Origin of the sequence: Brevibacillus sp. JB24b (assembly GCF_051713385.1) — a bacterium.
Lineage (GTDB): Bacteria > Bacillota > Bacilli > Brevibacillales > Brevibacillaceae > Brevibacillus_B > Brevibacillus_B laterosporus.
In genome coordinates this window covers 1,858,187-1,915,857 of record NZ_JBNVQV010000001.1, presented here as the reverse complement: position 1 = coordinate 1,915,857, position 57,671 = coordinate 1,858,187, and the positions used below count along the sequence as shown (strand labels likewise).

The window sequence follows — 57,671 nt, the reverse complement described above, 5'->3', positions numbered from 1 at the left end:
TTTTTAGCTCTGGAAAATATTCAAATAAGTATCCTCGTAGATGAGCAGGGCTTCCTGGTAACAAGCAGTCCAATAACGTACGATCCTGAATAATAAATGTACCTGTTTCGTTTAAAATTCTCATTTGTTCTTCAAAGCAAGTAGTCCATTCAGTGAAGTGATGTATTGTTGCACGCGAAAAAATGAGATCATATGTATCCGTGGCTAGATGTGTATTTCGCATATCACCTAGATGATACACGATTTGTGGATACGAATGGCACTCTTCCTGGGCAGCAGATAGCATAACCTCCGAAAAATCCATTGCGGTTACTTGCTTGGCACCGAGATCGGCCCAGGCTCTTGTATAAATTCCCCCTCCACAGCCTGCATCCAATACCTGCCATCCCTCTGGTTGTACAAACTCCAGCATTTTGTCTCTCCAACTACCAGTGGCTTCCCTAGCCTTATATGCTTCTTTTAGGAGAGGATTATGAAAATGAGTAGACATTCCTATCTCCTTCCTTTCCAAAAATTCGAGGACAATTCCATTCTGTCATGAAACTCCTTTGCTTTCTATATACAGCCATAAAGGAGTCGTTTGCCTCTGCGTATATCTTACTTCTTTATTTATCAGGCTAGTTATATAATTGCGATAATAAGCTATCGATAAGTTCGATATCCTTACATACAGACTAATCTTTGAAATAGGAGGGTTTTATGGACTTACAAAGCTTGGAAATTTTTATTTCTATCGCCCGCATGGGTTCCATAAATAAAACGGCACATGCCCACTTTTTAGCGCAGTCCACTGTAACACATCGGCTGAAGCAATTGGAAAAAGAGCTAGAGATGACTCTCTTTACCCGTACAACCTCGGGGGTAACGCTAACGGAGGAAGGACGAGCTTTTTTACCTGTTGCCAGTTCCATGATGGAACAATATCAGCAATTTATTCAGCAAAATCATCAGATACGTCCACTGCGAATCGTTGCCGGGAAGGCATTTGTCTCCACACAGCTACCTCGTCTGTTAGGGGGATATCGTCAAGTGGACCCTTCGTTTACCTGTTATCTACGTTCTACCTTATTTGAAGAATCTGTTCACTCTTTATTAGCTGGTACCGCTGATCTAGCTTTTTTGGGTAATGAATTGTACCATCCGCACATTAAGACTACATATTTGCCCGAAGATCCTATTTTGCTAGTCTGCTCACCTCATCATCCATGGGCTTCAAATTATCCTGGCTGGGCGGAGTGGGATAAGCAATCTCTAATTGCTTTTGGCAATCCTACCGCTCCCTATCGTCAACGAGTTGAACGTTATTTAGCAGAAAATGGAGTTTTCCCAACTATCATAATGGAGCTAGATAGTTTTAGCGCTGTAAAGCAGATGGTTTTACAAAATTTAGGGATTGCTTTATTACCTTCACGTTTCGTTCAGCAAGAAAAGCTACAAAGAAAATTAGTCACTATCGATATTTCCCATGGCACGTTTACTCGCCCCACCCTTCTGGCCTACCCTGCTGAAAAAGAAAGCGATCTTCGCCTAGCCTCTTTTATAAACTGGGTGATAGAGCATTATGATCACTGATGGGATTGGTAAAAGTTTTTCATCCCTTTTTGACTGATTTACGCCATGTGTTTTGCGGAAATGGGGATGCTATGAAAGACATTTTCAACAGCCCCCAACAAGAAAGGAAGTGTCATCATGTCCAAGCATAACGGAGTCAAACCTCAACAAAGTGATAAAAATAACCCTTCACAAACGCGTTCTTCCAATACCATGAGTAAAGAATCGCAAGCAAAACCTGTTTCCCGATAGCGCTAAAGTGATCCAGTGGAAAGGAGGCTATCTCATGCACATGCTTACTTCACAGTACAATCAACAGATCAATATGCATAAGCAACAAGCTCAGGCCCATCTAACTCAAGCTCAGGCTCACGAGCAGCAAGCTCTGATGCATCGTCAACAGGCAGACTTGCATGATAAACAAGCCATGGTTATTATGCAATCTTCACAGCAAATGAATCAAACTTCAGTCGCAATGCCCGTTTATACTCAACAATTTATGGGCCAATCCAGTAACAAGCAACATCACCAGGAAAAACAGGTTGCTCATAACAATCAAGTTTCAAAAGCTTCTCTAGCTTTTAATGGTAAGGTTCCAAGCGATGAGGAATTAGCGAAAGCAAGTAAATCATAAACCAAACGACCTGGTACAAATTTGAAAACGTTCCTCCCTTTTACCTGCATGGGTTAAAGGGGGGAACGTTTTATGTTTAACTTAGTTCCATTTGGTTACATCTCTATAGCCTTCATTATTTTGATTTTTACATACATGAGAATAATTATAATTCGTCTTTCTCCTTTCTAGGCTTTTGAGAAGAGATGGTTAGGAGTCTGTTTTTTTCTTCGACCTCTTATCTGGGTAACTGAAATTAGGTATTTCTGTTTGTAAGATGCTTTTATCGCATGATATCCTCCCCACAGTTGCTTAAATCACGGACCTCCTCTTTGAATTTTACTTTTATTAAAAATTACGTGATGGAATAGAGCAGCCTTTCACTCCCCTTTTAAAAAATGAAACTTTCTGATCAACTGGATGGTCTAATAATGGAAACAGACGATTGTAACATTTGTTTGAAAGGAGAGAACTAAATGCGCGCGCATACTCCAGTTCAGTCCACTGAGGAGAGAGAGCATCTTTATAGACTTATAGAAGAAAACAAGGAAAATTTATACCGTCTTGCTTACAGTTTTGTCAAAAATCGTGACGAAGCGCTGGATATCGTCCAGGATACGATATATAAGGCTATCGTTTCAATCGATAGCCTGAGAAATCCTGAATTTCTCAAATCATGGTTGTATCGTATCGCGATTAATTGTGCTCATAATTCTTTACGAAAGACACGAAGGATTATATTTATGGATATGAGTATTTTGGAAAATGTTATGTACCATTCAGATAACAAGCGCGATGAGATCTTCGATGTGAGGCAAGCACTAGCGAAACTCGATCTAAAATATAAGACGGTAATTATCTTAAGGTTTTTTGAGGATATGACGCTGGAGTCCGTAGCAGAAATATTGGACGTGCCCGTAAGTACTGTTAAGTCGCGTCTCTATCGGGGACTTCAAAAATTAAAAATTGATTTGCAGGAGGTTGAACATCTTGAACAATCAATTAAATGAACTGAAACAGAGCTATGAAAGCATCGAAATACCGAAGGAGCTGGATGCTGTAATCCAATCAGCTAAAGCAAAGGGCAATGCGGAATTATCATCACGGAATAAGGGAGTAGGACGAATGAAAAATAAAACAAGCAGAATTTTGATGAAAGGACTTGGCGGAGTCGCGGCCATGTTTTTATTATTCGGAGTTGCCGTCAACACGTTGCCGGGTTTCGTTGCTGCTGCGGAAAATGTACCGTTTCTAGGAAGCCTTGTGAATGTATTGCAGTTTAATAGCGGGTATGCCAATGGCGGGGAAAGAACGGACGGAAGCAACATCAAGCCAATTACGTTCAAGAAGGAAAAAGATGCCGAGCAAATTGTGATCAACTTTACCCAAGGTAACAAGGAGTGGGGGGAAACACTACAAAAAACCGCTCCCGCTTTCCACGTATCCTATCAGGAAAACCCCTACACGATGACTTTTACGTTGGATGGCGTAAGATGGTTTGATAATCAAACATTTGAGGAACTGAAGAAGAGCGATTTGGTGGCAGATGCTTACCGGTTAATTACACTGGACGACTCTTCTGATCGTTTCGTATTTGTATTCAAATCACCAGTTAAGTATGAGGTAAAGGAATATTCGGATCCTGCTCAAATCGTATTGAACCTTTCAAAAGATCATCAGGTACAGGAAAAAACTGTATATTCAATAAGAACTGCTGCTTATCCGCTCGGGGAAAAATTGGCGCTTATTGAAGAAGGGCTAATCGAAGAGAAAGGAGTTCGTATTCTTAAAGACAGTGAGAATATGTTTTATATTGAAGTAGGGCTGTTCGAAAACATGGAAGAAGCAAACCGAAAAGTATCGGAAATAAGTGAAAAATACAGATCCACATTTAAAGAAGAGTACGGAATGGAATTAAACGTATTTGTGGAAAAAAGGGAAAAATAGACACAAATGATGGGACTCATAATACTGAATTGTGTGCTGGCTTTGAGGAACACTCTGTGTGCCCATGCTGAATAGACCAGATTTCATAAAATGCAGGATATTAGGAAAATACAGCCATATTTGATGTTTGCTTTTCCCCACGAATATTCCGTATGCTTTAGGTCAAGCAAGTTATCAATAAACAGATATTCACACTAAAAGGAGATAGTTACAACATGAAGAAGATGGGGAAAAAGAGTTTATTTTGCGGCGTATTAGCTACAGCACTGCTTGTATCGGGTATGGCTTATGCTGCCCCAGCCATCAAATTAATGGTAGATGGGAAAGAAGTGAAATCAGACGCGCAAGCCCAAATCATCAATGGCCGGGTGTTTGTACCGGCACGCGCTTTGGCAGAATCGCTCGGAGGAGAAGTGCAGTGGGATCAAAAAGATAAGATCGTGAAAGTAAAAAGCAACGCCTCCCAACAGAATGGAGCAATAACCAGCAAAGATGCTTATGTGATTGAAGATCAAAAAGCTCTTATCAGTCTTCCTTCTGAATGGAAGGATAAGATTAAGGTAGAAAAAAAGACGAATGAAGTTACTTTTCAATATGTGCCGAAAAATAAGGCCATCAAACCGGAATTTTTCTTCAGCGTCCTCATCATCAACAAAACCGTGTGGGATAAAGATGAATATGCAGATACGGGACTATTTACCGTGCTAGGAATGCAGGATGGTAAGGTGTATGCGTTGCAAACACCAAGTGAAGCACCATATTTGGAGAAGCCGGAAAGTCCAGAATTTAAAGAAAGCGTCGACATGCTGAATCACCTTAGACAATCCATTCAGTTTATGTTCATCAAATAAGATGGAAGAAAAGCAAAAGAATCCTTGAAGATAGGCTTCAAGGATTCTTTTGCAGTATATGAATAGGTAGCTCTAATATCTTTCCAAAATCAAAGCCGTTTTCAAAGAGTCTTTTGGTAAAAACCATCCCTTTGCTTCTAAAAATGCCATTAACTCCTTTTGTCCCTCTGTTGCTTCCCTGCTTTTGGTGGTTTTGAAGGAAGCTTCTACAATATATTCTACACTGTTTCCAGAGGCAGATTTAATCGGCCAAATTTCCACATCGATCTTTAGCCCATTCCATGTTCCTGTGTAGCGTTCTGCCAGAACAGGCCCATAAATTCTCGCTTGTCCTAATTTTTCTTTTCCCCATCCAGCGTAGAGCCATTTGTCCAGTTTTCCAGGAATATTGGCGGTCACTAGTTTGATGGAGTCGGCATGAGAGGGTAAATCTGTTCCTTGATAACCTGATTGTTTTACTTTTTTCTTTCTGGAGATGCTTAAGGTTTTTTGTTTGTAACCCCATTCCACCTGCGCTTCATAATTGGTATCTGTAGCATCAAATCCGTCCTTATTAGCCTGTGTCAAAGCAGCATCAATGTTATTGTTTTCGATGGGATATCTTTTCTTATAAGTTACTTCCAAATGTTCTTTACTGTCCAATTTGCGGATGCGACTGATCCAGCCTTCTTGATTCAAATCCTGATCATCTGTATCTAGAAACTGCACATTCATTTTAATGGCGGAGTCAGGCATGTTGAATGCTTTAAGAACTTCTGGTAGTAGCTTGTGATCAGAAGACAGCACTTGATTAGAGTCCAGTAATAGCTTCACTTCATAATCTGGCTCTAGATTGCCGGCCGCTTGTACCGCTTCGGGAATGGCAAAAAAGGAGGAACAAAGGCCTAGACAGACAGCAAATGCGATAGTTGCATGTTTGAGCGCAGGGATCGTTTTCACTTTAACAGCTCCTTTGTTTAAAAAGTACCAAATTTATTTATCGTTCTTGTACATCCATTCATACAAGCTACACATTTGAGTCGTCAACAAGCTTTCTTTATTGTGTTCCAGATCTATGATAGTATCTCAAGCTTGGGATAATTCACTCTTATATTTTGTATAATTATACCATAATTGTCAATATAGAGAATCAACATAATCATTCGTTGCAAAACTTATACCATCAGGATCCCAATAGCATTTCGTACCTCTTGAAGAACCTTTTGGGCAGATAACCGAGCTTTCTGTGCACCCTGTTGAAGGGTATCAAGTATTTGTTCTTCTGTGAGTTGCTGTTTCCGAGTACGGAAAGGTTCTACAATTTGTTCGATTTCTTCAGCTAGTCGCTTTTTGCAAGCTACACATCCAATTGATGCCGTTGAACATTGTTCTCTAAGTTGCTGTTGACCTTGCTCATCCGTAAAGTACGTATGCAGATGGTAGACATTACAACCTTGTACACTTGGGTGACCTGGTTGTTGAAGATAGAGACGAGTTGGATCAGAATATGCCTTCTTTACTTTCTGGTCAATCTGACTTTTGTCATCCTGTAAACTAATATACGTATCGATTCCGTCTGACTTACTCATTTTCCCCTGTCCATGTAACGCTGGAATACGAACTGCATTCTCTGCCAACGGTTGTGGGTATGCAAAAATCTCACCATACATATGATTGAAACGGCGAACGATTTGCCGTGCCATCTCCAAATGCACCAATTGATCTTCACCAACAGGTACTACTTCACCTTTATGCAACAGGATATCTGCTGTCATCAGTACAGGGTATCCAACCAAACCATAATTTACATTATCAGGATGTTTCTTTGCTTTCTCTTTAAATGTTGGACACCGCATCAACTCACCTAATGGCATTACCATACCTAGATACAAGGATAATTCTGCAACCTCGGCTGACAGGGCAGATTGTGTGTAAAACGTGCAGTGCTCTGGATTCAGGCCCGATGCCAGATAGCTGGCAGCAGCCTCTAAAGCATTTGTAGACATATGCTCTCGGCTAGGATGTGTGGTCAATGTATGCAAATCTGCAATAAAAAAATTAGCATCGTATGTGTTAACAACCTTATCAATGCCTTTCATCGCACCATAATAGTTACCCAAATGTAATTCACCTGTAGAACGAATACCTGATACTAGTTTTTGCTTGTTCATATATAATCAGCCTCTTTCGTTTTGAGAGCGGAGATCGTTGGATACACCAGGCATTGATCCCCCTCTTTTTATTTGTAGCATTCAGTTGATAAAGCCACCACCAACCATCTTCCATTCTCATCACGCTCCTTGTCCTGATTACATCCTATTTTGTTTACAGAAATACAAAAAGGGCTCCTCATCCTTATCTTTAAAAATAAGGACGAGAAACCCGTGGTGCCACCTTAATTCGCCGTTTTAACAGCGCGCTCTATTGTATCGGAACAAACGCGCACTTCTACATGCCATTGTTCGAATACCTGTCCCTTGTATCGGTGAGACACTCCGCCAGAGCCTACCTGTGTGTTTAACCCTACACACTATCGGTCTGGACGCTCAAAAGTCCATTCTGCAAGCTTCCTGCACTGATTTTCACCAACCATCAGCTCTCTTTAGCAATCTGCATGCATACTCCTCTTCGTCATTGCGCGTGTTTATAATTTATGGTTCATTTATAAAATGCCTGTAAACTTATCAATCAGTATACGTAATCCATCACTAGCTGTCAATCTCTACACGTGCCACCCCATTTAAATTATGTACCATCTCATAGATGTCAGTAATGTAGATATGATCATACACAACCAGTCGTAGATCCATCTGTACCCTTTGCTTATCAACATCCTTTAACCAGACATTCTTAATCTTCATATCTTCTTCTTTGAATTTCTGGATAATCGCTGTCATATGTGAGTGCTCATCTAAGAACAGACGAATTTTTAACTCTTTTCCTTGTAATTTTCGAACTCCAATCATATTTACTAAATATGGGAGCAACTGCACAGAAAACAAAATCATCGCAGCTCCTAATGCTGCTTCATAATAAAAGCCTGACCCGACCGCAATTCCAATACCTGCACTAGACCAAATAATTGCTGCTGTGGTAAGGCCAGAAATAACATCATTATTTCGGCGCAAAATAACCCCTGCACCCAAAAAACCGATTCCACTAACGATCTGCGCAGCCAAACGCATAGGGTCTGTCCGATTATTAATAGACGTTTCCGCATAAAATTGAGCAGATTCGATCGAAACAATCGTCAGTAAGCAGCTACTAACCGATATGATTACGCTGGTTTTTAATCCCAGTGGTTTTTGTTTTAATTCACGCTCAATTCCAATTACGATTCCAAGGAAAGCAGAAAGCATCAACTTTGCTAAAATAATTAATTCCATGTTATTTCACCTCTAACCTGGTTTGTCTGATGACTTTCATTACATGTAGCTTATTATAAATCTTTCTGGGCTATTCTGAAACCAAATGATAATTAGAGGACTATTACGTAAACAACACTTAGTTAACAAATGGGCTCTGCCAACGTTGGCATCGGGAAATATCCGTTTGCTATGGCATACTTCACCATCGCCTTAAAATATGCTTTCGTGGGTTGTGGGCATGAAATATGAAGCTTTTGTAACAAGGCCGTCGTATTAGGGCAAGCAAATCGAACATTCGAATTACGTGCTCCATCTCCCTCTAGCTGGGTAATAGCAAGCTCCATTCCTTCCCGATTTTTTTCTGTTCCATCAAATAACCACTGTTCATATTGTTGTTGAGAAACTAGGCTCAATTTATAGCCAAAGGACTGAAAATGTTCCAATATCTCTACATACGGAATTTGTTTTGGATTGACAACATGGAAAATGGCTCCGACTGCTTCCTCTTGCAATGCGAGCGTAGCAATCGCTTTTCCAGCAAAATCAATGGGAGTGAAATCTACTAGCCAATCGGCATGTGGTGCAATTCCCAGTAAGAACATCGCCCGACACATTCGATACATTGCATTTGTTTCCATGTTGCGTTGAAACGTACCAGCTAAAGAATGGCTACTTAGATTGCCAGCACGATAGATTGTCACTGGTATACCTTCTTGTTCAAACGCCTTCATCACATGCTTCTCAGACTCCCATTTGCTATTGACGTAATGATTTTCTAGCACAATAGAATAATCCATTTGCTCTGCATTACGTAATTCATGCCATTTCCCTGCATGGGACAGTTCTTCGGGAATACCAATCGTAGAAACATAGTGAAAATGAATACCCTGCTTTTCTCTGGCCAGATCAAGTAACGTCTCCGTGCTTCGTACATTTACCTGATAGAAATGCTGAGCATCGCCAAAGTGAGACACATCTGCTCCACAGTGCATAATGGCATCCACATTTTGAACAAGCTCATACCAATCCTCTTTTCCTAATCCCAACCTTACTTCTTGCAGATCGCCTATCATAACCTTTACACGTGACGTGAGCTGTTTCTGCTGCTCCTTACCGAAATAAAAGGAATAATTTTGATATAAACGATCCATAGCAGCCTGAACATCTTTCCCGCGTACCAAACAATAAATCGTGCCCGGGGTTTTCTGTAATAATTCATACAACAAGTGAGAACCAAGATAGCCTGTCGCCCCCGTTAGCAGGAATGTACGTTGCTTTCGTCGTACGATTTTTTTCGTAGTTTGTAAACGCTCTGGATATTCAGCAAGTACTTCCTCCGTTTGATCATTACCACCAATCCTTCCAGCACTCGCTTGTTCTGCCTCCTGTTTTTCTCGATACAGTTCTTCAATTCGATACGCTAATGATTGAACAGTTGGATGGGTGAAGAAATCATTAATCTTTACCATAGGATATTTTGGTTTTAATTCAACTAATAACTCTATAATTTTAAGAGAATGACCTCCTATTTCAAAAAAGTTATCACTCAAACCCACACGATCTACTCCTAGTCCCGTTTGCCACACTCGGGCAATCTCCTGTTCAATCTCCGTTCTAGGTGCGGTATATATTTGGTTTCTTGTTACCGGTTTTAATTCAATACTTGCTAGCTGTTTACGATCAATTTTACCCGTTGGTGTTATCGGCATTGCTGATATATAACCAAACTGTGCTGGAACCATGTAAGGCGGCAGCTTTTGTGAGATAAAATCCTGTAAAAGCGACGGATCAATCTCCTGTTGTGTTTTTGTTGTGTAAAAAGCTATTAATCTATTCTGATTGTCACGATCTTTTTTCACTATAACCGTTACGTTTTGTATCCCTGGATACGTGGCCAACCGCTCCTCAATCTCTCCCATTTCAATCCGATGTCCACGAATTTTGACTTGAAAATCTTTACGTTCTAAATACTCCACGTTTCCATCATCCAATATACGCCCCAAATCACCTGTTTTATAAAAGATTTTTCCTGAGCCTTGTAAGAACGGATCTGGAATAAAGACTTCCTTCGTTTTCTCAGGCATATGCAGATAGCCTTTTGAAATCCCTACCGTGCTAATCAGAATTTCTCCTGGAACACCGATGGGGCACAGCTGATATGATTCGTTGACAAGATATATCTCATAGTTTGCAAGAGGTTTGCCAATTGGGATGCTGATGGTAGCATCTGAAACCGGTTTTGTCACAGCATGGTACGTAGCTGTCACCGTGCATTCCGTAGGTCCATACAAATTATAAATGATGGTTTCACGTGAAAATGTAGCTTGGAAGGAACGTACTACCTCACCAGTTAGTAGTTCTCCACCTACCCCTATGCTTTTAACTTTGGCAAAGCTGTCTGCTTCCGTGCTTGGCAACGTTTTTACTAATTGATTAAAGAAAGCCGCGGGGATGCCAGGAATGCATGTAATTCCTACACGCTTTATTGCTTTTGCAAAAGCAATCGAATCCATTCTTTCTTCGTTCGTCAAAAAATGTAAGGTAACCCCGTTTAACAAACCACCAAACAACTCATGTATGGATGCATCAAAGCTAAATGTGATGAACTGCGTAAAGATGTCCTCTTCTGTCACATTCATCATTTTTCTAACAGCGAGTCCGTAATTCACCACTCCTTGATGATGTAGAATAACTCCCTTAGGTGTTCCTGTAGACCCAGAGGTAAAAATAACATAGGCTGGGTGCAGTGGGCTAATAGCTGGTTTTACAGCTTTCTCAGAATATAGTTCAATGTCTTCGATCCATAGCACCTGCGCTTTAGGAATAGCTTGTATCACTAAATCTCGATAGGCAAAACTAGATAAAACCACATGAGAATTCGTCTCAGTAATAATATGAGCATTACGCTCTCTCGGATGGTGTGGGTCTAATGGAACATAAGCTGCCCCTGCTTTCAATATCCCTAGTAGTGCTATGGTAGCTTCGATACTTCGCTCCATAAATAATGATACATATTGCCCTAGCTCAACTCCATGCTGTAGTAACATTGTAGCAACCCGATTAGACGCCGCTTCTAATTGGTTATATGTATACGTAGCTTCATCTGTCTGTAAGGCTACCCTCTCCCCATACGCTTCTACTACCTCGTGAAAGATATCCAAAATCGTTTTTTCTGCTGGGAATGCTTCCACTGTCTGATTAATCGATTGATAAAGCTGCTGTTCCATTCGAGACAGCATCGGATAAGTAGTAAAAGTAATATGTGGATACAGCACAGCCTGTTCTGCTAGACGTTCGAGTTGTTCCATAAACCGATCAATTGTCTGCTCACGGAATCGGTGGGAATCATAATACATATTCCAACTAGCTTTTGTTTCGTTCACGATGATTCCAGCATGTAAGGGAGCAGCCAATTGTGATTCGATATGAAATAGTGGTTCTTTTTGTACACGAAATGTACTTGGGAATTGCATGAATGAGTAGGAAGCATCAGCTTGTTCTGTCTTGCTTTTCCATGCTTGTTCAACCTGATCAAGTAAATCATTATAGCTCATCCCTTGTTGAACGGTTATCGCTACTGGTACCCATTTCTCTTGCACAAGAGTACCCAGTGTAATCTGCTCAGTCCCGCTGACTCGGTGCAACCACATGATGTACAAGGCCAATAAATGAATCTCCTGTCCCTTTTCCCATAACTTTGTCATATACGGAGTCAAATCATACGAGCTTCTTGCCGTCACAGTATTTGTGAGCTGACCGAAGCGATTATTGTCTAGTGGGAACGTTATTGGTTCGTATCTTGTTGTATTGTGCATGATAAACTCCTGCCTCCTAAATAATTTGTATGTATGTGAAAAGGTGAAAAAAGAAGAGAGACCAGCATCTGATCTCTCCTCTCTCTACTCACTATTAGCATTCTGCTGACTGCCCAACACCCTCGTAGAGATGAAAATCTACTTGTGTTCTTCTAATCTTAGTTGGGAAAGCGCCTTATCTAATTCCTGCGCTATTTTACTCAATCCGTCAACAGACACTAAAATTTCTTGGTAAGAAGCTAACTGATTATCTGACTTAGCCTGGATGTTTTCTGCTGATTTTGTGTTTTTTAGTGCATTTTCCGATACTTGTTTCACCACAGAGGTAACTTCCTCTGTTTCAGCTGCCATTTGTTGCGTCGAAGCAGAAACCTCTTGCATACGGTCGGATACCTCTGTACTTGCCTGAACCATATGACGGAATATCTCACCCGTTTCTTCTACGATCTTCACACCATCCTGAACGTGCTCCGAACCTTGGCGAATAGAGATTACTGCTGTATTTGTGCGTTCCTGAATATCCCCGATTAACTGGCTGATTTCTTCTGCCGAGCGCTTAGATTGTTCAGCTAGTTTTCGTACCTCATCCGCAACAACTGAGAAGCCTCGACCGTGATCACCTGCTCGTTGCGCTTCAATTGCTGCATTTAAGGCAAGTAGATTCGTCTGGTTCGCAATTTCGGAAATCATTTTGACAATCTCACCAATTTTACCTGACTGTGATTGTAGCACATTAATAATATTTTCAGATTCCTGCACAGAATGCTGAATTAAATGCATTTGATCCGCCACTTTGGTGACAGAGTATTGACCGGATTCAGCCTGATCTTTCATGTTGAGAGATGTGTGATGAACCTCTGTTGAGTTATTGGCGATGCTATCAACACTGATCACCATCTCGTCCAATGATTTTGCGCATTCTGTTGTAGCAATATTTTGCTGGTTGGTGTGTTGGAACATTTCTTGAATGTTATCCGTAATTGTTGTGGCATGCTGGTTATTTTCTTCCATAATCGTATGTAATTGCTGTGAATTCTTTACTAACTGGTTAGAAGATTCGCGAATTGTCATCATAATCGTACGCATATTTTCTGCCATTAGGTTAAACTTGTTGTTAACCTGACCCAGTTCGTCCTTTCCTTCACGCAAACGAACATCTAAATTTCCTTTACTCATTTCATGAATGCCTCGCATAAGCTCTTGAACTGGTTTAAATGTACGATTCACAATCCAATACTGAAAGATCAAATTGATGAGTAATAAAATAAATAACAATATGGAAGAGTATAGCAACAGCGCGTCCTGTCCGTGCGTTACCATGCTGGCATCGACATCCATACCGAAATAAGCAACAATCTCTCCACTGTTATCCATGATCGGATGAAGAGCCGAAATCCAAGTACCTAAATCATCATCATAAATAGAGGTCATCGTATCTTGTTTGGTAGTGATAAGATGCTGTATTCCTTTCACAATGACGTCTGGCTGAGGGAGCATATCTCCCAATTTAATTCCTTCTGATTTCATAAACTCGAGAATTTGAGATGGTTGGGAAATAATAGTAGTCTGATTTCCCTCTTTCAATTCAACCCCAAAAACATATGCTTGTTTAATCTGAGGATGCTCTTTACTAATCTGGTCAAGCTCCTCTGTAAGTTTCTTCTGTATGGAAGCGTTCAGATCAGGATGTCTAACTGCCTCATGTATGTCTTTTGCAGAAACATGTAGAGATTGTGACTGTAACAAGGCGTGGGTATCTTTTTCTAGCATATCTATGAGGACTCGTCCTTGAATCATGAAACTTGCTAAGATTAATACAGCTCCGATCAACATTGTATTAAGAACTGTAAACAATAAATTCCTGGTAGATATTTTCATGTTGGAAAACAACTCTTTCCCCTCTCTTTCTTCTTCCCTGCTTCTAGACCTATCATTTATGTAAATAGGGCACTATCCCTAATATCGGTATGGAATCACAAAAGTTTTAATTTCTAAGCGTTAAAAAAATCAAGTTTTTCTTTACTAAAATGTACCATTTTTGGACATTACGAAAAATTCACAGATGAGATTGTATAGGACTATCAACACATAACAGGGCAAGAATGCTTATTTAATAACGATTTATCCTGAATAAAAGCATGCCAAATAGCACAAAGACGAAGACATTGTGCTTGGCTAAAAAAACTTTTATCCAATTAGAAGCTGATAACATTTCATAAAAATGACAAAATTTCACATCGATTCCACAACTACATGCTACGGGAGTAATACCGATTTGACATATGTACCTAGCAATAAATCACTTTATTAATCATGGATAACTATTTACATTTCGTTAAAATATCATTTCTGCTTTTACGTTCTCTACTACGGTAGGATGGAATATTACCTGCTGGCTCTGCTGCCTTTATAGCTCTTACAACAGCTTCTGCCATTACCTCTGCTGCTATTGCACCTATCAAATTCACAGATGCCCTTACTTCTCCTGTTCCAATTGCGAATAGCGTATCACCGTCGTACATGGTATGAATCGGATAAATGGTGCGAGCTAGTCCATCATGTGCCATTTGAGCAACTTTATTCGCTTCTGCTTTGGTTAGGATTGCATTACAAGCTACTACTCCAATTGTTGTATTCGCACCATCTGGTATTACATCAAAGGTAGCTCTTTCCATACAATCATAGATATCCAATAACTCCTCATCTTCTCCACGTGCTCCTGCAAGTCTTTCTCCAGTTACAGGACAACGCACCTCACCAACGGCATTGACAGCAACAATTGCTGCAATAAGTAACCCGTTACTCAATTCACGAGACGCTGTGCCTAGACCGCCTTTCATTGCTCGTTCAAAACCCGCCATCTTTCCAACAGTAGCTCCACAACCGGCTCCAATATTTCCTTCTGCAAACTTCCTTTCACTCGCTTGCTTTGCCGCTTCATAGCCCATGTCTATCGTAGGGCGGATCGAAGCATCCCCTAAAGCAAGATCAAATAGTACTGCGGCTGGAATAATCGGTATTTTTGCTACTCCTACATCGAGGCCAATTCCCTGCTCCTCTAAATAGCGCATCACCCCGCTAGCTGCATCCAGGCCAAACGCGCTCCCCCCGACAAGCATATCGCATGGACTTGATCAACTTTATTTATCGGGGAAAGCAAATCAGTCTCACGGGTGCCTGGAGCTGAACCCCTAACGTCAACTCCGCATACTGCACCTCGCTCCATGAGAAGTACAGTACAGCCTGTAAGTGCTTCCTCATCTTGTTGATGTCCTACCTTTATGCCTTTAATATCGACAATTGAGCCTACTGTAGTAGCCATTATATCTTCTCCTTTATACGCAAATAGATCTCAACATACGAATGAATGTTGCGCATGCTTATTGTAGAGATTCACCTACTCGGTTTCTATAAAGTCCATTTTATTACTAGTAATCTTTCCGAACAAACCGAATAAAACCAGTCAATCCTTGTAAAAATAAGGTAGCAATCCCTAAAAGAGAAACGAGAATAACCAAGAAATATGTACTAGAGAGGATTGATTACGATTTCTCACTCACAAAACATTCCACAACCAAAAACCTTTGGTCCCCTTGGAAATTTGCCTTTAATCAATCCAGAGATACCGATTCAATCCATCATGAAGCTTGCCAATGAACTAGGGCCTATCTTCCGACTGGAGTACCCAGGAGGTCGTATTAGTACCTATATTTCCAATCACCAATTAGTAGCAGAGGCTTGTGATGAATCTCGTTTTGATAAGAATGTATGGCCTCCCTTGCAAAAAGTAAGAACATTTGCAGGCGATGGTCTTTTTACTAGCTCAACCGAAGAGACCAATTGGCAAAAAGCTCATAACATCCTGCTTCCTTCCTTTAGCCAAAGAGCAATGCAAGGATACCATTCAATGATGGTAGACATCGCTGTACAGCTTATCCAGAAATGGTCACGCCTCAACCCTGATGAGAGTATTGACGTACCAGAGGATATGACACGCCTTACTCTTGATACGATTGGGTTGTGCGGCTTTAATTATCGGTTTAATAGCTTTTATCGAGAACAACCGCATCCCTTTATCACCAGCATGGTTCGAGCTCTAGATGAAGCAATGAGCCAGTTACAGCGCTTAGAGATTAAAGATAAATTGATGGTCATCACAAAACGTCAATTTAAACATGACATACAAGCCATGTTTACCCTCGTAGATAAAATAATAGCTGAACGTAAAGAGCACGATCAACATGATACAAACGATTTGCTTTCCCATATGCTAAGAGGTAAAGACCCCCAAACAGGCGAAGGATTGGATGACGAAAACATTCGGTATCAGATTATTACTTTCTTAATCGCTGGTCATGAAACCACAAGTGGTCTATTATCCTTTGCTTTATACTTTTTATTAAAAAATCCAGATAAGCTTCAAAAGGCATATGCGGAAGTAGACCGTGTATTAACAGGTTCCATTCCAACTTATTCTGAAGTGCGAAATCTTACGTACATAACAATGATTTTGAATGAATCTCTTCGACTTTGGCCAACTGCCCCTGCCTTCTCCCTTTACGCTAAGAAAGATACGATGTTGGGTGGAAAATACCCTTTGAAAAAAGGAGAGAGTGTCAATGTACTCATTCCCACTCTTCATCGTGATACAAGCGTCTGGGGAGAGGACGTCGAGGAGTTTCGTCCTGAACGCTTTGAAGACCCAAGTCAAATCCCCTATGATGCATATAAACCATTTGGGAACGGGCAGCGAGCCTGCATTGGACAACAATTCGCACTTCAAGAGGCAACCTTAGTACTTGGTATGATTCTAAAGTACTTTGACATCATTGACCATAATCATTATCAGCTTACCATTAAGGAAACGTTAACCCTAAAACCAGAAGGCTTTACCATGCGTGTCCGTTTACGTACAGATGAACTGTCCTTTCAAATTACCGGAAAAGAGAAAGAACGCGAAAAAACGCAAGCGCAGCCAACAGTCTCTACCATTGTTGATACACACAATACTCCTCTACTGGTGCTTTATGGTTCCAATCTTGGCACTGCGGAGGGGATTGCAAGGGAACTTGCAGAGGATGCACGTTTTCAAGGCTTCAAGAGCGAGGTTGCTCCATTAAATGATTATTTAGGTAAGCTTCCCAAAGAAGGCGCGGTATTTATTATCACCTCTTCTTATAACGGAAAACCACCGAGTAATGCGAAAGATTTTGTACAATGGCTAGAGGAGGTAGAGCCTGGAGAATTTACAGGAGTCAACTATGCTGTATTCGGATGTGGTGACCATAATTGGGCCAGCACATACCAGCAGGTTCCTCACTTTATTAATCAACAGCTCGAAGCAAAGGGAGCAACACGCCTTACGATTCAAGGGGAAGGTGACGCCAGTGGTGATTTTGAGAAACAACTTGATGATTGGCGTCATCAATTGTGGCCTGATGTCATGAATGCTTTAGGTCTAAAAATCAATGAAAATCAAGAACGAGAGCGTAACACGCTTTCGGTTCAATATGTGAATGGTATTGCGGGGGTTCCTCTTGCCGAATCCTATGATGCTCACCGTTCATACGTTACGGAGAATAGAGAGCTTCAAGGAGCGACTAGCGAGCGTAGCACTCGCCATATCGAGATAGCTATTCCATCAGGAGTACATTACCATGAAGGGGATCATTTAGGTGTTCTACCCAAGAATTCTCCTCAGCTAGTCGAGCGTATTGTAGATCGCTTTGGCTTAAACGGTAATGATTATCTTATTCTTAGTGGCAGTGGACGTAGTGCAGCTCATCTTCCTCTGGATCGTCCGGTAAGTGTATATGATCTACTAAGTCACAGTGTAGAATTACAGGAAGCAGCAACACGTGCTCAGCTACGCGAACTTGCTTCTTATACAACTTGCCCGCCGCATAAACGGGAATTGGAAGCCTTACTTGAAGAGGATGACTACAAAACCAATGTTCTGCAAAAACGCATCTCCATGTTTGATCTTATGGAACAGTATCCCGCTTGTGAATTACCTTTCGAACGATTTTTAGAGCTTCTGCCCCCTTTAAAAGCTCGATACTATTCCATTTCTAGCTCTCCTCATCTCCTACCAGATCGAGCTAGCATAACAGTAAGCGTTGTGCGCGGCCCGGCTTGGAGTGGACAGGGTGAGTATCGGGGCGTTGCCTCGAACTATCTAGCTGATCTGAAACAAAATAACCCTGTTGTTATATTTGTACGCACACCAGAATCTCAATTCACGCTTCCTACGGATACAGAAACACCTATTATTATGATCGGACCAGGTACCGGAGTGGCGCCATTCCGGGGTTTTCTGCAAGCACGGAAGCACTATCAACAACAAGGAAAAAGGCTTGGTGAAGCCCATCTTTACTTTGGTGCCCGCCATCCGGAACATGATTACTTGTATCAGGAAGAGCTTGAGCAATATGTAAAGGAAGGTATCGTGACCATTCATACGGCCTTTTCTCGTGCAGAGGGGCAACCCAAAACATACGTCCAGCATCTCATGAAACAAGATGAACACGAGTTGATTCGTCTCCTAGATCAGGGTGCTCGACTTTATGTATGTGGTGATGGGAGTCGAATGGCCCCCGATGTGGAAGCTACGCTTATTTCTTCCTATAAAACGATCCATTCGGTAAGTGAAGAAAAGGCCCGAGCTTGGCTCGATAAGCTGCAACGGGATGAACAATATGTAAAGGATGTATGGACAGGTACGTGATGAGGAGAGCATTGGTTCTTGTCTTTTGAATCCCTTATAAAAATCAGATAAAAAATAGCTATTACATCCTTGTAAAGCACCCAGATCAATCATTGGCTGGGTGCTTTTCACATGCTTAGCTATTCATTTCCATACTAAAACTGTAGTGACCGATTAACACCTACTCTTTCGACCAGCCAGAATGGGGCTCAAAATGGTTATACGATCTATTGCACAGACAGTGACATTAAACAAAAGAAACACACGGAGCCACGCGCGAAAGTCACCGCTACTGTATTTGGGTGAAGCACCCCGTTGATCCGTTTAGTCAGGACAGGGCATAGCGTCATTTACTATATAAAGCATATTACTTCCAAAATGGGGGTCAAAAACATGAAAAGAAAAAGTAGCAAGCCAATTATTCAGCAAGTACAGTATGACGGGTATATGAATCCATACCATGATCCTTATTACCTATTCGATCCATACTCGCCACGTCGTCCCGACCGTCGTGAGATGTGTATTAGAGAATGGCGAAGATGCGAGAGGCGCTGCCACCACAGAATGGGGCATGATAATGTCCGATGCAACAGAAGATGCCATAGGGAATTTCGAGATTGTTTAGGCTTTCACCACAGAAGATAACTTATCCCTGGCTTTTCATTGTCTTTAACTACATCAGTAAGAGGGCGGTCGCCAAGTCATTACCGCCCTCTTTTCCACGTCAAAAGGTATGTAAGCGTCGTTACATAATAGCCTAATTTCGTATAGACTTCGTTCTGCTCACATGTGCTGGTGCCATCTCTACTGTTACAAAGGCATAGTCCCATGGAATGCAGGAACCCCTGCTTTTTTTGTCCCTGTTCTACTGGCTTTAGTGCATCGAAATACAGGACAGGCACAGTATCGGGTACAGACGGACGTGCCCCCGCTTTTGACAGGTAGAAGTTTACACTTCATCATCGTAAATCACAGCGTTACTACCTTTTGGGGTCGTATTTGTTGGCCTGTTCACATGAATATCGCATATGTATCGTGGACAACAATATTCTGATCCCATATGAAACTCTCTGCTCATCTGCCCCCACTTCATAACCTGTTCAATCTGTTCCTTTATTTACTGAATAGGCAAAAGCCCATACCATGATACATTTCCTCACATATACTTTTTAGGCAAATAGCTATTGTCAAATCAAAAAATAAGGAAGTAAATTTGGTTCAAGTTGAAGGGAGTAATAAATAGTGAGTCCATTCTCTTTTGAGACATTTCCTTACGTTATTCAGCCAGGGGATACACCTACTGGCTGTTAGCCCAACGATTTAGAACACCCGTGCATGACATTGTTGCTGCCAATCCAAACGTAGATCCCTACTATCTTTTTGTGGGTCAGGTTATTTGTATCCCTTGTGTACGACATTCCATGCCATTTTCATCCCCAAGACCTTCGCCTTATCAAAATGTACATGACTGCATTAGCAAAGCTAAGGTTGATTTAAAAAGTCTCATGCGTACTCTCTGGGAACAGCATGTTGCTTGGACGAGGATGGTTATCATCAGCATCGCAGCTAATTTGCCAGATCAAGAACTCGTTACGAAACGTTTGCTCCGAAACGCAACTGATATGGCGAACGCGCTAAAACCATTCTACGGTGAAGAAAATGCTGCTACGTTTGAACGTTTAATAAGAGGCCACTTAGTAATTGCCGATCAGCTTGTTAAAGCAGCAAAGGCCGGCGATAGCAAAGCAGCAGCTAATGCAGAAAAACGCTGGTATAAGAATGCAGATGAAATTGCATCTTTTCTCAATAGCATCAACCCATACTGGTCGGAGGAAGACATTAGGAAAATGTTTTATGAGCATCTTGCATTAACTAAAGCTGAAGCAGTCTATAGACTAAACAACAATTTTGCATCGGATATCGCGACATTTGACAAAATTGAACAGCAAGCATTAGAAATGGCTGACGCTTTTACTGACGGAATTGTAAAACAGTTTCCAAATCTGTTTACAAATTAGCATACCATTCCTTCCCCTTACTTCTTTTCTAACTAATCGCACTCCATAGTGACAAAGGAACGTGACCATATTGAACATTTCTTTTTCTTAATCTGTCCTATGAAGACATTTCGTCAATTCTTTCCAAACGCCCCTCAATTCGCGTTCTTCTCGATATGTTTTCGAAATAAGGGGAAACCCTTTCCACTAAATTGTGAAGTAACAAAAACACGCCAGCCTTGAAGGGCTAGCGTGGAGATTGGTTATTGTTGTAATTGATACTTAATTCACCCATTGAAAATACCCAATATTCCCTTTCCGTATTTTTCAACTTTTACTTGTCCAAAGCCCTTAATAGAAAGCAACTCTTCTTCAGTTCTTGGATATTTCGCTATGATATCTTCCAGCTCATTATTATTGAATATGTAGTAAGCCTTGATGTTTTCATCTCTTGAAGTTTGAAGTCTGTACGATGTTAGTTCTTCACGAAGCAGAGTTTCATCCTTCTTCTGAAAATCATTATTTGAAAGCTGATACTTTGCAACTAAATCCATCTTCAGCGGTGTGTTCAGCTTAACTAACAAATTTGAAATTTCATGCATTTGCTTCTCAGCTACGTTATATGTATTTGCTTTATCATTCTGGTATCTTTCCAGTGTTGCCTTGATTTGATCGTACTTAATGATTGAATTTTCAATATGAGTAGGGCAACTATGCTTATTAATTATTGTTTTGGGATTAGCCATAACAACAAGAGATAGAATTGGCATGTTAATAATTTTCAATTCTTTTGCCAAGACATGTTTAATAATATCGATATGCCTTGTATTTTGAGTTATAGGGCTATATATCCCCATTTTAAATTCTTTTCCGTATTTATTCTTCATTATTCTTACAAAGTTACCATCTTGGTCAATTGAAATATTACCGCTTAGTTTTTTCGTTTCCAAAATGCAAATGAACTTATTAGAAATTACTACGAAATCAAGTTGAGCAACGTAATCCTCATACACTACCCTTACATCATGTAAGCATAAAATGGGCTGGAACGAATTTTTTAGTTCAAAGTAGACGTTGTTCTCGCCATCAAGCCCATATGTAAGAAACCTAATATCCCTCTCAATGTTATCTTTCCTCTCTCCATCTACAACCTTGTTTAAGAGGTCATTAAGGGCAGAAAGGTGATGATTATCTTTTGAGAAATCCTTAACAAATGTCGGACTTTGAATTGTCCTTTTTTGACCAAATAATTTGTTGAATATAGACATATGCAAATCTCCTTGGAAATATAGTTAGTTTTTAGGGTGTATGTAAAAATATCCCTTATTTGATAGTAAGATTATACCATATACTCACTTTTTTAAGTTGGCCTTTCTTATCTTACATAAGCCTACAGAACTATATGTTTGTATCATTAAAAGTCGAAAAGCATCCTAACCTAACTGGTTGCCTCAACCTTCTCAGATTCATTACCCCTACGATAAAAGGGATTCCACTTCATACCGACCTTTGTCAATATGATATACAATGTCCGTCATTTAAAAATACCACATGTTTATCGGCTTCTGGGAAGACCAATAAACATGTGGTATTAGTTTATTTATCATTTCGAAATTTATCAGCTCAAAATGTGCATTTTTGAAATTGACATGTTCAATTTTTTGTCATCAAGACACCTTATGCTCAATCCGTAGCTTGTCTGCAACCATCGCAATAAACTCACTGTTCGTAGGTTTTGCCTTTGTATGGGACACCGTATACCCGAACAAACTGGAAATCGAATCCAGATTGATTTATCAAGGGTTTTGGTTATATCATGGTTCATTTTGAGCTATCAAAAATATCGTTGTGATTTGACCACAAACCAAAAGTTTATCGGCTTTCACAAGAAGAATTTACAGACAAAATTGTCCTACTAAAACGATACACCGTTAAGGGAATCCTGTCAAACCGACTAATCCTTTATGCGAAAATTACAGGTGTATACAAGGATTACAAAACTTAGAAAGCAATGTGGGAGGCTACCCTGTATTATTCGGATACAGTCACTGAAAAACGAATTAGAAAGGTTCGTAGAGGTTTCAATACACAAAAAGTAGCTTACGAGGCTAAGACAACGGAATCAAGATATGGGGCAAATCGATGGAATTCAAACTTTTAAATATCTGGAATGATTTGTTGAATAGAGGGAATTTAATAATTACTAAACTCCCTCTATTTTTTATCTATAATTTAAAATAATTCTTTCTGAAACCATTTTTATTAGATTTATATAATCACTTAAAGAGTTTTCATCTTCTACTCTTTTAATTGGATAAGCTCTATTTGAATGTGTACAATCACATCTAAATCGATATATTGTCTGTTGAAGCTTTTGTAAATCTTTTAACTCACTTACATCACGAATTTTTTTCATATCCACCATTAATTCAGCTATGTCTTTATTGACCTCTAAGAAAACTTCATCTGGCAATGTTCCTTTAAAATATTTGTCTAGAATCAATTTTAATTTATCTTCATCTTTCTTAGATGAATTGTGTAACTTTATTTTCTCTATAATAAACAATATATTCTCATCCATATTAGAATCAAATCCATTTGAAGATATTAGTTGCCTAATACTCTCAACTGTGTTAGCCATTAAAACTTCATCATAAATACATTCTAACACTTGATAAAAAGCCATATATTTAAATTCACTATCTTTCATCTGTAAGGCTCTATAATAATAGTTTACTAAATCTTTATCGTACAATTTAGTAACAAGCATATCCTTCTCTTGAATACTTTCTAACCTTTCAGACAGCTCATAAATCAAATCATCTATATTTTCACCTTCTAATTCATTTGATAATTTAATATCTATTTCGTATTTATAAGAAAGGTTGAAAATAATATTTTTTGTAACATGAAGAGCTTTCTCATAAAAGTCATCTGCATTTAACTCAATTTGTAATTCGCTATTTATATTATAAATTTTTAGAGTAACTTCTTCATAACCATCATAACCATATTCATCTCCATACTCCTGATCTTTCATCATTAAATTAAAGAATGGTTCTGATATTTTATTTATTTCAAAATATAATTTATCTTCATTTGATTCATCCAAAAATTCTGTTTCAGAAAGAGAAGGCATTCCGAAAATATTTTCCAACTCTGGAAAAGTGATTGAAAACTCAATGTAATCTTTTTCATAGAATGCTGTTGATTCTATATATGTACCTTCAAAAAAGCTTTTGAATTTATATAATGTATCCTCTATATTGTCTGTGTTAAAGGAAACTCCTGCACGCCAATCTGAAGCCTCTAAAGTTAGTTCTTCCTCGTTAAATTTTAATTGTAGATCTTTATAAACATCTAGATTCTCAACTACAAGGTTGACAATTTGTTTTATGAAAGTTAACTTCTCGAAAGTCGAAGCTTCAAAATCAAACGAAAAACAACAATCTAATAAAAATTTAAATTCGTCTTTCTCTCTAGCTTTAGTGATTAGTCTTGTATCTTCTATAATGTCGACATCTAAAAACTCCAAAGTGTCAATAGTTGCCAAAATATCTAATAAAAGATTAATTTTTTCTTCTGGGATGTCTTCATATTCAACAATATATTCTTTACCATTTTCTTTGGATGTTATTACAATTACATCCTCTTTTTTCGTCACTTCAAATAAATCCCCGTTAATATACTTCAAAATTTCCACATATAATTCATCCACATTGTAACCTCCCTAAGAAATATATAACTTTATCCTGATCATCATTTCCAATATATACAAACAATTATAACAATGACTGCACTATATTTCATAGATGGTATCAAAAATTGTATCAATAAAAGAAAAGAGCTTTGCAAAACCTTTATATAACAGGCTTTACAAACTCTTTCTAGTTGTTATTTAATTATTCCCACTCAATTGTTGCTGGTAGCTTAGAAGTCACATCATACACGATACGGTTTACGTTTTCTATTTCATTTACGATACGTACAGAGATTTTCTCCAACACATCCCAAGGAATACGCGCCCAGTCAGCTGTCATGCCGTCAATGGAAGTAACCGCACGAATACCTACTGTATACTTTAATTGAGTAAATTACTATTCAATTATTGCGTTATTTTTGTTTATCAATTGTAGCAGGTTAAACTGAAGATTTTCAACTATTCATCATCAAAATTAGTGTTAAAATAAAGATCAAGATAATACTATTTCTTCATTTTTATTTTGATTTTATTATAAGTAGTGATCAATACCTATATATCTTCTAATTACTCATCCAACGTTCGTTCACCACTAAAGATCACTTTCATATTCTTCTCATCATATGTTCTATAACGAATCAATTTATTCTGTACTTCGTATATAAAATTATGTTCTATACGAAGTTTTCCATCAATTATATGTATACTTCTAATCAATTCTGAAATAAACTTACATACAAAATCAGTATCACTATATGTTAAGTTAGTTATAATTTTTTCATTGAGATATCTTTCTTCTACATCTGGTGTTCTTTCTATTTCCTTATAGTATTGAGTACTTAAATGCTTTTTAAATTTATTGTATGACGATTCACTAACATTTTCTAAATACCTCTCATAGTTTTCATACATAATCACATTTTGATTAGTCAATCTACTCCATTCATCTTCTTCGGGTTTTAATTTCTCTCTTTTATCACAATATAGCCATTTTTTAAAATAAGCGAACTCTTTTGCTGTATCATAAAATATTTCTTGAACCGCTTTACCAAATCCATATTTAAACAATCCTAATTTATCTTCAGTTTTCTCTAATATTACATATGTTATCAAAGGACTCTGTATAAATGGTTTATTCATATTAATTGTAGTTTGAAAAAAGTAATCATATGGTAAATCAAATATCTCAACAGCACGTAATAAATGCTCTAGTTTAGGAAATCTCTTACCTTCAAAATAATCATCAATAGCATTAACCTCAAAACCTAACAAAATTCCTATTTCATATTTAGTGTATTTAGTTTGATGAAAATAAAAAATAGTATTCAATTTATCGGCAAATTTCGCAACACTAAATTCAAATTCGCCTTTATAAAAGTCAGCTTCTTCTTTAAATAATGCATACTCTGACTTTTTATTTTCTATCAATTTAATGTCTTCTTTTTTAAATTCATATTTACCTAATTGACTTATTTTATAGATAAGGGAGTTTAAATCATCAATATTTGCTTTAATCGAACTAGCGTTTCTACGATAATAAACAGTATTTTCACTAACTATTGGTTTTCCTTTATCATTATTTAAATTTACTGGTGAAACTAAAACTTTCTCAGAATCGTGAACATACAATAAACCAACTATTTTTTCTGATTCTGTATAAATATTATAGTAATTTAAATCAAATATTATTTGCTCACCAGTTATACTTAATATTTTTTGACCTAGTGATGTCGGGTCGATCTTATTTTCTACACCTTGTATGCTACAATTATCATCAACACCTAAGACTAGCCAGCCACCACCACTATTTGCAAATGCTAATATATCTTTTAATAAATTTGCAAATGAATTGTTTGGATTTAAATGAATATCTCTTTTATAGTCCCATTTATTATTCTCTGTTCCCTTTTCAACTAATTCATATAATTTATCTAAAGAATTATACATATAAATTCCCCCCCAAAAAATGTTCTATATTTCAATCTCAACCTGCAATAAAATAATTGACTAACGCCCAATACTTAAGACTGAATAAGAGATGCTGTAACCAATTTTGGAAAACACCAATCATCGTATAGCCAATAAATCGTATATTAGTACTTTAACATTTCAATCAAATCCGCAATAGAAAAAAATCTTCATCTCATTTATGTTTTTATCATGTATTTAAAAACCCTCTCTAAGGCTAATCTACTGTACCTTTTCGTCATATTTATGGCATATACACTTCATTTCACATATTAAATTGCTCATCTAATCTTTTTAATTCATCACAGTATTTTTTTATTGAGTCATATATTCTAAGATTGTGTTGGCATGTTATATCTATACATAATATGATTTTTAGTAGAATTTGGATCATCTATTTGCTAAATAGACTATAGTCTTTCTTTATCGGCAAAACATCATTAACGAACCAATAAACATGATAGCCATTCTTTAGGGATGATGATGGCGACTGATTAATTCAATATGAAAGACCACTTCGATTTTATTAAGTGGTCTTATATGTACATTTAATACACGGTTCATTCACTATCTACAGCATCATCATAAGCGTCTAATATCTCTTTTGAGGATTCGTTAAAGGTTTGCTCTGCTTTTTCGAACTTTGATTTCTCCTCGGATGTTGCTCTATTCGTTATTAACGAAACAGAGACTTCTTCCATAATTCCGATAGCACTTTGAAACTTTGAATGAACCTCTTCAAATCTTTTTGGAGGAGTTACCTCTTGGATTACATCGTTAATTAAGTAAAACGCCATTGTTCCTGAAAATACGTCTTTAGCATTCTCTTCTGTTGTGTCGGTTTTCCTTTCATTTAGTGCAACTTTAAACTGAAGCAAATAATTATCAAGTTGTTCAATCGCTTCCTTCATTGTTTCCAGATACTTCACTTCTTCTTCAGGGTATACAATCTTCTGTTCTGAACAGGCAGTAAGTAATACTGAAAAAATTAGGAAAATAAAAATGTTTTTCATTTCGGCCTCCGTGTTGTCTACGTGATGGATACTTATTAAGCATTTGCTCACTTTTTCGCAAGCATCGAGATAATTCAATAAATCCGTTTCCTTCTCTAGCTGATTATCTCCTCATCAAGCTGTTTAATCCTATCCTTTTGTTTGTCACTTTCTGATTCACAAGCTGTTCTTATTATTATTTTCCAAACACGGACGGCACTTTCTCATCTTACAACGAGTGGCTGACACGTCGATGCGCCGAACTCGGTGTCTACCGAAAGCCCTCCGAAAAGGCAAAGGGGACCGTTACAATTTACGGTCATGAGTCTACTGAAATCCCTGTAGCTACCGAAGTCTCTACTGACGGTGACGAGCCGATTTACTTCGAAGTAACGGAGTTCGGCGTCATTTTAAATGGTACCGTTACGTTAGCCGCGAAAGCCATCGAGGGCGGCAAGTCAGGCAATGTGGGAGCCGGCGAAATCAAATTAACGCAGGGCAATATCACAGGGATAACCGGCGTTACAAACGATCTGCCTTTCGAAGGCGGCATCGACGAAGAAGCAGACGGCGCCTTACTTGAACGGTATCTCGATCGCGTCCGAAAGCCTATTACGTCGGGTAACCGCCATCATTACCGTAAGTGGGCGCTTGATGTCGTCGGCATCTCTGACGCGAGAGTATACGAGGTGTGGGCCGGGCCGGGAACGGTAAAAGTCGTCTTGCTAGACGATCGGAAGCGAGCGCCCTCCCAAGAACTAATCGACAAGGTAACGACTTACATCGAAAAAGAGCGGCCTGCATGTGCGGAAGTGACGGTCGTTGGTGTGACCGAAATACCGATCGACGTAATAGCAAAGATAACGTTGGTCAGCGGCCACACCATCGAAGAGGCACGCGAAGAAGTGACGAAAGCACTAACGGATTATCTCGGTAAGCTCGCGCTGATTGACTCAGTTGTACGGTTTACGCGGGTTGCCGGTGTGGTCGGAGGTGCGGCTTCAGTACTTGATTATGCCGATCTGACCGTTAATGGTGCAGAGGAAAATATAACGATAGGCACCGATTCTATTGCGGTACTGGGGACGGTGACGCTCAGTGAATGACGTAATTAAACGCCGTATGCTCGATTCATTGCCAACGATCCACTACGGAGAATCACGGGACATAAATAACATAATTGAGCGAGAGTCGGAGGAGTTTGCGTTATTGCACGAGGGGATTCGAGACTTAACCGACCAATTCTTCGTGGATACGGCAACGTGGGGTCTTACGAGATGGGAGGCCGTTGTCAGGGTGCCCACCGATCTGACTAAACCAATCGAACAGCGGCGTGCTGTCATCAAGTCCAAGTTACGCGGGACAGGGACGGTTACATTGGCTGTACTCGAATCTATCGCTGATGCGTTCTTTCCTGACGCCATGGCCGAGGAGGAGCCGCGTAAGTATACAGTCATTATCGTAATTGGTGGCGATATTCCACCGAATCTATACGATGCTTACGTTGCCCTCCGCGAAATGGCGCCGGCTCATGTCGATGTGGTACTCGCGCCCATGCCACGGGAAGTAATCGAAGTGGTTGATAAAGTGACGGTTAATCTGCGTAAGTATCGGACGATCGGCGAGCTACGTGTCGGGGATACGATCGGTAAGGAGCAACGGGAGGTGACGCTATAGATGGACGGAAAATACCTTGAACGGATTGCGGAAGATATCGCGGCCCGTGCGACTACAATCGTGTTGAATAACCAAACGGTGCCTATTCGGAGTATCAACCGGAATGGAGCGACGGTGACCATACGGACAGAATCAGTCAAAGGGATTGCGCGAGTTTCTTCATTAAGACTGTACGATGAAGCGGGTGGACTGATTGCGGAGAGGCAGGCGGATGTTCCGGTTAGCGAAGGACAACGTTTGGAATTTCGGTTCAATTTTGCTATTCGAGAGGGGGCGCGTTGATGTCGTTTAACGCACGGCTAGACTGGGAGTTCGAGGATGATATCACGGAGGGCGACGTCAACCGATGGGAAAAAGGAATAGACGATGCGCACAAGCTACTGGAACAGCACACAGTGGCTATTTCGGCTTTGCAGATTGATGTGAAGACGATAAAGGACGCGGTGTTTAACAACTTTACGGATAACGTGTTCTTTGAAAACTTCGCTACCTTAGACGATATCACACTAACAGAAGGCTGGTATGACGAGGCTAATAAAAGGCTGGTGGTTTTGTAGATGACATTTGAAAGAATATTTATAAGCCTAAGTAACAGACATCATCAGAGAGAAGGTGCAGACCTTTGAGCAAAGGTACAGTTATATTTTCTGATGCAGGAGTTGCTATGAGTTCTACTGGTGATATGGAACAGTACGCAAACGGGTTTACGGTTAATCAGGACATCACTTTATGCGCGATAGAGGTAAAACTCAGCAATGGGAATCCTTATTCTGAAAATGTAACAATTGCCATATGGGACGATACAGGAAAGATGATATCTCAATCAACAAAGTCAATTCCGCAAGGCACCACATACTCATGGGTTAGCTTTGGATTAACTCCCATAAAGTTAATAGCGGAAAGGGAGTATGTTGTTGGTCGAATTTCTATGGGACTCGGCGCCTAACTGATCCCGCACACGATCCGCAAGCCTCTTATCGTACAAGCTCGCGAGCTCGTCTACCGGAATATTCGACGTATAAACCGTAGGCAGTCCGTTGGTGACACGCGCGTTAATTACCGTGTGCAGATCGCCCCTGAACGCACTTGTCGCGTCCCTCACGCCTATATCGTCCAGCACAGCGAACGGAGCCTTTTTAGCGTGCGCCATCCAGTCGTAGTATACTCGCGCGGCAGGCTCCGCAATATCCGCAGGAACGTGCTTACGGTTGAACTCGTTATACTTCTCTTGCCATTCGTTCACGTCGAGGAAAAATACCGGTCGCTGTAACGGTTGGATTCCCCGTTGTATCGAGCCGATATAGTGCGTTGTTAGGTATGCGTTCGCAATGGCGACCGCTGTCGTTGTCTTGCCTGTGCCGGGTTCATACGAGAATAGATACAACGATTTAATACGTTCGGAACGTTCAGAATCCTCGTTAAATTGGCGGATAAATGTCGTTACGTAAAGTTCTATACTCGTGTAGATATCGCGATGATCAACGCGTGGCGGTGCCGTCTCGACGGTTACATGGGCATAGTCACTCGGGATGCAGGCGGCGGCTACTCGGCCCCCTGTTCCGCTGGCTCCGTGCATAGCGATGAAGGACGGGCATAGTCGAGTGCAGGCGGTCGGGTCGGCGGTGTGGCGGCAGGGTTCACGTAGAATGCAGTGTGGTGAGTTTGTCCCTATACTCAATCACATAACCCCCTTAATCGTTCACAAATTTGCAACTTTTTATTGGTTACCTCATTTTGGAAGTAAATATAATATCTACATCACTCTTGAATGGAGGTTATATCATGAAGATTTCTAGTTTTATAGTAACTTCTATGGTGGCAATCCCTCTTCTCTTTGGAGCATCGGTCGTACACGCAGATTCCACTAGTAGTAAAAGTACGATCATGGCAAAATGTCCTGATGAGGTGCAAGTGTATTGGCCCACGTCGAAGTTCCCTAAATCTTCCGACGTCCCTACAACAGCTGCCGACTATAAAGGCCAAAACTACACAATCACAGACTTAAAGCTTGATAGAGTCACTACAGACTACTACAAACCGGGTTACTGGGTAGGAATTTATAAAGGAACGTGCACATGGAATTAGTATTTACAGGGATTGCTGGACTTGTTCTAGCAGTCCTTTATTTGTTTTATAACCATCCAGTAGCTTTTACATTCTCCTTCGCTCGCACTCGTTTCTCCTCCTCGTACAACATCCTCCGACAGTAAACTGCGTATAATGAGCCGATTTTGCTCACCCCCGTAAACCTATTACATAAGCTTAAAATAATCCGCGATTATCCAAGGAGGAACTAAGCGCATACATAGGTGTAGGAGGTGAATTTAAATGCCATTTCCGTTTCACTGGAAAGCAACCCGGGATGCATGTTACTGGCTTAGTTCTTTTGGAATACCCTGTGAGCATACAGTTTGGTGCTATGATTTCGATTGGGTTAAGACTGCATATTACGGTGTAGCTTGCCACATGACAGGATGCGAAAGAGGTTTGTTGTATAGTTGGTGGGAATTTTGCCTCTTCCCACCGGATTCCCCCGTTTTCAACGTTAGAATGTGTTTTTGGGATTACATGCGTCCTGAGAGAGTTGCTAACGAATATGGTTATTGCCCCTTCCCCGGACCTTGACCCGAATCATAACCAGTCTATTAAGTCATCCACTCTCATGTCGCTATTAGCACTAATCTCTTCCCGTTTGATTTCACGTAATACCATCGCCAGTACCCGCGCCCGCATATACGTATACATAAACGTAAAAGTCAACGTTGGGTACTGTCGCGTTGGCTTATACTCGCGGAAGCACCCGTCAATAAACCGTTTGACTACTTCCGTTCCGTGCTCGTCAATCATCCGTTTAATCATGCCTTGTTCGGACCGCCAGCCACGGGCTGGAACGTAAGGGAGTCCGTAGAGTTCCTCGTGTCGATCACGTAGATACTCGGTAAATGTAGTCGTATTCCAATCCGAAACTTCCCGTTCACGCCACGCCTTGGCAGGCTGGAGTTTACGCTTTGTCATCGAGAGTTGTCCCCTTTCCGTAATCGTAGCGCGTGCCATTCGCAGAAGTGTCGTGTGTACGCTCTATCTGCGGCTATCCGTCGTTTGACCGCGCGTTTTAATTGCCAAGCGTGGTAGGCGAGTTTGATACGGTTTAGCATCGGTCGCCCTCCTCATCGTAACTTGCGCAATATTCACAATAGATTCCGTTACTCCCGCGGTCGAACCATCCGCTTCCCAATTCATTACCGCACTCACATCTTATCCGCGATATAACGTTACGTAATCGTTCGATCTCCGCTATTAACTTCGGTATGTCTTCGCGAATGATAAACTGCTCGTCCGTACGGTACTCATTTACTACAGCGTTGTGACTACCATATCCCGTTAGCGTCTGTATCGGTATTACCACGGTCGCATCCTCCGCACGTTCACGTATCGCTCCGATTTCTTCACGCGTCATCATATTAGGCCACGTTCCCCTTTCCATTCGATCATTGAATAGTCATCATCTTGTGAATAGAGCGCCCCGTTGTCATATATAACACCTGCCCAATACTCAAAACTACATAGCGCGTTATTGAGAGCTGAGTGTAGCTCTTCGTCAGGTCCAACGCCTTCAACGTAATCCTCAATGCCTTTAAGCGCTTCGTTCAATCCGTTTACGATGCGATCAATCGCGTCGTCTTTTCGTTCAGCTCGTTTTATTGCCACAGTCTGCTCGGGGTCAAATAACACGTATGGACGGCCACAAATATTCGTGGTCATAGCGCATCACCTCCGGTCAACGCAAGTTCTAATTTCGTGCTAAAAATCATTCGTACTTTTTGTTTATTCGTGAGCTCTGCTTCTTCGTAATCAACATCAAATGCGTATCCGCAGTAATTAATTTGATTGGCAATTGGACATAAAACTATTTGATCAACGATCACTATTCGCAAACTCTCCGGGTCTTTCGTTACAAAGCGTTGTCTCTCGTCTAAATCAACGACTATACCGCAGTCATCGCGATACCTCCCACCCGATTTATCTTTTTTTAGATTTTATACTATTAAATTATTGCTCTTTTATTCAAAAAATTTGAAACACAAAAAATAATATAATAATATAAATAATGCTTAATACATAATTTAACAGCAGAGGAGATCATTTTTTTATGAAGAAACTAATGGGTGTATTTCTTACAGCTACCTTAATCGTTGGAGGCTTGGTTACAATTTCGCCCAAGCCTACTTTTGCAACTTTGTGCAATCCTAATGGTAAGACGGATTGTCCAGTAGGTCCTCATCCTAAATGCCCACCAGCTACTAGAGGGAATATGCAAGAGATTTGTGCATGGTAACCTTTTCTGAAAACTAAATCACTACACTTCTAAAAGGGATCGATTATATGAAAAAGATATTTACTATAGGAATTAGTGCCTTGATGGTCTTATCACTTTCCAGCGCCGCAATCGCTGCTGAACCACAAAGTTTCTGTCAGGTTGAGCTATGTGATCAAATAACTTAATCTAATGCCTCCTTTAAAGGGAGGCTCTTTTATTCTTTGGGCATTTACATTTATTTTTCTTTACTTACTATGATCTCTCGCTCGATTCATACGTACATAATCTGCACGCGGACTATAACTCTCCATTACCATCTGTATCTCTTCTACAGTTTTAATGTAAACCAGTAGCCACGCACTGACTCGTATAAAAGAGTTGATAGATACTTGTTCCACTCCTAAGTCTCGTGCAAGCTTCGCCTGTTGTATCATCTCTTTAACTTCCCCGATAGCTTCACTGTTTGTCATCGGCGTGCTCCCGCGTACATCGCGAATAGATTCGCCTTCATCTCTTCACGTCTCAGTCGTTCACGTAACTCTGTGACCTCTTTTTCCGCCTGCTGTGCTACGTTCTTGCATAATTCCAACGCCTCTACCAGCGCATCAACGGAAACCTCGTCTACACCACCTTCACGTAACCCTTTTGCCCTACCTACTTGTATCCCGATCTGTACTCGAATTGCGCCCCAATCTACCATACGTACCGCCTCCGATTAGTTATTTTTGTCCCATCCCTACCCGCTATAATTCGGGGTAAAGGAGTGTGAACTATATTGAATATTTCGTTTTCTTACACCGTTTCTCACGAAGACATCTCGTTAATCCTCCCGGTGCTAGATTCCGCCGCGATCCCGTACAGCTCGAATGGGAAGGCGGACACTATACGTTAGGCTTTCCGGAATTACATGTGCGTCAATTTGCCGTGGTGCATCGTCTCTTGGGTCACGATGCCTCCGCAAGCAAGTCACGGTACCATCGGTAGTCCCCGTCGTGTTCAGTCAATGCTGTCTTAACCTCAAGCCGAATCTCATCCGTAAAAAGAAACTTTCGGAAATAGTCTAGTTTTTTCAGTGTCCGATCGGTGAGCTTCCGATAGCACTCGTCGAAATACTGATAGACGTTATGGCCGCGGACTACGGGTATGACCTCTTTTCCGAACCACCTTCGGTTCAGCGCGAAGTATATGAACTCTAAGCCTTGGTAAACCGCACGGGGGACGTTCTTCCTCGCACCGTAATCGTAAACAACGCACGTATGTCCGAGGGCGAGCGACATGAGAAACGTATAATCGAGGTCTTGAAGAAGGAAGTCCCATCGTTTCTGTTCGCAAGCCGTCGACTGAATACGGATAAATGAATACTCGCCCGGGATGACCGGGATAGCCTCGATTCCATTCGTTAGATTGACGAAGTGCTTACGCATCATATGACCTCCATATTCGTTTTATTTACGTGACCTTTACGCGGATACAGTGGAAACTATCGCAGGTACTCGTTGCGTACGTCACACCGCCAGTTCGGGAACAAATGCCGTCACACTTTTCCGTAATCATGTGACTGTCCTGAAAGTGTACGCAGAAGTCGCATATAGTCGTACAATCGTCATTAACAAGTTATCAAGAGGAAACGCCCCACTTTCGTTTCATTTACGTGACCATGCGTTTAGTAATCGTAGTTTTGTAGCGGGAGATAACCGGCGCCACGTTCCGGCGAGTATGCGCATTGGACTAGGCTCCTCTCGATTCGACGTGATACGCGATAAAATCAAGCTTATCTTCGTCATAGGCCGCGAGCACATTATGCGGCATTAACGGGGCACCTTCGGGAACAACCAGTAATCCGTAGCCCTCTCGATAGTAGGCGTCCGTGCGGATACTGTGTCGCGAATAGATACCGGCTTGGATTGCGGTGATGATTTCCATAAAGTATAATCCCTCCTATTGATTAGCCTTGGTTATCAATTCACTTATACATCTATTACCGCGTCATAATCTTTGCATGCATCCTTTCTCTTAATACATTGACCGCGCGATATAAGGAACGCAGTGACTGGTTGATGCGCTATCTTTTTCTTGTTAAAGATTAGTTCTTGTTAAAGATTAGTTATAGTTAGTGTCAAGTCTGTCCATATCCGACGTATCGGTGTCAGACGCGTGAGACATGGACACAAACCCGCCCTATCCCGAGTTGAATATTGCAAGGTGACTGATCGGAAGCACTGTATACCTCGCGTTAACCCACCGCCCCTTCCCGTCTCGCTCCTTCACAGCCCGAATAACCTCGCGCCCATTCCAACGGTATTCTAGCAGTCGTTTGACGCGCCTGTTCGCTGTCTGGCGGCTAACTCCGAGCCTGTGTGCGATCATCTCTTGCGTTGGGTAACATTCGCCCTTCTCGTTCATGAACGAAGCTATAACGCAGAGTGTACGCCAGTTTTCATCGCCGATGTCCGCTAAGAAGCCGGAATGTACGGCATCAACGTACATTTTTAGGAAGATGCGGGTCTCGCGGCGACCGCTAGTGACGGAGAACTCCGATTGTGTTTCGACTGATACAAGATTCTGTTCGGTCATGAACGTTTCACCTCTGGACTTTTGACTTCTATTTGGTTTTACGGACGCCAAATTGTTTTCGCACACTTTCATAAGAACTTTTTATCCCTTTACTCCTAATAGGGGCATGTGATTGTAGTAATTGGGACATTTCATAAAAATTTATTGATGAAAAACTCTAAGACTAGTAGACGTGGTACCTTTTTGAAAAAAAATAGCCGAGGAGTCATAAACCCTCCTCAGCTATCCCATTTTATACTGGATACAATTGTAACCTTCGCCCCTGTCGATATTATTGTCTCGTCAGGCGTTGCGACTGTAATTATCAAATCATAATAATCGTAGACCTCTCCATAATAGTCCTTTTCTGGGGATTTCCCGCCTGCTGCTGATCCAAGAGTGCGTACAAAGTTATCGCCGATACGTTTTGCAGTCTCTTTATTAACAGTATAGTCAACGATTACTGCCAGACTAACTCGGTCCTTGTCTACGGTAATTGCCGCGTCCTTAACGAAGTCTCTTTTCTTCACGTCGTCGGTTACTCTGTTTACAATTGCATCCTCAATTTGTATCTTAGACTGTTCTTCTTCTGTTTTCGTCTGCTCCTCGTGTTGTACCGTGCTAGTTGCCACCTGCTGTGACGAAGTGCCTGTTGGTTTGTCTAAAGTAAAAGCACTTATGAAACCTATGAAGGATAATAACAGAATCAAAGTACCCCTCTTCCTAGTCAAAACAAAATTCCCTTTTGATAGCCATTTGGGGTTAATAATTATTATCAAGGAAACAAAAAATAATAGCACAGAAGCTAGTCCTAAGTAAGCCATGCAATCCCTCCTCTCATAGTCAATCCTCTCTCTTTAGTTTACAGTGACAACGTGATAAGTACAATTCGAAAGTTTCTGAACAAAAAAAAAACGCCAGCCCCGAAGGACTAGCGTATTGCCTCGCGATATACATTTCGGTTACACTATGAAACAACGACACGTCCTATAAATTAGGGTCCTTGCTAAAGGTTGATTACGCTATCTTTATTGATATCGTAACGAAAAGTTTATCGGAATCTCCGCCAAATTTCCGCTTAAATTTACGGGAACAGGACGCCTAGCTTAACGCGAGAACAGCGTAGGTACCGACATCAAGACACCTTATGCTCAATCCGTAGCTTGTCTGCAACCATCGCAATAAACTCACTGTTCGTAGGTTTTGCCTTTGTATTTGAAACCGTATATCCAAACAAGCTAGAAATGGAATCCAAATTACCTCGCGACCAAGCCACTTCAATAGCATGACGGATTGCACGTTCTACACGGCTGGCTGTTGTATTAAACTTTTTAGCAATATCCGGATATAGCACCTTTGTGATAGAACCCAATAGTTCCACATCGTTATAGACCATGGTAATAGCTTCTCGTAAATATAAATAGCCTTTAATATGAGCCGGTACTCCTATCTCATGGATGATGCTGGTTATACTAGCATCTAAATTACGTCCCTTATTTTGCATCATAGAAGAGGTTTTCATCACTGGGATAAAAGAGGTCTTGCTACCGATCATTTGGCGAATTCGCTGTGCAAGAATGTCCATGTCAAAAGGCTTTAATATATAGTAAGATGCCCCAAGTTCTACCGCGCGCTTTGTGATCTCTTCTTGGCCAAATGCTGTCAGCATAATAATTTTGGGTTGAGGTGTTAGTCGCATCGCTTGAATTTGCTCTAATACAGCCAAGCCATCCAGATGAGGCATAATAATGTCCAAAATGATAATATCTGGAACGCGCTCTTGGACGATCTTTAATACATCATTTCCGTTGTAAGCGACCCCACTTACGTTCATATCACTCTGAGTGTTAATATACTCTTCAAGAAGACCTACAAACTCACGATTGTCATCAGCTAATACCACGCTTATCTTACTCAAATTCCGTTCCTCCTTAACGCATTCGGTCACAGAGCATGATCCAACACTTCTTTCCTGTGAAGAAGTACGTTTCTCTTGATTCCTTATGGTAAATAATTCGACAGGTCATTTTCAACTCCTGCCCATGACGAAAGATTGAATGATATCTCTGATGATTCGACAAATAAGAATAAAAGGATAAATGATCGGATTTTCATATGAGGGTTGCCCTGTAATTTGCTGTAGAACTTTGCTACTTTCCGTTCGTTTCATCAAAATCACATATGTAAAAAAAGGTCTCAAGCAAGCATTAGCTCGCCTTGAGACCCATAGGTTGTTGCTGCTTTATCGTCAGTCCTGCATCCTGTAGCATCCATTCAATAAAACAACCATAGCCAGAAGTAGGATCATTGACGAATACATGTGTAACTGCTCCAACCACTTTACCATCTTGAATAATAGGGCTACCGCTCATACCTTGTACAATGCCACCTGTTTTTTCTAGTAATCGCTTATCATTAACCTTAATGATCATCCCTTTAGTTGCAGGAAAATGCTGTTTTACAACGTTGACAATCTCAATCTCAAACTCTTCTACCTCTTGTCCATTCACGACTGTTAAAATTTTAGCTGGACCTTCTTTTACCTGCTCAGCTAATGCTACCGGCAATGGTTCATTTTGTTTTGCTCTTTTGGGTTTATCGTACATTTTTCCGAAAATGCCAAACGGGGTGTTTTTAGAAATGTTGCCTAACACTTCATTTTCATTGTAAAAGCGGGCGAATTTCTCACCTGGATTACCACTCTGCCCTTTCTCAATGGAAGTAACACTAGCCTGCACGATTTGTCCATCTCCCACAACGATAGCCTGTCCTGTATCTACATCAGAAATGACGTGACCAAGAGCTCCGTATGCCTTTGAATCTGGCTCATAAAAAGTTAACGTTCCCACACCTGCAGCGGAATCACGAATATAAAGTCCCATACGATACTGATTATCTTTCTTGTCTTGTGCTGGTTTAAGTGTCAAAACGATCTTTTCTTTTCCTCGTACAACCATGAGTTGAATGGATTGATTTTTTGCACCAGCTTCATTTACAATCTTTTTTACCTCACTCATGTCATTAATGTACAGATCATTCATTTTGACAATCATATCTCCAACATGAATGCCAGAGCTTTCACCAGGTGAAACTTTTTCTTTACCTGTGTCAACCAAATGATGCCCAACTACCAGAACGCCAGCAGTCTGTAGTTTAACACCGATAGATTGACCTCCAGGTATGACTTTCAGATCGGGGAGCACATTAACTTTAACTTCTTTAATGGGAAGGCTGCCAACTCGCCATTGCAGACGAGCTTGCCCTACTTTTTTGGGTGCTACTTGCAATGGTTGGCTAAAATCGACGTGTACTTCACGGGCTTCTATTCCGTTTACGTGCAAAATTTCGGGGTTACTGTTTACTAGCGTTCCCATAACAGGTACGGAAAGCTTCAATTGGCTAAGGGAACCTTCAAATAACCGTAGTTCTTTGGGTAAAGAGGTTACATCATGAAAGGGGGTTGAAGTAACAATGAACGCAGTCAAGAGTAAGAGCAGAGATCCAATCCATTTTCTTTTGTGATTTCGTATCACCCAGCAATCACTCCTAGCTTCCCTACCTACACCTACAGCTACACCTCACTTACTAATATTTAATGTTACCTGCACGCCACCTGTTTATAACAACAAAAAGCTGTCAATTTCAATTGACAGCTTTCCGCTCGTTTCCAAGGAGAATCATTTCCTTAGCATGTTCTTTTGTTTTCTCTGTTACTTCAGCCCCACCAAGCATACGAGCAAGCTCGTTAACACGCTCTTCTGGTGACATAAGGATAACCGTCGTGCTGGTCTCCTGTTCATCCATCTGCTTTTGAATATAAAAATGGGCATCCGCCATAGAAGCTACTTGCGGTAAATGTGTAATACATAAAACTTGACGATGTTTCGCTACTCGTGCCAATTTTTCAGCAATAGCTTGAGCTGCTCGACCACTTACACCAGTGTCCACTTCGTCGAAGATCAAAGTACCTACTTGCTCGGTAGTAGCTAGAATACTTTTAATTGCCAACATGACACGAGATAATTCCCCTCCAGAAGCAATCTTGGTTAAAGGGCGTAGTGGTTCACCCGGGTTCGGCGCAATCAAAAATTCTATCTCGTCAATCCCACGGGAATTCACTCTGACTCGATTTCCTTCCACCTCAATACCACGCTCGTCTGGCATATGCTTAATCTCAATCGCAAAGCGGGCTCGCTCCATGTGCAATTCTTTTAGCTCATGTTCAATTAAGTCAGCTAATTCTATCGCTAACTCACGGCGAAGCGTACTTAACTCCAAAGCCTCAACCGCTACGTCAGCTTCGGCTTCACGGAGTGTCTTCTCCATTTGTTGCAAACGATCATCATAATGTTGGATTTCATCTAATTCGTCCTGGATACCTGCTGCATATTCCAGGATTTCATCCACGGATTTACCATACTTTCGCTTTAATCCGGATAGCTGATCTAATCTGCCTTCTACTTCTGCCAATATAGCTGGATCAAAATCAAGACGATCTTTTATATGACGCAATTGTTGGACAGTATCTTCTACCTGATAATAGGCACTTTGAATTGTTTCTACGATCGGGATAAGCTGTTCGTCATATTGTTGCACCCGTTCCAATTCTCCCATGGCATGCCCAAGCCAATCTTGTCCCCTCTGGTCTCCATATAGAGACATGTAAGCATCCTGTACACCAGCAAATATTTTTTCAATATTAGCCCACTTCTTGCGTTGTTGCATGAGCTTATCATCTTCGCCTGGGGTCAATTTTGCAGCTTCAATTTCATTTAGCTGATAGCTTAATAAATCAATGCGTTGCATCAATTCTCGTTCATTTTTAGCCATTCGTGACAAATCTTGCACTGCTTTGCGGTACTTTTGATATAAATGACCAAATTCCTGTTTTGTCCCGACCAAGCGGGGTTCCCCGTAAGCATCTAGCCAGCGAATATGCTTGTCTGATTGCATAAGCGCCTGATGATCATGCTGACCATGTACGTTTACCAGCCATGGACCTAATTCTCGTAACATTGCTAAGGTAATTAGCTGACCGTTAACACGAATGATACTTTTCCCTGTGGAAGAAATATCGCGACGTACAACCAGAATACCGTCAGGATCGACCTGAATTCCAAAGCTCTCACAGACGGAATAAGCAGGATGACCAGGCTTACATTCGAAAAGTCCTTCTATCTCTGCCCGTTTTTCTCCATAACGGATAAGCTCTGCTGAACTTCGATCACCGAGCAATTGTCCAAGCGCATCAATAATAATGGATTTACCTGCCCCCGTCTCCCCTGTCAGGATATTAAGCCCTTGACAAAAAGAGATTGTGGTGTGTTTGATAATCGCAAAATTGCGTATGGTTAGTTCGTGGATCATGCATACCCTTCCTTATAGCATGTCTAAGAAGCGTTGTGACACTTCTTTTGCATTCTCTTTGGTTCGACAAATGATTAAAATAGTATCATCACCGCAAACACAACCCATTATCTCATTCCAATGTAAATTGTCAATCAGAACAGCAACAGAATTAGCATTTCCTGGCATTGTTTTTAGTACGATAAGGTTCTCAGAAAAATCAATGCTCACAAAAGAATCCAGTAACACACGTTTCATTTTTTGCAACGGATTAAACTTCTGGTCCGTCGGTACAGAATATTTATAACGACCGTCACTCATCGGGATTTTAATTAAGTGCAGTTCTTTAATATCACGTGAAACAGTTGCCTGTGTTACACTGTACCCGTTTGAACGAAGATATTCTACGAGCTCATCCTGTGTTTCGATATCATTATTCATGATGATCTCTTTGATTTTGATGTGTCGTTGGCCTTTATTCATACATTTACTCCCATTCACCTTGTAATTTAGTTCGAATTAATTCATAAAAATTGCCTTGTGTCCATTTAATTAGCTGTGTAACATGCTTGGATTGCTCAACAAAAATCTCATCGCCGCCCTCTAAACGAGAACCAAACTGCCCATCGATTGAAAGTCCTATCTCATCATGTACAGCATCTACCTCAATTCGTAGACGCTGATCTGACGCTAACACAATGGGTCTAGCAGTCAAGGAATGAGAAGCAATTGGTGTAAGCAAGAGCATGGCCACATTTGGAGCCACAATTGGACCACCAGCTGCTAAAGAATAGGCTGTAGAACCGGTCGGGCTGGAAACGATAATTCCATCCCCACTAAAAGTCCCTACATAAAACCCATTTGAATAAACCGAACACTTAATGATTCGACAGAAAGATCCTTTAGTTATCCCAATGTCATTCATAGCTGTATAAGTGGCAAGTCGTTCACCTTGTCGGTACAGTTCAGTCGTGAGCATACTTCGCTCTTCTGTATAGTATTGCCCTGATAATAGCTTCTCTACGGCATCGGTTAGATTATCTGGTTCAGCCTCTGACAAAAAGCCTAGCGTACCGAGATTGATACCGAGTACTGGTAAATTCTGACCAGCTAACTGTCGAGCAATACCGAGCAAGGTGCCATCTCCCCCAAGCACGCAAAGAATCTCAACATATTTTGAAAAATCATAAAGGGATACGGCCACATCTTCTCGGCCAATCACTCCTGCTAAATCTTGTTCCAAATAAACTTTTGCCCCACGCGCTTCCAACAAGTATAATAACTCACGGGCGACGACGCGGGCTTTAGGCTTACCCTTGTTTGCGATAATTCCAATGGACTTCACAATGTCACCCCAGTATCTTTGATCATCTGCTTCTAGCAGGGAGATTTCGCGAATCTTATCCCAATGAATTCTTGCTGATCATCTCAGATGAGGGTTACTCGTTTGATTTACTTGAAACGATGGATTCGCTTTACACTTTGTTCATCTTTATACAATTATACATATTTTTTTGCATAATGGATAGGGGATTGAGCCTTCCTTCTTAGATTGAATAGGTAAAAATGCTTAAAATTTTCTAATTGTTATGCAAGTTATAACCTTTCCACATAATCCTTTGCTTCTTTTAGTGAAAGTCCCAACTCTTTTCTTGCTTCTTTTATCGCTTCAATTTTTTTCCCTTCTGAAAGTAGCCTACTTAATTTTGTGTTTATCGGATGATTTTGAACTCCAATGGAACTTGATTTCGTGATGTCTGAATAATCTGGAACTCCAACCTGTGTAGCAATTTGTTGTAGGATTACATCCATTTTTTTTAGTTGCTTTTGTAGGGAACTGACCTTTTCAAGTAAAAGGAAAACAATGCCTAGCAAGGCCATGATCAGCGCAAATTCCATGATCTTCACTCCTCATTTTTTATCAAATTCTTTGCTTGCTTACCCATCTTATAGACGATGTGTAGGGACAAATCAATTTTTCTTGCAATGAAAGCCTATATTGATTTTTTTTAGATAGCAAATAGGAAAAAAACCTCAAATTCATTAGAAAATGATTTGAGGTTCTGTTATTCATTAGCTTATATTCTAACTCAACTGCTTATGCGCTTCGGCTACTACTTCTTCAATACGAGCAAGCCACCAAGGCTCATCCTGATCTGCTACTTTCTCGTCAGCCCGCGGTTTGTAAAGATGGAGCAGAAATTCAATATTTCCCTCTCCACCCGTGATTGGCGAATAGCTGACACCATTTACTTGGAAACCTAATGTCGTAGCAAACCCGGCAATCTCCTCCACCACTTGACGATGAACAGTGGCATCCCGGACTATTCCATTTTTTCCCACTTTTTCTTTACCTGCTTCAAATTGTGGCTTCACCAATGCTAGTACATTTCCACCATCTTGTAAGAACAAGTACAGCACTGGCAGAATCAGCCTTAAAGAGATAAATGATACATCAATCGAAGCCATATTTGGCATCTCGTGTTCAAAAGAGGCCGGATCCATGTGACGAAAGTTGGTGCGTTCCATGACAATGACCCGCTCATCCTGACGCAATTTCCACGCTAGTTGATTGTAGCCTACATCAATGGCATAAACCTTTCGAGCCCCATTTTGCAGGGCACAATCTGTAAAACCTCCCGTGGATGATCCAATATCCATCATGATCCGATCAGTTAAGTCAATTTGAAACTCTTTAATAGCCTTTTCCAGCTTCAGGCCGCCACGGCTTACATAAGGATGAAGGTCACCTTTCACTTGAATGACAACATCTTCTGGAAATTTTGTACCTGGTTTATCACATCTTTCACCTGCAACAATAACAAGCCCTGCCATGACGGCTCGTTTTGCTTTCTCACGGGTCTCATACAGACCTCGATCTGCAAGCAAGACATCTAATCGTTCTTTTTTCATAGTCGTTATTAGGCCCTCTGTTTATTTACTGGTAGTAAGGAGCGTACACGTGCAGCGATTGCTTCGGCTGTTAAACTGATCTCTTGTCGTTGTTCCTTAACACTTCCATGCTCAACAAAATAATCAGGAACACCCATTGGTTCCACTACTATATTATGATAGCCCTGTTCAGCATAAAATTCCATGACTGCACTGCCAAAGCCACCTTGTACACAGCCTTCTTCAACAGTAACAATATCCATATTTTCCTTAGCTAGTCGCAAGAGTAATTCTTCATCTAGTGGTTTACAAAAACGAGCATTGACAAACATCGGCATGATGCCGTCCATTTGCAAAAGATTAATTGCTTTTTCCGCCACGTCATAGATATGCCCAAATGAAAGAACAGCTACGCCCTTTCCCTCTTTAACCACTTCCATCTGTCCGATTGGAAGTGCCTTGAGCTCTTCATCCATTTTGACACCAAGACCGTTTCCACGTGGATAGCGGAAAGAACTAGGGCCATCATAATCGGCCGCTGTTTTCATCATATGCTGCATTTCATTCTCATCTTTTGGTGCCATAATTACCATATTCGGAATGGCACGCATAAAAGCAATGTCATAAACACCTTGATGGGTCTCTCCATCGGCTCCTACCAATCCAGCCCGGTCTACAGCAAAAACAACTGGTAGCTTCATTCGAGCAACATCGTGAATGAGCTGGTCGTAGGCACGTTGCAAAAATGTGGAGTAGATTGCTAGAAACGGCTTCATCCCTTGTGTCGCCAACCCAGCAGCGAACGTACATGCATGCTGTTCAGCAATCCCAACATCAAACATTCGCTCTGGATATACTGATGCATACTTTAAGAGACCTGAACCATCTGGCATAGCCGGTGTAATTGCTACAATGCGATCGTCTTGTTGTGTTAGCTTAATCAGTGTATCTGCAAAGACACTTTTGTAGGCTGGTGCAGTAGCAACTGCTTTAATCATTTCACCAGATTCAATCTTATAAGTATCCGTACCGTGCCATTTCATAGCGTTTTGTTCCGCTGGCAGATACCCTTTTCCTTTTTTTGTAATCACATGCAATAAGACCGGACCTCGTGTATTCGCGGCTGTACGAAGTGAATCAATCACAAGCTCTAGGTTATGTCCATCAATAGGACCAATGTACGTAAAGCCCAGCTCTTCGAATAAAATGCCGGACACAAGCATGTATTTCATGCTGTCCTTGACCTTCTCCGCCAGTTGAGCCAATTTGCCACCTACAGCAGGAATCGCCTTCAGTAGGCTTTCTACCTCATCCTTAGCTCTGTTATAAATATGATCGGTACGTAATTTTCCCAGATAGTTATGCATAGCACCTACATTTGGCGCGATGGACATTTCATTATCATTTAAGACCACGATTACATTCTTTTTTTCATGTCCGATGTGATTTAAGGCTTCAAAAGCCATACCGCCTGTCAATGCACCATCCCCAATGACACCTATCACATGGAAATTTTCCTTTTTTAAATCGCGGGCGCTAGCCATGCCCATGGCACCTGACAACGAAGTGCTGCTATGCCCTGTTTCCCAAACATCATGAGCGCTTTCTGACATTTTTGGAAAACCGCACAATCCCTTATATTGACGCAGTGTCGGAAAATCATCTTTTCGTCCTGTTAAAATTTTGTGCACATAGGCTTGATGGCCAACATCCCATAAAATTTTATCCTTGGGACTGTTAAAGAAATAATGTAAAGCGATCGTTAGCTCCACAACCCCTAAGTTGGGAGCTAAATGCCCTCCCGTTTGAGAAAGGTTTTCTATCAGGAACCGACGAATTTCTTCGGACAACTGCTGTAATTGGGAGATTGTCAAATGCTTGAGATCATCTGGGCTCTTCATGTTTTCAAGCAACACTGTAACCCCTCGCTTTCACTAAGTCGCAAACCTTCCATACTAATCATACATTATGATTCACAAAAAATTACACGTACACGCATTATATCCTTTTCTTATGTAAAAAACCATAAGAGAGTGATGATATCTCTCTTTAGATAAAGATAATTAACTAACACGCTCCATTACATACTCTGCTAGAGCAAATAAGGCAGGGTGATTAATTTCTACTGCTTCAAGCTCTGCTTGAGCCTCTTTTACAAGCATCGCTAGTCGTCGTTTTGACTCTACAAGTCCGAGTAACGCAGGATAAGTTGCTTTCTCTTTGCTGGCATCACTTCCCACAGCTTTACCAAGCAAAGTAGCATCCCCCTCAACGTTTAAAATGTCATCTTTAATCTGGAAGGCTAGTCCAATCTTAACAGCATAATTGGTTAGGGCCTGCAATTGCTTAGGGGTTGCTTCCGCTAGATAGCCTCCGCCTCGCAAAGCTGCAACAAGCAAATCCCCTGTTTTATGTAAATGGATATACTCCAATTGCTCGAGAGAAAGCTGTTTACCTTCCCCCATAATATCAGCCATTTGTCCACCCACCATTCCTTGTTCACCGGCACGTTGCCCAAGCTCAGCTAGCAATTGAACGGTTGTCTCAGCTTTTACCTCGGGATGATGTAAATAAGAACTAGCCACCAATCCAAACGCTCTGGTCAATAGAGCATCCCCTGCTAAAATGGCAGTAGCTTCACCAAATACCTTATGATTAGTCGGTTTGCCCCTACGCAAATCATCGTCGTCCATCGCCGGAAGATCATCATGGATTAATGAGTAAGTATGAATCATTTCTAAGGCCGTCGCATAAGGAAGACCACGTTCAATCGGTTGATGAAACGCTTCCAGTACAGCTAGAACAAGAATAGGACGTAATCGCTTCCCACCAGCCATCAGTGAGTAGTGCATTGATTCGTACAGATTAGGGGGAACTCCTTCTGTAGATAGTGCCTTAGGTAATTCCGCTTCCAGTAAAGCAATCTTTTCATTCAAATAATCCTTCAGGCTAAAACTCATGCTAGTCCTCCTCCACATGGAACGGACGATCCGATACGTTGCCGTCTTGGTCTAGAAGCTGAATTACCTTAGCTTCAATTACATCTAGCTTCGTTGCACATTGACGAGATAGTTGAATTCCTTCTTGGTACAAATCAATCGCTTTCTCCAAAGGAACATCACCTTCTTCTAGCTGACGCACCACTTCTTCCAGCCGTTGCATTGCTTCTTCAAATAGAAGTTCCGTTTCCTGTTCTGCTTTTTTACGAGCCATGGTTCTCTTCCTTTCGCTCTATGTCTGTTACCGTTGTCATGATCTTTCCATCTTGATATCGTATCATGAGCTGATCGCCCACTTCAATTCCCTCAACAGATTTGATTAATGTATCACCCTTATAAGATAGGCTAAAACCACGTTGCATAACCTTTAACGGACTTAACGCATCCAGGTGCTGAACCAAAGCCAACCATGCTTGTCGAGACCGTTCAGTTTTTTGCTTCATATGCTGTGTCAATTGGCTATGCATGCGGTTGATCTGAACACGTTTCTCTTCCACTTGTCGCTCTAATCGAATTTGTTTTAACCGTTGTTTCACATGGCGTACTTGCTCTCGTTTTCGAACTACCTTCATTTTCATGATGGCACTAAGACGCAACGTTACCTCATCAATTCGCTGTCGTCTCTCTTCTACTCGACGCAACGGATTTTTTAACCCATACGATTGCTGTAATCTTTGTAAATGGGTGCGCTTCTCTTGAAGTTGTGTTTGTAGGGCACGAGCCAATCGATGATCTAGCTGCTTGATTCGCTCCATCCACTCCAAATAATGAGGTACGGCTAATTCGGCTGCAGCAGTCGGGGTTGCCGCTCTCATATCTGCCACAAAATCTGCAATCGTAAAATCTGTCTCGTGACCAACTGCTGAAATCACAGGTACTTGTGAAGCCACTATAGCTCTGGCAACCGCTTCCTCATTAAATGCCCAAAGCTCTTCAATCGAGCCTCCTCCCCGACCTACGATTATTACATCTACTTGATACTGATTCATATTTCGTATAGCACGGATGATGGAAGCAGGAGCCTCGACACCTTGTACAATCGCCGGAGCAAGCATAATTCCTGCTTGGGGGTACCTACGCTTGAGTGTGGTAATAATATCTCGTATTGCTGCTCCAGTAGGTGATGTAACCACTCCGATCGTTTTCGGAAACCTGGGTAATGCCCGCTTCCTTTCAGAAGCAAACAAACCTTCCTGTTGCAGTTTTTCTTTTAATTGTTCATAGGCAAGAAATAAAGCCCCTATCCCATCAGGCTGTAATTCTCTTGCATATAATTGATATGCTCCGTCCCTTTCAAATACAGAAATGGAACCACGCACAATCGCTTTGGTTCCATTCTTCGGTATAAATGTAAGGAAACGGTTATAGCTAGCAAACATCACGATTTTAAGCCGTGAATCTTTGTCTTTTAACGTGAAGTACATATGACCACTGTGATGATGTGTAAAGTTAGAGATCTCTCCGCGAATCCAAACATCAGCTAGCCTAAGATCTCCCTCCATCATACGCTTCACATAGCGGTTTAACTCCGCTACAGACATAACCTCTGCTGGCTTCATAAACGCTCCCTTCCTCTATCCACAATTATACAGTCAGTTTTCGCTTTGCAGAGATGACCGTGTTCTGCATGAGCATTGTGATTGTCATTGGACCAACGCCACCTGGAACTGGAGTGATATGACTCGCTACTTCCTTCACTTCATCAAACAAAACATCTCCAGTTAGCTTGCCATCTAAACGATTCATTCCAACATCAATGACAATAGCACCTTCTTTTACATGCTCTTTCTTGATTAAGTGAGCTATTCCTACTGCAACCACCAATATATCAGCCTGACGAGTTTGTTCCTCCAGATTTTTTGTACGAGAATGACACATGGTAACCGTAGCATTTTCATGCAAAAGTAATAAAGAAACTGGTTTCCCTACAATATTACTGCGACCTACTACTACAGCATGCTTACCCTCCATACTAATTCCTGTACTTTTAATCAGCTCAATCACACCATGTGGCGTGCAAGGAAGAAACGTCTCTTTACCAATACATAAGTTACCTACGCTGATCGGATGAAACCCGTCAACATCCTTTTCCGGGGAAATAGTATCAATAATCGCTTCCTCGTTCATATGCTTAGGCAAAGGTAATTGTACCAAAATCCCATGAATGTTCGGATCTTGATTTAATTCCTCTACCAAATCTACTACTTCCTGCTGTGTTACGGTACTTTCAAGACGAAATGATTTAGAGTAAATTCCTGTTTCTTCACATGCTTTGATTTTGCCGTTCACATACGTTTGAGAAGCAGGATCATCACCGACTAAAACAACAGCCAAACCAGGTTGAATTCCTTTATCAACTAGTTCTGCTACCTCTTGTTTGATTCGTGCACGATACGATTTTGCAAACTCTTTACCATTGATTACTTGGGCTGTCATATTTGTCACTCCTCCATATTCGTTCATCTGTATACAGTAAGTGTAGCGGAAAGTGGATACAGGTGTAAAGACGAATTTTATTTACTAAAAAACTATTAATGTTCGCCTTTAGCTTTCATCCATCCTAACATAGCTACACCATATGCATTATCACCTGTATAAGCAGGGTCGCAGAAAAAGAGTTTGCCCTTTACCGCTGGATGTTCGAGTCGTTTAATCAAGCGTTCACGTATGTATTGGTTAGCCGCCACGCCACCTACAATCAGCACTTCCCGACCGTGACCAGCTTCAATCGCATTGCGCAAGGCTTTTTCTAAACTGTTAGCCACACACTGTTCCGTTGCCCGAGCGATTTGGGAAGGGGTTGCCATTCCCTCATTGTTTGCTCGTAATAAAGCATTTTCTGGACCAGAGAAGCTAAAGGTAAGTCCTTTTACAGAAGAGGACACTCTGAATTCTTCTACTGAGGTCTCCACGTGATCTACCTCTTTAGCTAGTTCCTCCAGATAAGGCCCAGCAGGGAAAGGCAGTTTCAAAGCTACCCCAATGCGATCAACCAGTTGTCCTGCATGCAGATCGATTGTTCCTCCAATGATATCTATCAGGTAGCCTGTTTCAGTACGTTGGCACGAAAGAATTTCACTGGTTCCCCCAGATAAATGGACAGCTAAAAATCGGTCGTTTACAGGTCTTTGCCTAGCTGTATATTCGCCTGCCGCGATGTGACCTTCCTGATGCGTAGTCAGGTAAAGGGGGACACGCAAAAATAAAGAAAGTGATTTACCTAAGCCTTCACCCACTTTAAAGACAGGCATGTAGGACCCATCTTTAGGGCGAGGTTTTTCACTTACACAAATTCCCTTTACTTGATACTCTTGTAATTTTAATTGATGACAAAGTTCAGGAAGGTTCATCACATGCTGAAAGACGGCTTCCGATTGTTGCAAACCCCGCTCTCCTTCTTTCACACGCAAGAGTTTTTTGGCTTCTGCGACAATCTCACCGTCTTCTGTTGCAAGGCAAAGCGATGTCCGATAATTGCTGGTGTCAATTCCTACCATCACGTTTTTCATTCGCTTCACCTATCATTTATTCTTGAGTTTCTACTCTTTCTTTGCTTTGCAGATAATTAGATAGCACGCCATTCACAAAACGATAAGACTGATCGTCGCTAAACAGCTTCGCTAGCTCAATCGCTTCATTCACTATTACGCGAGCTGGTACTCCCTCTTCAAACATCAATTCAAAAAAGGCAAGGCGTAAAATCGCACGGTCTACATTTGCAATACGATCCAATTGCCATCCACGCAGATATTGTTTCACTGCTTCATCGATGGAATCTAAATTATTTAATGAGCCTTCTACCAGGTACAAAAGGTATTTGTTGTCTTCTGAGCTGTCTTCCATCACCATATGTAAAGCATGGTGTAGCTCAACCTCAGCCATGTCGATTTGAAAAAGGATTTGAACCGCTTTTTCGCGTGCAATTCTGCGTTTCATGTACTTAGTCACCTACTATTTAAATTTGCCAGGTAAAATCCGATCGAGAATTTCTCGCAGGTCTTCTTTTCGATCCAGTTTTTGTCCAATAAAGTAGCCTGTCCCAATAAACACGATGAAAACCAGCGTGTTCCAGAAACCCACCAACAAATAAATGATACCAAAAAGAAAACCAGCCAGTACTCCTAACAGTTTCCCCTTATGTTCCCATAATAACTCCCAAAGCATCCTATTCACCCTCTAATCCAACTTTCTGTTTCGAACGGCGACATTATTTTCCTTTGAGACGACTTCCGTTACCACAACAGTCACCTCTGCGATGTCAACGCCAGCGATGCTTTCCACTTGCTGTTTTACTTCGGTTTGCAACGTTTGCGTCATTTCAGGAATAGGGGATTCACCATCTACAGTGATTTTCAAAATGATTGCATTCCCGTTTTCCATCGAGCGAATTGTGGTTGTAAGATCGCGAACACCGCGAACCTTTCGCCCTGCGCGTTCTGCAATCGCTTTGATTGTTGCAAAGCTGATATTTACCATTCCATTCTCGTTACGTTGATAGATCCCTTTTTCTTCTCGTACCTTTCGCTGTGGAAAAGCACTAAAAATAAATCGAACGCTAATCACCAAAAAGATGACAGCTACAATTAGATAGGGAATGTTAATCATATCCGTATTATACAGTTCATTAAGCACCGCTTCTACATAGTACGGCTGAATTAAACGAGTAATGACACCAATCGCAATAATTGAGCCCGCTGTGAGCGCAATACTGTAAATCGTTAGGATAAACCGGTCAAAAAGATTCATGCGCGCCTCTCCTTTGTAGGAAACATCAACCAGCAAAGAACTCTGATCAGCATGCTCGACCAGTAGGAAAAATGCCCCCTAAGCTGGGGGCACTCCTAATAAGGTTTATCGAACCCGCTGATATTCTTCCGTTTGTGTAGCAGGTGGAGTTGCTGCTGGTTGTACTTTTTCCTCGGATTTTAATTCAACATCGATGATATGTACATTCACTTCCACCACTGATAGCCCAGTCATCGCTTCAATTGCGTTACGTACGCTATCTTGAATGTTACGAGCTACCTCAGGAATTCGATGGCCGTATTTTACGATAATGGAAACGTCAACTGCTGCTTCTTTGGAGCCTACTTCTACACGTACTCCTCGGGCTGCGTTTTTTTTCCCTAACTTTTCAACGAAATCTCCAACTAATCCACCGGTCATATGTGCAACTCCGTCAACCTCAGCAGATGCCATACCAGCAATAACTTCCAAGACTTCGGGAGCGATCTGGATTTTTCCAAGCTCTGATTTTGTCTCTTCTGCATCTATAAATTCCACGCTTCGCACCTCCCTTTTCAATTACACCTCATTATAACAGCGGGGTATGTTTTTTTGCAAACTTCCTAGAGATCATTCAAATGAAGATCGTATGTCTCTAAAAATTTTGTGTCAAATTGTCCACCGATGAAAACTTCATGCTCTAATAATTTTAAATGGAAAGGGATTGTCGTATGAACGCCTTCGATCATAAATTCCTGCAACGCACGCTTCATTCGTTCGATGGCTTCCTCACGCGTTTTCCCCCAAACGATTACCTTTGCAATCATGGAGTCATAATATGGCGGAATCGAATAGCCCGGATATGCAGCGCTATCAATACGAACACCAAATCCACCTGGCGCTAAGTAGCCCTCAATTTTTCCCGGTGACGGCATAAAGTTCTTTGCCGGATTTTCAGCATTGATACGACACTCCATTGACCAGCCATCCAGTACGATATCTTCCTGTGTAAAGGACAGATAGTTGCCAAATGCTACACTGATTTGCTCTTTAATAAGGTCTAAACCCGTGATCATTTCAGTTACCGGATGCTCTACTTGAATACGAGTATTCATTTCCATGAAGTAAAACTGGCCATGTTTGTCCAAGAGGAACTCTACAGTACCTGCTCCATGATAGTGTACCGCTTTAGCAGCAGCTACGGCAGCCTCTCCCATCTGTTTGCGTAGCTCTTGGCTTAGCGCTGGAGATGGAGCTTCTTCGACTAATTTTTGGTGACGTCGTTGAATTGAGCAGTCACGCTCTCCAAGATAAACTACATTACCATATTTATCGCCCATGATTTGGATTTCTACGTGACGAGGACCTTCTACGAATTTTTCCAAATAGACGCCAGCATTTCCAAATGCCGTTTTCGCTTCATTCTGTGCTTGACGAATTGCTTTTTCTAAATCCTCGGCGTCTACAGCTACTCGCATACCTCGACCGCCGCCGCCTGCTGTAGCTTTAACCATAACAGGGTAACCGATCTCGTTTGCTGTATCCAATGCTTCAACAATGCTCTCGATTAGCCCGTCCGTTCCAGGAACAGTGGGAACTCCAGCACGCTTCATGGTATCTTTAGCTGTGGATTTATCCCCCATGCCTGTAATGGCTTCTGGATCTGGTCCGATAAAAGTAATGTTACAAGCCGAACAGATCTCAGCAAAGTCAGCATTCTCCGCCAAAAATCCATATCCTGGATGAATTGCATCTGCTCCCACCTTGGTTGCAACGCTCATGATACTTGCCATATTTAAATAGCTGTCTTTTGAAGCAGTAGGCCCTATACAGTAAGCTTCATCAGCGAGCTTAACATGTAAGGCTTCTCGATCTGCCTCCGAGTATACAGCAACCGTTTGGATACCTAATTCGCGACATGCACGGATAACGCGCACGGCAATTTCACCGCGGTTGGCAATGAGAATCTTTTGAAACATCGCGTTTCTCCTCCAATTATTGTGCCTTTACCAAGAATAAAGGTTGACCATATTCAACCAGTTGTCCATCTTCTACTAGGACTTTGACGATTTCGCCAGTCACTTCTGCTTCTATTTCATTAAATAATTTCATTGCTTCTACAATACAAACAACCTTGTTTGGCGTAACTCGATCACCCGGATTTACATAGACTGGTGCTCCTGGTTCTGGAGATGTATAGAATGTACCTACCATTGGAGAAACAATTTTATGCAAATTAGCTTCATTTTCTACTGGTGGAGCCGCAACAACTGGTGCTACAGGCGCTTGTTGTGGTGCAGCAGCAGCTTCCATTTTCAGTGTGTATTGCTCGGCTGGAGCTGATGTATAAGCAACAGGCTCAGAGCGTACAACAACTGGTTGAGATGCTTCTACTCCGCCGCTTTTTTTAATAGAGAGCTTAGAGCCATCCGCCTCAAGCTCAAATTCTTTAATGGAGGATTGGTCCAGCAATTTGATAATTTCACGGATCTCATGCAGTTTAAACACTACTTAGCACCCCTTTGTTCATTCAATAATTCAGCTCTTTTGTCGATCGGAATGACAATTATGATTGCATGTTATGAGCTGGTCATAAAATTTATGGTAACTTTTTGTCACGCGAACGTCAAGAAAGGATTTCTTTCTCATCCATATCTAGATTCGAGAAAGAAATCCTTTTTCCCCCCTTAGGGTTGAAAACTAACTGTAATATTTTTGCCTGGAACATTTAAATGTTGTTTGGCAAGAGCAATCAATTTAATTGCTTCTTTTGAATCCACCTTATCTTTCTGAACAATAATACTGACACTCTCCTTTTGCGTATTCACTACGCAATCCTTATAACCCTTGGTTTTGATTAACTCTTCTAACGCTAGTGTTTGCTGCTCAAGGGTAGATAATTCCTCTAAACGTGCGTTTGCTTCTGCAATCGCTTGTGGAGTCGAACCTGAGTTGGTCATAATGGCCGTTTGCTCATCTTTTTGTAATTGGGTCATTGCCTCACGCTTAAGCTTATATCCTTGGAAAACGTCGGCTGCTTCTGGTGCAGGTAATGCAGTAACATCAGGTGTTGTGGCTGCTCCTGGAGTTTTATTTGTAGCTTTCTGATTCGACTTCTCAGCATCTTTAGCGGTAGCTTGTGCTGTAGCTTTATCTACTTCTTCTTTGCTTTCAACCGGTTTTGCATCTGGCATTGGTTGATCTAATTGCTTCGTATCTACTTCAATCCCTGTAATCGATTGATTTTCCTTTTGTGCTTCTTTATGATCGGTGGTTGCCGGCACCTGGTCGTTTGGACCTTTTACCATATAATATCCAGACAGCACGACCATTACTGCGAGCATTGTCAACAACCAGACTGTTTGTTTACGTAAAATCATTTGAAATCCCTCCTACTATTTTTTGGGTAAAATAGAAATTTTATAAGCGGGTACTTCCAATGTTTTTTGCACAGCTTCTGTAATCCAAGCCTTCACCTGAATGTTCTCGGCTCCTTTTGCTACAACCAGCACTCCTCTCACTTTAGGTTTTAAGGTTTTCACTATGACAGGCTGTTCTTGTTTGGAACCATTCATGACAACTACCTGTTCGTTGCGGGATTGGTCACTTTGAGCGCGGGTCGCTTTTTCTTTGTCGGTTTCGTTTGTAGTAGCTTGGCGTTGTTCCCGATTTTTCTCAACCACCACTTCTGGAGTCGAATCGAGATTCACCATCACTTCTACAGAGCCTACTCCAGTTACCTTTTCTAAAATATCTTTAAGTTGGGTCTCAAAACGATTTTCGTATTCTCGAATTAAGTCGCCACCTGTTGCATTAGAAGAGAAAGCGGGTGCGCTTTTAGCCGGATCGTCAGGAGGCTGTATGGAACTATAATTACCTTCTTGTTCGCGTGCTATATCTGGGGTGAACGACAAAAAGTCAGTGAAAATCATGAATGCCGCCCCTAAGCAAAGCAGAATAATAAAATAATGAAGCGGCTTCATCTTTTTTGGCTCATCCTTGGATTGTATCAATTTCTTTAGTGAATTCAGCATAATGGGTCCCCCCTTTCAGATACCGCCCAATTAGCGCTTTTCCGCTTCCCGTTTGGGAGCAATTACTTCGACCTGCTTTATTTCCACACCACATTCCTTGGCAATATACGCCGCAATTTCTGCATGAAGTGGGTCTTGTTTAACCACTGAAGCAGAAGCTTCGATAGCTTCATTCTTTCTCTCAATTCCCTCTCGTTGATCATTTAGGTTGATTTCAACAGATTGGATCGGCGTAATTTTCTCAATAGGTGTAATGGTATCTTCTTGTCGCTCTTGCTTGGGTGGACTTGTAGGGTGTTGACCTGAACTAATCGTTGCTGTAATCTCTTTGATCACTTGTTCTTTAGAGTCAGGTGATGCAAATCGAATCGCTACATCCGAGAGTGTTATTCCATAAGTCTGCTTTACCTTTTCAGTAAGTAGGTTACTTAATTGTGATGAGACGTATTGGGTCATTTGAGCATCTTTATGTTGAACCAATTTCTGTGTTAATTGCTCCCACTGTGACTGTTTCTCGGTCTTTTCCTGTTCGTTTTGGTAAATACCAATTTTAGTAGCTAATTCATCTGGTGTAATTTGAAATATCGAGAAGACCGGCGACATGATTGTTAACAGAATAATAAGACCCATCACCATTTTCACGTATTGCTGTATCTTCGTATTGGGCAAGATGAGATCCAGAAAGGCGGCTAACAGCACTAGTAGAACAACTTTTCGTAACCAGAGATTTAACCATTCCATTTCACTTCACCTACCGAACCATCAAGGATATATTTCCAGCTGCAATAATGATGGTGATGGCCAAAAAGAACATCAATCCAACTGTTGCTAGGGCTGCAAAGACATACAGTAGACTTTTACCGATAGTTCCTAGAGCTTTAATAATTGGGCTATTTCCCAACGGTTGCAGAACCGCTGAGGAAAAATTATAAATCAGAGCCAATATGAGAATCTTCATAGCTGGAAAAGCACATAAAAGTAGTAGAATGAAAACACCAGCCAGTCCCACTGCATTTTTTACTAGCACAGAAGCACTTACGACCGTATCTGCTGCATCCGTGAACATTCGCCCAACCACAGGTACAAAATTACCTGTGATATACTTTGCTGTTCGAATCGTCACTCCGTCTGCCATGGCTGAGGTAGCTCCCTGAATACTTAGAATGGCAAGAAAGATAGTTAAGAAGGAACCCATCACTCCCATGGCTACATTTCGAAGCAATATAGCTAATTGGGTTACTTTATACCTTTCTGAGAATAGACTCACAATTGAAAGCATTGCTGAAAGAAATAAAAGTGGAAAGATTATCGTGGAAATAAGAAAACCGCTTATATTGATCATGAAGACGATAATGGGATGGAACATAGCTGCTGAAGCTAAATTGCCCATGGAGGCCAGCAAGGCAAGGACAAGAGGTATCATGGCGAGCATAAAGTCTGACATCCCTTGGATTGCATCCTTAGCGTAGGTAATCGCCACATGAAAGCTATTCATCGCAAGCACCATCAGAACCAAGTAAGCAATAGCGTAGGCTACAACAGATACTGTATTTTTTTCAAAAGCATTCTGCATGGATTCTAGTAGCATCGCAAATACGGTAATGATGATGATCGAGCTGAGTAGCTTCCCGTTCATGAGA

At 41.1% G+C, this 57,671-nt stretch carries 57 protein-coding genes, 3 pseudogenes and 1 other annotated feature (2 of these 61 running past the window's edge); of the genes and pseudogenes, 14 read left to right on the top strand and 46 right to left on the bottom strand.

What is annotated here, in order from left to right; translation table 11 throughout:
• Positions 1–490, bottom strand: the 5' portion of a protein-coding gene (locus ACQV1I_RS09370) for a class I SAM-dependent methyltransferase (protein ID WP_116333733.1). Its footprint begins 284 nt before the window's first position; only the first 490 of its 774 coding nucleotides appear in the window; it begins with the start codon at positions 488–490; its stop codon lies off the left edge, out of view.
• A gap of 209 nt (positions 491–699) precedes the next feature.
• Between ACQV1I_RS09370 and ACQV1I_RS09365 the strand changes: the two genes are divergently transcribed.
• The 5 genes from ACQV1I_RS09365 (at position 700) to ACQV1I_RS09345 (ending at position 4,962) form a co-directional block, all read left to right on the top strand.
• On the top strand, positions 700–1,572 hold the full coding sequence (locus tag ACQV1I_RS09365; protein ID WP_116333732.1) for a LysR family transcriptional regulator: 873 nt from the start codon (positions 700–702) through the stop codon (positions 1,570–1,572).
• A 265-nt stretch (positions 1,573–1,837) separates the two neighbouring features.
• Positions 1,838–2,185, top strand: coding sequence for a hypothetical protein (locus tag ACQV1I_RS09360; RefSeq protein ID WP_094699047.1), 348 nt, complete (start codon positions 1,838–1,840; stop codon positions 2,183–2,185).
• A gap of 455 nt (positions 2,186–2,640) precedes the next feature.
• Positions 2,641–3,174, top strand: coding sequence for a sigma-70 family RNA polymerase sigma factor (locus ACQV1I_RS09355; RefSeq protein ID WP_116333731.1), 534 nt, complete (start codon positions 2,641–2,643; stop codon positions 3,172–3,174).
• On the top strand, positions 3,155–4,111 hold the full coding sequence (locus ACQV1I_RS09350) for a DUF4179 domain-containing protein (protein ID WP_116333730.1): 957 nt from the start codon (positions 3,155–3,157) through the stop codon (positions 4,109–4,111). Before ACQV1I_RS09355 ends, ACQV1I_RS09350 begins: the two co-directional genes overlap by 20 nt.
• A 215-nt stretch (positions 4,112–4,326) precedes the next feature.
• Entirely contained in the window at positions 4,327–4,962 is a 636-nt protein-coding gene (locus tag ACQV1I_RS09345) for a copper amine oxidase N-terminal domain-containing protein (RefSeq protein WP_116333729.1), read from the top strand.
• Between the two features lie 72 nt (positions 4,963–5,034).
• On the opposite strand, the gene ACQV1I_RS09340 is transcribed toward ACQV1I_RS09345, so the two are convergent.
• The 6 genes and pseudogenes from ACQV1I_RS09340 to ACQV1I_RS09315 all read right to left on the bottom strand — a co-directional run bounded on the left by ACQV1I_RS09340 (position 5,035) and on the right by ACQV1I_RS09315 (position 15,446).
• Positions 5,035–5,901, bottom strand: coding sequence for a hypothetical protein (locus tag ACQV1I_RS09340; RefSeq protein WP_116333728.1), 867 nt, complete (start codon positions 5,899–5,901; stop codon positions 5,035–5,037).
• A gap of 215 nt (positions 5,902–6,116) precedes the next feature.
• Positions 6,117–7,112 (bottom strand): tryptophan--tRNA ligase, encoded by a 996-nt coding sequence (gene trpS / locus ACQV1I_RS09335; protein WP_116333727.1) that lies wholly within the window; start codon positions 7,110–7,112, stop codon positions 6,117–6,119.
• 195 nt (positions 7,113–7,307) lie between these two features.
• Positions 7,308–7,585 (bottom strand) — a binding site (T-box leader).
• Between the two features lie 64 nt (positions 7,586–7,649).
• Positions 7,650–8,327, bottom strand: a complete 678-nt coding sequence (locus tag ACQV1I_RS09330; protein ID WP_018672492.1) for an MgtC/SapB family protein — start codon at positions 8,325–8,327, stop codon at positions 7,650–7,652.
• A 122-nt stretch (positions 8,328–8,449) separates the two neighbouring features.
• Positions 8,450–12,124: a non-ribosomal peptide synthetase gene (locus ACQV1I_RS09325; protein ID WP_116333726.1), complete on the bottom strand. Its 3,675-nt coding sequence runs from the start codon at positions 12,122–12,124 to the stop codon at positions 8,450–8,452.
• Between the two features lie 138 nt (positions 12,125–12,262).
• On the bottom strand, positions 12,263–14,002 hold the full coding sequence (locus ACQV1I_RS09320; RefSeq protein WP_236645741.1) for a methyl-accepting chemotaxis protein: 1,740 nt from the start codon (positions 14,000–14,002) through the stop codon (positions 12,263–12,265).
• A gap of 443 nt (positions 14,003–14,445) precedes the next feature.
• Positions 14,446–15,446 (bottom strand): annotated as a pseudogene (locus tag ACQV1I_RS09315) (P1 family peptidase).
• A 216-nt stretch (positions 15,447–15,662) separates the two neighbouring features.
• Here ACQV1I_RS09315 and ACQV1I_RS09310 point away from each other — a divergent pair.
• Both ACQV1I_RS09310 and ACQV1I_RS09305 read left to right on the top strand, forming a co-directional pair.
• The gene (locus ACQV1I_RS09310) at positions 15,663–18,851 is read left to right on the top strand and encodes a bifunctional cytochrome P450/NADPH--P450 reductase (protein WP_116333724.1); all 3,189 of its coding nucleotides are present in this window, start codon (positions 15,663–15,665) and stop codon (positions 18,849–18,851) included.
• A gap of 1,400 nt (positions 18,852–20,251) precedes the next feature.
• Positions 20,252–20,848, top strand: a complete 597-nt coding sequence (locus ACQV1I_RS09305) for a LysM peptidoglycan-binding domain-containing protein (protein WP_438769158.1) — start codon at positions 20,252–20,254, stop codon at positions 20,846–20,848.
• A 266-nt stretch (positions 20,849–21,114) separates the two neighbouring features.
• Here the strand turns inward: ACQV1I_RS09305 and ACQV1I_RS09300 are convergent, their stop codons facing one another.
• The 6 genes and pseudogenes from ACQV1I_RS09300 to ACQV1I_RS09275 all read right to left on the bottom strand — a co-directional run bounded on the left by ACQV1I_RS09300 (position 21,115) and on the right by ACQV1I_RS09275 (position 27,508).
• Complete coding sequence (locus ACQV1I_RS09300; protein WP_116333723.1) at positions 21,115–22,095, bottom strand: HRDC domain-containing protein; 981 nt, start codon at positions 22,093–22,095, stop codon at positions 21,115–21,117.
• A 399-nt stretch (positions 22,096–22,494) separates the two neighbouring features.
• Positions 22,495–22,617, bottom strand: a pseudogene (locus ACQV1I_RS09295) (sporulation initiation factor Spo0A C-terminal domain-containing protein); the annotation flags it as partial.
• A 431-nt stretch (positions 22,618–23,048) separates the two neighbouring features.
• Positions 23,049–24,545 carry a hypothetical protein gene (locus ACQV1I_RS09290; protein ID WP_116333722.1) on the bottom strand — a complete coding sequence of 499 codons (1,497 nt, stop codon included), beginning with the start codon at positions 24,543–24,545 and terminating at the stop codon, positions 23,049–23,051.
• 184 nt (positions 24,546–24,729) lie between these two features.
• Positions 24,730–24,906 (bottom strand): annotated as a pseudogene (locus ACQV1I_RS09285) (glutamine-hydrolyzing GMP synthase); the annotation flags it as partial.
• Positions 24,907–25,094: 188 nt separating this feature from the next.
• The gene (locus tag ACQV1I_RS09280; protein ID WP_116333721.1) at positions 25,095–26,474 is read right to left on the bottom strand and encodes an AlbA family DNA-binding domain-containing protein; all 1,380 of its coding nucleotides are present in this window, start codon (positions 26,472–26,474) and stop codon (positions 25,095–25,097) included.
• A gap of 581 nt (positions 26,475–27,055) precedes the next feature.
• Positions 27,056–27,508 carry a hypothetical protein gene (locus ACQV1I_RS09275; RefSeq protein ID WP_116333720.1) on the bottom strand — a complete coding sequence of 151 codons (453 nt, stop codon included), beginning with the start codon at positions 27,506–27,508 and terminating at the stop codon, positions 27,056–27,058.
• Positions 27,509–27,729: 221 nt separating this feature from the next.
• Between ACQV1I_RS09275 and ACQV1I_RS09270 the strand changes: the two genes are divergently transcribed.
• The 5 genes from ACQV1I_RS09270 to ACQV1I_RS09250 all read left to right on the top strand — a co-directional run bounded on the left by ACQV1I_RS09270 (position 27,730) and on the right by ACQV1I_RS09250 (position 30,110).
• Complete coding sequence (locus ACQV1I_RS09270; protein WP_236645758.1) at positions 27,730–28,593, top strand: baseplate J/gp47 family protein; 864 nt, start codon at positions 27,730–27,732, stop codon at positions 28,591–28,593.
• Positions 28,594–28,609: 16 nt separating this feature from the next.
• Positions 28,610–29,164 carry a putative phage tail protein gene (locus ACQV1I_RS09265; protein WP_236645757.1) on the top strand — a complete coding sequence of 185 codons (555 nt, stop codon included), beginning with the start codon at positions 28,610–28,612 and terminating at the stop codon, positions 29,162–29,164.
• On the top strand, positions 29,165–29,446 hold the full coding sequence (locus ACQV1I_RS09260; protein ID WP_116333718.1) for a hypothetical protein: 282 nt from the start codon (positions 29,165–29,167) through the stop codon (positions 29,444–29,446).
• Positions 29,446–29,721: a hypothetical protein gene (locus tag ACQV1I_RS09255; RefSeq protein ID WP_018672681.1), complete on the top strand. Its 276-nt coding sequence runs from the start codon at positions 29,446–29,448 to the stop codon at positions 29,719–29,721. Before ACQV1I_RS09260 ends, ACQV1I_RS09255 begins: the two co-directional genes overlap by 1 nt.
• Before the next feature lie 107 nt (positions 29,722–29,828).
• Positions 29,829–30,110, top strand: a complete 282-nt coding sequence (locus ACQV1I_RS09250; protein ID WP_147304250.1) for a hypothetical protein — start codon at positions 29,829–29,831, stop codon at positions 30,108–30,110.
• Here the strand turns inward: ACQV1I_RS09250 and ACQV1I_RS09245 are convergent.
• Positions 30,054–30,740, bottom strand: coding sequence for a DNA replication protein (locus ACQV1I_RS09245; RefSeq protein ID WP_236645756.1), 687 nt, complete (start codon positions 30,738–30,740; stop codon positions 30,054–30,056). The two genes, ACQV1I_RS09250 and ACQV1I_RS09245, sit on opposite strands and share 57 nt — an antisense overlap.
• A 206-nt stretch (positions 30,741–30,946) precedes the next feature.
• On the opposite strand from ACQV1I_RS09245, the gene ACQV1I_RS09240 reads away from it, so the two are divergent.
• Positions 30,947–31,249, top strand: a complete 303-nt coding sequence (locus ACQV1I_RS09240) for a hypothetical protein (RefSeq protein ID WP_116333717.1) — start codon at positions 30,947–30,949, stop codon at positions 31,247–31,249.
• Positions 31,250–31,795: 546 nt separating this feature from the next.
• Here the strand turns inward: ACQV1I_RS09240 and ACQV1I_RS09235 are convergent.
• The 3 genes from ACQV1I_RS09235 to ACQV1I_RS09225 all read right to left on the bottom strand — a co-directional run bounded on the left by ACQV1I_RS09235 (position 31,796) and on the right by ACQV1I_RS09225 (position 32,926).
• The gene (locus tag ACQV1I_RS09235) at positions 31,796–32,179 is read right to left on the bottom strand and encodes a hypothetical protein (RefSeq protein ID WP_116333715.1); all 384 of its coding nucleotides are present in this window, start codon (positions 32,177–32,179) and stop codon (positions 31,796–31,798) included.
• A gap of 133 nt (positions 32,180–32,312) precedes the next feature.
• The gene (locus ACQV1I_RS09230) at positions 32,313–32,624 is read right to left on the bottom strand and encodes a hypothetical protein (protein ID WP_116333714.1); all 312 of its coding nucleotides are present in this window, start codon (positions 32,622–32,624) and stop codon (positions 32,313–32,315) included.
• Positions 32,621–32,926, bottom strand: a complete 306-nt coding sequence (locus ACQV1I_RS09225; protein WP_116333713.1) for a hypothetical protein — start codon at positions 32,924–32,926, stop codon at positions 32,621–32,623. The genes ACQV1I_RS09230 and ACQV1I_RS09225 overlap by 4 nt, the downstream gene beginning before the upstream one ends.
• A 388-nt stretch (positions 32,927–33,314) precedes the next feature.
• On the opposite strand from ACQV1I_RS09225, the gene ACQV1I_RS09220 reads away from it, so the two are divergent.
• On the top strand, positions 33,315–33,500 hold the full coding sequence (locus ACQV1I_RS09220) for a hypothetical protein (protein WP_116333712.1): 186 nt from the start codon (positions 33,315–33,317) through the stop codon (positions 33,498–33,500).
• A gap of 227 nt (positions 33,501–33,727) precedes the next feature.
• Here the strand turns inward: ACQV1I_RS09220 and ACQV1I_RS09215 are convergent, their stop codons facing one another.
• The 29 genes from ACQV1I_RS09215 to spoIIIAE form a co-directional block, all read right to left on the bottom strand.
• A complete protein-coding gene (locus tag ACQV1I_RS09215) occupies positions 33,728–33,952 on the bottom strand; it encodes a hypothetical protein (protein WP_116333711.1) in 225 nt (74 codons plus the stop codon).
• A complete protein-coding gene (locus ACQV1I_RS09210) occupies positions 33,949–34,182 on the bottom strand; it encodes a hypothetical protein (RefSeq protein WP_116333710.1) in 234 nt (77 codons plus the stop codon). The genes ACQV1I_RS09215 and ACQV1I_RS09210 overlap by 4 nt, the downstream gene beginning before the upstream one ends.
• A 244-nt stretch (positions 34,183–34,426) precedes the next feature.
• Positions 34,427–34,909, bottom strand: a complete 483-nt coding sequence (locus ACQV1I_RS09205) for a hypothetical protein (protein ID WP_438769157.1) — start codon at positions 34,907–34,909, stop codon at positions 34,427–34,429.
• Positions 34,910–35,210: 301 nt separating this feature from the next.
• Entirely contained in the window at positions 35,211–35,405 is a 195-nt protein-coding gene (locus ACQV1I_RS09200; protein ID WP_116333708.1) for a hypothetical protein, read from the bottom strand.
• Between the two features lie 255 nt (positions 35,406–35,660).
• Positions 35,661–35,969 carry a helix-turn-helix domain-containing protein gene (locus ACQV1I_RS09195; RefSeq protein ID WP_268878067.1) on the bottom strand — a complete coding sequence of 103 codons (309 nt, stop codon included), beginning with the start codon at positions 35,967–35,969 and terminating at the stop codon, positions 35,661–35,663.
• 305 nt (positions 35,970–36,274) lie between these two features.
• On the bottom strand, positions 36,275–36,859 hold the full coding sequence (locus tag ACQV1I_RS09190) for a hypothetical protein (RefSeq protein ID WP_116333707.1): 585 nt from the start codon (positions 36,857–36,859) through the stop codon (positions 36,275–36,277).
• Between the two features lie 311 nt (positions 36,860–37,170).
• Entirely contained in the window at positions 37,171–37,953 is a 783-nt protein-coding gene (spo0A, locus tag ACQV1I_RS09185; protein ID WP_094699071.1) for a sporulation transcription factor Spo0A, read from the bottom strand.
• Between the two features lie 289 nt (positions 37,954–38,242).
• Positions 38,243–39,568, bottom strand: coding sequence for a SpoIVB peptidase (spoIVB, locus tag ACQV1I_RS09180; protein ID WP_116333706.1), 1,326 nt, complete (start codon positions 39,566–39,568; stop codon positions 38,243–38,245).
• A gap of 109 nt (positions 39,569–39,677) precedes the next feature.
• The gene (gene recN, locus ACQV1I_RS09175; RefSeq protein ID WP_094699073.1) at positions 39,678–41,402 is read right to left on the bottom strand and encodes a DNA repair protein RecN; all 1,725 of its coding nucleotides are present in this window, start codon (positions 41,400–41,402) and stop codon (positions 39,678–39,680) included.
• A 12-nt stretch (positions 41,403–41,414) separates the two neighbouring features.
• Positions 41,415–41,864, bottom strand: a complete 450-nt coding sequence (gene ahrC / locus ACQV1I_RS09170) for a transcriptional regulator AhrC/ArgR (protein WP_003337877.1) — start codon at positions 41,862–41,864, stop codon at positions 41,415–41,417.
• 4 nt (positions 41,865–41,868) lie between these two features.
• A complete protein-coding gene (locus tag ACQV1I_RS09165) occupies positions 41,869–42,726 on the bottom strand; it encodes an NAD(+)/NADH kinase (RefSeq protein WP_018672593.1) in 858 nt (285 codons plus the stop codon).
• 251 nt (positions 42,727–42,977) lie between these two features.
• Complete coding sequence (locus ACQV1I_RS09160; protein ID WP_094699075.1) at positions 42,978–43,280, bottom strand: hypothetical protein; 303 nt, start codon at positions 43,278–43,280, stop codon at positions 42,978–42,980.
• Positions 43,281–43,466: 186 nt separating this feature from the next.
• Positions 43,467–44,294, bottom strand: a complete 828-nt coding sequence (locus tag ACQV1I_RS09155) for a TlyA family RNA methyltransferase (protein ID WP_116333705.1) — start codon at positions 44,292–44,294, stop codon at positions 43,467–43,469.
• An 8-nt stretch (positions 44,295–44,302) separates the two neighbouring features.
• The gene (dxs, locus tag ACQV1I_RS09150; RefSeq protein WP_026315243.1) at positions 44,303–46,189 is read right to left on the bottom strand and encodes a 1-deoxy-D-xylulose-5-phosphate synthase; all 1,887 of its coding nucleotides are present in this window, start codon (positions 46,187–46,189) and stop codon (positions 44,303–44,305) included.
• A 147-nt stretch (positions 46,190–46,336) separates the two neighbouring features.
• The gene (locus tag ACQV1I_RS09145) at positions 46,337–47,233 is read right to left on the bottom strand and encodes a polyprenyl synthetase family protein (protein WP_094699079.1); all 897 of its coding nucleotides are present in this window, start codon (positions 47,231–47,233) and stop codon (positions 46,337–46,339) included.
• A gap of 1 nt (position 47,234) precedes the next feature.
• A complete protein-coding gene (xseB, locus tag ACQV1I_RS09140; protein ID WP_116333704.1) occupies positions 47,235–47,486 on the bottom strand; it encodes an exodeoxyribonuclease VII small subunit in 252 nt (83 codons plus the stop codon).
• On the bottom strand, positions 47,476–48,831 hold the full coding sequence (gene xseA / locus ACQV1I_RS09135; RefSeq protein ID WP_116333703.1) for an exodeoxyribonuclease VII large subunit: 1,356 nt from the start codon (positions 48,829–48,831) through the stop codon (positions 47,476–47,478). Before xseA ends, xseB begins: the two co-directional genes overlap by 11 nt.
• A 25-nt stretch (positions 48,832–48,856) precedes the next feature.
• Positions 48,857–49,708 (bottom strand): bifunctional methylenetetrahydrofolate dehydrogenase/methenyltetrahydrofolate cyclohydrolase FolD, encoded by an 852-nt coding sequence (gene folD / locus ACQV1I_RS09130; RefSeq protein WP_116333702.1) that lies wholly within the window; start codon positions 49,706–49,708, stop codon positions 48,857–48,859.
• A gap of 95 nt (positions 49,709–49,803) precedes the next feature.
• Positions 49,804–50,781 (bottom strand): O-sialoglycoprotein endopeptidase, encoded by a 978-nt coding sequence (locus tag ACQV1I_RS09125; protein ID WP_116333701.1) that lies wholly within the window; start codon positions 50,779–50,781, stop codon positions 49,804–49,806.
• 16 nt (positions 50,782–50,797) lie between these two features.
• Positions 50,798–51,208, bottom strand: a complete 411-nt coding sequence (gene nusB / locus ACQV1I_RS09120) for a transcription antitermination factor NusB (protein ID WP_018672584.1) — start codon at positions 51,206–51,208, stop codon at positions 50,798–50,800.
• 15 nt (positions 51,209–51,223) lie between these two features.
• Positions 51,224–51,436 carry a DUF2273 domain-containing protein gene (locus tag ACQV1I_RS09115; protein ID WP_018672583.1) on the bottom strand — a complete coding sequence of 71 codons (213 nt, stop codon included), beginning with the start codon at positions 51,434–51,436 and terminating at the stop codon, positions 51,224–51,226.
• A gap of 12 nt (positions 51,437–51,448) precedes the next feature.
• The gene (gene amaP, locus ACQV1I_RS09110) at positions 51,449–52,018 is read right to left on the bottom strand and encodes an alkaline shock response membrane anchor protein AmaP (RefSeq protein ID WP_018672582.1); all 570 of its coding nucleotides are present in this window, start codon (positions 52,016–52,018) and stop codon (positions 51,449–51,451) included.
• A 105-nt stretch (positions 52,019–52,123) separates the two neighbouring features.
• Positions 52,124–52,555 carry an Asp23/Gls24 family envelope stress response protein gene (locus ACQV1I_RS09105; protein ID WP_018672581.1) on the bottom strand — a complete coding sequence of 144 codons (432 nt, stop codon included), beginning with the start codon at positions 52,553–52,555 and terminating at the stop codon, positions 52,124–52,126.
• Positions 52,556–52,620: 65 nt separating this feature from the next.
• The gene (gene accC / locus ACQV1I_RS09100) at positions 52,621–53,976 is read right to left on the bottom strand and encodes an acetyl-CoA carboxylase biotin carboxylase subunit (protein ID WP_094699087.1); all 1,356 of its coding nucleotides are present in this window, start codon (positions 53,974–53,976) and stop codon (positions 52,621–52,623) included.
• 16 nt (positions 53,977–53,992) lie between these two features.
• Positions 53,993–54,505 (bottom strand): acetyl-CoA carboxylase biotin carboxyl carrier protein, encoded by a 513-nt coding sequence (accB, locus tag ACQV1I_RS09095; RefSeq protein ID WP_094699089.1) that lies wholly within the window; start codon positions 54,503–54,505, stop codon positions 53,993–53,995.
• A gap of 179 nt (positions 54,506–54,684) precedes the next feature.
• Positions 54,685–55,377 carry a SpoIIIAH-like family protein gene (locus ACQV1I_RS09090; RefSeq protein ID WP_094699091.1) on the bottom strand — a complete coding sequence of 231 codons (693 nt, stop codon included), beginning with the start codon at positions 55,375–55,377 and terminating at the stop codon, positions 54,685–54,687.
• Between the two features lie 15 nt (positions 55,378–55,392).
• On the bottom strand, positions 55,393–56,031 hold the full coding sequence (gene spoIIIAG / locus ACQV1I_RS09085) for a stage III sporulation protein AG (RefSeq protein ID WP_116333700.1): 639 nt from the start codon (positions 56,029–56,031) through the stop codon (positions 55,393–55,395).
• Between the two features lie 30 nt (positions 56,032–56,061).
• Positions 56,062–56,772, bottom strand: a complete 711-nt coding sequence (spoIIIAF, locus tag ACQV1I_RS09080) for a stage III sporulation protein AF (RefSeq protein ID WP_116333699.1) — start codon at positions 56,770–56,772, stop codon at positions 56,062–56,064.
• 10 nt (positions 56,773–56,782) lie between these two features.
• Positions 56,783–57,671, bottom strand: the 3' portion of a protein-coding gene (spoIIIAE, locus tag ACQV1I_RS09075) for a stage III sporulation protein AE (RefSeq protein ID WP_094699097.1). It continues 296 nt past the right edge of the window; 889 of the gene's 1,185 nt are visible here — the last part of the coding sequence; its start codon lies beyond the right edge, outside the window — the gene reads right to left on this strand; it ends in the stop codon at positions 56,783–56,785.

What these genes read in the sequence shown, in the direction of transcription:
- ACQV1I_RS09365 (WP_116333732.1), top strand. Translation starts at nt 700, where the DNA reads ATGGACTTACAAAGCTTGGAAATTTTTATTTCTATCGCCCGCATGGGT.
- ACQV1I_RS09360 (WP_094699047.1), top strand. Translation starts at nt 1,838, where the DNA reads ATGCACATGCTTACTTCACAGTACAATCAACAGATCAATATGCATAAG.
- ACQV1I_RS09355 (WP_116333731.1), top strand. Translation starts at nt 2,641, where the DNA reads ATGCGCGCGCATACTCCAGTTCAGTCCACTGAGGAGAGAGAGCATCTT.
- ACQV1I_RS09345 (WP_116333729.1), top strand. Translation starts at nt 4,327, where the DNA reads ATGAAGAAGATGGGGAAAAAGAGTTTATTTTGCGGCGTATTAGCTACA.
- trpS (WP_116333727.1), bottom strand. Translation starts at nt 7,112, where the DNA reads ATGAACAAGCAAAAACTAGTATCAGGTATTCGTTCTACAGGTGAATTA.
- ACQV1I_RS09330 (WP_018672492.1), bottom strand. Translation starts at nt 8,327, where the DNA reads ATGGAATTAATTATTTTAGCAAAGTTGATGCTTTCTGCTTTCCTTGGA.
- ACQV1I_RS09325 (WP_116333726.1), bottom strand. Translation starts at nt 12,124, where the DNA reads ATGCACAATACAACAAGATACGAACCAATAACGTTCCCACTAGACAAT.
- ACQV1I_RS09320 (WP_236645741.1), bottom strand. Translation starts at nt 14,002, where the DNA reads ATGAAAATATCTACCAGGAATTTATTGTTTACAGTTCTTAATACAATG.
- ACQV1I_RS09305 (WP_438769158.1), top strand. Translation starts at nt 20,252, where the DNA reads ATGCCATTTTCATCCCCAAGACCTTCGCCTTATCAAAATGTACATGAC.
- ACQV1I_RS09300 (WP_116333723.1), bottom strand. Translation starts at nt 22,095, where the DNA reads ATGTCTATATTCAACAAATTATTTGGTCAAAAAAGGACAATTCAAAGT.
- ACQV1I_RS09280 (WP_116333721.1), bottom strand. Translation starts at nt 26,474, where the DNA reads ATGTATAATTCTTTAGATAAATTATATGAATTAGTTGAAAAGGGAACA.
- ACQV1I_RS09275 (WP_116333720.1), bottom strand. Translation starts at nt 27,508, where the DNA reads ATGAAAAACATTTTTATTTTCCTAATTTTTTCAGTATTACTTACTGCC.
- ACQV1I_RS09265 (WP_236645757.1), top strand. Translation starts at nt 28,610, where the DNA reads ATGCTCGATTCATTGCCAACGATCCACTACGGAGAATCACGGGACATA.
- ACQV1I_RS09260 (WP_116333718.1), top strand. Translation starts at nt 29,165, where the DNA reads ATGGACGGAAAATACCTTGAACGGATTGCGGAAGATATCGCGGCCCGT.
- ACQV1I_RS09255 (WP_018672681.1), top strand. Translation starts at nt 29,446, where the DNA reads ATGTCGTTTAACGCACGGCTAGACTGGGAGTTCGAGGATGATATCACG.
- ACQV1I_RS09250 (WP_147304250.1), top strand. Translation starts at nt 29,829, where the DNA reads ATGAGTTCTACTGGTGATATGGAACAGTACGCAAACGGGTTTACGGTT.
- ACQV1I_RS09245 (WP_236645756.1), bottom strand. Translation starts at nt 30,740, where the DNA reads ATGCACGGAGCCAGCGGAACAGGGGGCCGAGTAGCCGCCGCCTGCATC.
- ACQV1I_RS09240 (WP_116333717.1), top strand. Translation starts at nt 30,947, where the DNA reads ATGAAGATTTCTAGTTTTATAGTAACTTCTATGGTGGCAATCCCTCTT.
- ACQV1I_RS09235 (WP_116333715.1), bottom strand. Translation starts at nt 32,179, where the DNA reads ATGACAAAGCGTAAACTCCAGCCTGCCAAGGCGTGGCGTGAACGGGAA.
- ACQV1I_RS09230 (WP_116333714.1), bottom strand. Translation starts at nt 32,624, where the DNA reads ATGATGACGCGTGAAGAAATCGGAGCGATACGTGAACGTGCGGAGGAT.
- ACQV1I_RS09225 (WP_116333713.1), bottom strand. Translation starts at nt 32,926, where the DNA reads ATGACCACGAATATTTGTGGCCGTCCATACGTGTTATTTGACCCCGAG.
- ACQV1I_RS09220 (WP_116333712.1), top strand. Translation starts at nt 33,315, where the DNA reads ATGAAGAAACTAATGGGTGTATTTCTTACAGCTACCTTAATCGTTGGA.
- ACQV1I_RS09215 (WP_116333711.1), bottom strand. Translation starts at nt 33,952, where the DNA reads ATGACAAACAGTGAAGCTATCGGGGAAGTTAAAGAGATGATACAACAG.
- ACQV1I_RS09210 (WP_116333710.1), bottom strand. Translation starts at nt 34,182, where the DNA reads ATGGTAGATTGGGGCGCAATTCGAGTACAGATCGGGATACAAGTAGGT.
- ACQV1I_RS09205 (WP_438769157.1), bottom strand. Translation starts at nt 34,909, where the DNA reads ATGATGCGTAAGCACTTCGTCAATCTAACGAATGGAATCGAGGCTATC.
- ACQV1I_RS09200 (WP_116333708.1), bottom strand. Translation starts at nt 35,405, where the DNA reads ATGGAAATCATCACCGCAATCCAAGCCGGTATCTATTCGCGACACAGT.
- ACQV1I_RS09195 (WP_268878067.1), bottom strand. Translation starts at nt 35,969, where the DNA reads ATGTACGTTGATGCCGTACATTCCGGCTTCTTAGCGGACATCGGCGAT.
- ACQV1I_RS09190 (WP_116333707.1), bottom strand. Translation starts at nt 36,859, where the DNA reads ATGGCTTACTTAGGACTAGCTTCTGTGCTATTATTTTTTGTTTCCTTG.
- recN (WP_094699073.1), bottom strand. Translation starts at nt 41,402, where the DNA reads ATGATCCACGAACTAACCATACGCAATTTTGCGATTATCAAACACACC.
- ahrC (WP_003337877.1), bottom strand. Translation starts at nt 41,864, where the DNA reads ATGAATAAAGGCCAACGACACATCAAAATCAAAGAGATCATCATGAAT.
- ACQV1I_RS09160 (WP_094699075.1), bottom strand. Translation starts at nt 43,280, where the DNA reads ATGGAATTTGCGCTGATCATGGCCTTGCTAGGCATTGTTTTCCTTTTA.
- ACQV1I_RS09155 (WP_116333705.1), bottom strand. Translation starts at nt 44,294, where the DNA reads ATGAAAAAAGAACGATTAGATGTCTTGCTTGCAGATCGAGGTCTGTAT.
- ACQV1I_RS09145 (WP_094699079.1), bottom strand. Translation starts at nt 47,233, where the DNA reads ATGAGTTTTAGCCTGAAGGATTATTTGAATGAAAAGATTGCTTTACTG.
- xseB (WP_116333704.1), bottom strand. Translation starts at nt 47,486, where the DNA reads ATGGCTCGTAAAAAAGCAGAACAGGAAACGGAACTTCTATTTGAAGAA.
- xseA (WP_116333703.1), bottom strand. Translation starts at nt 48,831, where the DNA reads ATGAAGCCAGCAGAGGTTATGTCTGTAGCGGAGTTAAACCGCTATGTG.
- folD (WP_116333702.1), bottom strand. Translation starts at nt 49,708, where the DNA reads ATGACAGCCCAAGTAATCAATGGTAAAGAGTTTGCAAAATCGTATCGT.
- ACQV1I_RS09125 (WP_116333701.1), bottom strand. Translation starts at nt 50,781, where the DNA reads ATGAAAAACGTGATGGTAGGAATTGACACCAGCAATTATCGGACATCG.
- nusB (WP_018672584.1), bottom strand. Translation starts at nt 51,208, where the DNA reads ATGAAACGCAGAATTGCACGCGAAAAAGCGGTTCAAATCCTTTTTCAA.
- ACQV1I_RS09115 (WP_018672583.1), bottom strand. Translation starts at nt 51,436, where the DNA reads ATGCTTTGGGAGTTATTATGGGAACATAAGGGGAAACTGTTAGGAGTA.
- amaP (WP_018672582.1), bottom strand. Translation starts at nt 52,018, where the DNA reads ATGAATCTTTTTGACCGGTTTATCCTAACGATTTACAGTATTGCGCTC.
- accC (WP_094699087.1), bottom strand. Translation starts at nt 53,976, where the DNA reads ATGTTTCAAAAGATTCTCATTGCCAACCGCGGTGAAATTGCCGTGCGC.
- ACQV1I_RS09090 (WP_094699091.1), bottom strand. Translation starts at nt 55,377, where the DNA reads ATGATTTTACGTAAACAAACAGTCTGGTTGTTGACAATGCTCGCAGTA.
- spoIIIAG (WP_116333700.1), bottom strand. Translation starts at nt 56,031, where the DNA reads ATGCTGAATTCACTAAAGAAATTGATACAATCCAAGGATGAGCCAAAA.
- spoIIIAF (WP_116333699.1), bottom strand. Translation starts at nt 56,772, where the DNA reads ATGGAATGGTTAAATCTCTGGTTACGAAAAGTTGTTCTACTAGTGCTG.